A 55864-nucleotide genomic window follows, 5' to 3' on the forward strand; every position below is an offset into this window, starting at 1 on the left:
CCGGCATGCGCACGGCAGTGACGGGGTCATCGGGAAGGAAGCGGTAGCGCATCGAGGAGGAGCGCCCTTATTGCGAACTGCTCGCAACCTAGACGCCCAAGGGCCCCTTTTGCAAGCGATTCTCAATAGCAGCTGGCGATTGCGAAGCGCCGGCGTCGGCGCGACGTCCAGAGGGTCACGCGCAACGGTCGCGTTCGAGGCCTGGCAACGTGCCATCGGGGACCTTTGCCGTGCCAGGCGCCCCCCAGCCTGGGCTGATTCCTCCGCTTCAGCGCCCCATGCTCCGCATCCGTGGCGACCGGTCCAGCCTGTTGGCGGCCCTGGCGGCCCACTGGGCCGATCAGCAGCTGCAACTGCCGGCGCTCAGCTCCGGCAGCCCCCTCAACCCTGCTCCTCAGCCGCGCAGGTCGGACAGAGGGCCCGCACGTTGAGCACACACTCCAGCAACCGGAAGCCGAAGGCCCCAGCCGCCGCTTCGCCGGCGGCCAGCACGGGGCCGCTCTCGAACTCCTCGGTGCGGCCGCAACGGACACAGAGCAGGTGGTGATGGTCGCGGTGGGCGTCGCCGGCCAACTCGAAGCGACGTCCCCCCTCCGGCAGTTCAAGCTCCTGCAGCAACCCCATCGAGCTCAGCAACCGCAGGGTGCGGTAGACGGTGGCCAGGGACACCCGCTCCTGGCTGCGCACCAGGCGCAGGTGCACTTCCTCCGCGCTGAGGTGGCTGCCCTCACCGATCCGCTCGAACAGATCCAGCACCCGCTGGCGCTGGGGCGTGAGCCTCTGGCCCCGATCGTTGAGGGTGGTGCGCAGGCTGCTGGGTTGGGCCAGACCGGTGGGGGGAGTGTTCACCACGCGATCCCAGATGTTCGCAACACTAGAACCTATTGAGAAGGGCTGCCTGATGGCGGTGTCGCCACAGGCGGCTGCCGCGCCAGTCGCCGGTCGAGGGCCACCAGGGCGGCGGCCAGCAGATCGGTGAGCGTGACGATCAGGCGGTAGCTGAGGGCCACCGCCAGCAGGGGGGCCTCCGGCAGGGTGAGCCCCATGCGCAGCAGCAGCACCGCCTCGAACACCCCGAGCCCCCCGGGTGCTCCTGGCACCACCAGGCCGGCGGTCCAGGCCAGGGCGAACCCCGCCAGCCAGACGGGGGCATCGCTCCCCAGGGGCAGATCAAAGGCCTGGATGCAGCAGCAGAAGGCGGCGAAGCGCAACAGCACAAAGGCCAGTTCCGCCAGCAGCGGCTGCCAGGGATAGCCCCTCAGGCTGGAGCGCACCAGGTCCGCCCCCTGCGCCAGCTCCTGCTGGAGCTCGTCCTCCAGGCCCAGGTCACGGGCGCGGCGCCGCTCGAGCCGCGCCAGCAGGGGATCGAGCCAGCGGGGCAGCAGCAGGACCAGGGGCAGCAGACACACCAGGCCAAGCCCGCCCTGCCAGCCGCCCAGGGACACCAGGGCCAGGGCCGCCACCACCGCCACCATGGGATCGAGCAGCACCGCCACCAGGGCCATGCTGGTGCCCACGGGGGCCGCCAGGGGCGCGCCTTCGTTGCGCAGCCGCTCCAACCGTGAGGCCAGGTGCCAGATGCCCCCCGGCAGGAATTTGCGCAGGTTGGTGGCCACGTGCAGTTCCACCACCGCAGCCCAGACGGGCCGCAGGCCCAGCCAATGCAGCACAACGCCCCAGGCGACGCCATTGATCAGCAGGCTGAGCAGGCTCACCCCGACGCCCAGCACCAGCCACAGCCAACCCTGGCCATCGAGGCGCAGCTGCACCAGCTGGCGGCCGTGACTGAGCAGGGCCGCCATGACGAAACCGAGGCTGCCCAGGGTGATCCAGGGGCGCAGGCCGCCGGGCAGGACCAGCCACTTCGGTGGCGACGGCAGTCGTCGCCGCAGGCTTTCGAGGCTGGCAGGGGACCAGGGCCTCATGGCGCTTCCCCCTCAGCCGCCAGGGCGCGGCGGACCTCGTCGCGCACCTCTTCGATGGAGCGACCCAGGCGACCGGCCAGCTCCACCAGGTCGGCGTGTTCGGCCTTGGCCCGCCGGCGACCGTCGGGAAGGGTGGCCCACTTGATCCGCACCGGACCGAGGGCGGTGGCCAGGGTGGCACTGCTCCTGGGCAGGATCCAGCGGTTCTGCAGCTGCTCCCGCACTCCCAGCGTCGTGCCGTGGCGCCACCACACCTGGCGCAGCACCGGACCCAGCTCCGGGGGCATCAGGGCGGTGAGCAGGGTGCCGGTGCGGCCCTTCTTCATCGCCACCGGCTGGCTGAACACGTCCAGGGCCCCGCCATTGCGTAGGGCCTCCGCCAGGTAGGCCAGGTCCTCGGCGCTGGCGTCGTCGATCTGGGCCTGCTGCTGCAACAGGACTTCGTTCACTTCGTCGGCGCTGCTGGCGCCATCGTCCCCCAGGGGACGGGCCAGGGTGAGGCGCAGCAGGTTGGCCCGGTCCAGCTGGCGGGTGCCCAGCCCCACCCCCACCCGCAGCGGCACGGCCCCGGGGGAGGGGCCGAAACGGTCGGCCCAGCAGGCCATCAGGGCCAATCCGGTGGGGGTGGTGAGTTCTCCCGGGGGAAACCCCTCGCTGGAGGCCAGCGGCAGACCCCGCGCGCGGGCGATCTCCAGCACTGCCGGGGCCGGCAGCGGCAGCGCCCCGTGGGCAGTGGTCACGCTGCCGTGGCCCGCGGGCGGCACGCCACAAACCAATTGGTCCACCCCCAGGTGCAGAAGGCCGGCGCAGACACCCACGATGTCCACCAGGGCATCGATCGCCCCCACTTCATGAAAGACAACGGCCTCGGCGGAGTGGCCGTGGACCGTCGCCTCCGCCTCCGCCAGCAGGCCGAACACGGCCAGCACCTTCTGCCGCAACGCCGGCGCCAGGGGAGCCGCCTGGATCTGCTGGCGCAACGCCCCCCAGGGGCGATGGTGCGGCTGTACCTCCAGGGCCTCCACATCCAGATGCAGCCCCCGCAACCCACCGCTGCGCCGCTCCTCAATCCGCAGCCGGTAGCGCCCCTCCAGCCCAAGGGCGGCAAGCGGCGCTTCGATGGTTGCGTCGGGGAGGCCGAGATCCAGCAGGGCAGCCAGCAGCATGTTGCCCGCCAGGCCGGTGGGGCAATCCAGCAGGGCCAGGGTCATGGGGGCGGCCGCCGGCCGAAACGGGGGGCCGCCTGCAGCAGCCGTTCGGCCTCGGCCTCGATCTCGACGCGGCGGTCCCGCAGGGCCTGCTCCACCTCCCGGCGCGCCCGGCGCTGTTCCATGCGGGCCGTCTCGACATCGAAACCGGAGAGGCCCCAGAGGCGGCCCAGCAGGGCCCGGTCGTCATCGCCGCCGACGCTGCCGCCGTAGATCAGCGACTCGGCCACCATGCCCGCCTGCAGCACCCGGCTCCAGCGCCGCAGGTCCTCGGCGGAGAGCTTCACGCTCTCAGGCAGGGCGAACTCGGTGCAGCCGCCGCTGTCGACCCCGGCCCGCAGGCAGGCCAGGCTGCCCACCAGCACCCGCTGAACCACCAGACCATCGCTGCTTGCGGCCAGGGCGTGGCCGGCTTCATGGATGGCGATGCGGCGCAGGCGCCCTTGGCCTCCGGGCAGGGCTTCGGCCAGCAGATGGCCGCCGCGTCCGCCAAAGCGGGCCGCATCCAGGGTGAGGGAACCCAGGCCCAGGGCCACGAACACGGTGAGCCACCAGGGGGACAGGCCGACCAGTGGGCCCGCCACGGCGCCAAGGCTGACCAGCAGCACCACGACCCCGGCCGTGAGGGCACCGCTGGTCATCTCAACGGCCCTGGCGGGTCACGGCGCGGCCGTGGCCCTTGGGCTTGGCCGGGCCGCCCTTGTCACCGCCGGGCTTGCGGGCGCGGCCGCCGCGGTTGCCCCGTTCCGCCACCGGGCCAATGACCTCAAAGCGCTCGACGACGAGCTGCTGACCCTGGCGGCGCAGGTCGAGGGAGACGAAGTGACGCAGGTGCTCCAGGGGAATATCGCCGCGCAACTGGAGCTTGAACGGCACCGGACGGTTGCCGTCGGGGCGGGGCTGCTGCCACACCTTGATGACGAGATCGCCGGTTTCGGGGCGGGTGAAGATCAGTTCGCCGCGGATGGAGAAATAGTCGTCGCCTTCGGGAAGCTGGTCCGCATCGGGGACAGCGGGGGCGGCCTCCGTGGGAGGGGTCAGGGTGCTGGGTTCCCAGACGCCCACCATCTGCAGGTGGAGCTGGTTCTCCTCCCGCGAGCGGGGGTAGACAACCCACAGATGCGGTGTCGCCAGATCGAGATGGCGACGCATCAGCGTCAGCAGGCGCCCGAGCACCACGGCCTCGATCTCGGTGCCGTCATCCGTGCGGATCAAACCGCGGGTGAGCTGGTCGGGATCGGCAGGCACATAGCAACCGCGCACCACTCCGATGGCCCGGTATTGCGTCGGCTCGGTGACCGGGGAAATGGGATGCTGGCGCATGGTGGAAGGAAAAACCCCGTGGCGGTGCCTGGAATGGCCCGGGTCAATGTAAGCAGCAGCGGAAGCGCGATGCCCAGGCCAGACTCGGACGCGACCTTGAGCCTTCTCCGTCAGCGGATGCCCTCCCCGAACCGAAGCCTTCCTGGCCTCTGGTCGCTGCTGGCGGCCGGCCTGGTCGGGGTGCTGGCCCTCGGGGGGGGCTGGTGGCTGGGCCAGCGTCAGTCGGCCACCCAGGCCAGCGCCGACCCGAAGCGAACACTGCTGACCAAGGAGGCCACCCGATTACGGCTGCGGCTCGACGCCGACGAGGCGGGCCCAGCCGACCGCCAACGACTGCTGGAGCTGCTGGTGGCCCTCGACCGCAAGGCGGAGGCGATCAGCCTGCTGGAGCCGATGGCGGACCGGGAACCCGAACGCTGGTCGCTGCGGCTGATGCTGGCCGAACTGCGGCGCGACCAGGGCGACCGCAGCGGCGCCGAGCGCGAGTTGCGCCAGATCCTCAATCTGCGGCCCACCCAGGTGGAGGCCCTGCAACTGCTCAGCCTCCTGTATCTGGAGCAGGGACGCGGCGCCGCCGCCGAGTCCCGCGTCAAGGCGGCCTATGGCATGGCCATCAAACCGGATGTGCAGCCTGAGGCCCTGGGCATCGGCCTGCTGCTGGCAGAACTGCAGCTCAAGCGCAACCAGGCCGCCACCGCATCAGCCACCTACCTGCAGCTGGCCAACTTCTTTCCCCAGGACCAGCGACCGCTTCTCGGTCTGGCGATGCTGCGGCACGACCAAGGTGATGCCAAGGGTTCTCAGGAGGCCCTGGCCCAGGCACGCCTGAGAAGCCCCAACCCTGACAAGCCGGACCCCAGGCTCGACAAGCTGGCGGCGAGCTGGGGGCTGGAGCCGCTCAGATCCCCTTCAGTTGCCCCGAAGTCGCCGCCGGTGCAGGCTTCGGCGCCTTTGCGTCAAAGTCCCTGAGGGCCTGATCGATGGCGGAACTGGGGGGGGTGGCGTCGTCCAGAGCCGTGCTGCGCTTCAGCTTGTTCAGCAGGTCGAGCGGATTGGTGCTGTCCAGAAGCGAGCCGCTGCCGGTCCCTGATTTACCAGGCCCGTAGTCGTAGAGCTGGCGCTCCATCGTGCTGGTACCAAGGGTCTGGCCATAGCCAGCCTGCTGGGCCGAGGCCTCACCGGCCGGCAGCACGACGAACCCAGCGGCTGGCAGAGCGCTGATCGCCAGTGAGACGACCCGGGCGGTGCGGGCGCGCAAAGACAGTGATCGGTTCATGGCTCCTGCCCGTAGATCGAAGAATCATCAGGACCCCATGATAAGGGCCCTTAGCCGGTGGACCGGCCCGTCGCCATGGCCCTGCGGATCGCCACCTGGAACGTCAACTCAGTGCGCACCCGGCTCGATCAGGTGGGCGCCTGGCTCAGGGCCGAAGCCCCCGAGGTGCTCTGCCTGCAGGAAACCAAGGTGGCCGACGCGCTGTTTCCGCATGCCGCCTTCGAGGCCCTCGGCTACCGGGCCGTGATCAGCGGCCAGAAGGCCTACAACGGCGTGGCCATCCTCAGCCGATTGCCGATCGAGGATGTGCGGGTGGGCTTCGCCGCCCTGCTGCCGGACGATCCGGCGGCTGAGGGGCTGGGCGAACAGAAACGGGTGATCAGTGCCTCGATCGAAGGGGTGCGGGTGCTCAATCTCTACGTGCCCAACGGATCGGGCCTGACCTCGGAGAAGTACCCCTACAAGCTGGAATGGCTGGCCTGTCTGCGGCGCTACCTGGAGGTCCAGGAGGCCGAAGCGGAACCCCTGGCCATGGTGGGGGACTTCAACATCGCCCTGGAAGCCCGCGACATCCACGACCCAAAGCGCCTCAGCGGCGGAATCATGGCCAGTGACCCGGAGCGGCAGGCCCTGACGGCCGCCCTCGGCGATCGCCTCAGCGACGTGTTCCGGGTCTTCGAACCGGATGCCGGGCACTGGAGCTGGTGGGACTACCGAACCGGCGCCTGGGACCGGGACACCGGTTGGCGCATCGATCACATTTATCTGTGCGAGCAGTTGCTGGCCTGCGCCACGGGCTGCGTGATCCACAAGCGGGTGCGGGGCAATGAGCAGCCCAGCGACCATGCGCCGGTGGTGGTGCACCTGGCCTGGCCGCCCCAGGAGGCCGCCGACGGCGACGAAGACAGCTGGTGACGGCCCCCGGGGCCTCAGCCCAGGAACGCCGCCAGCTCGAGGTCCGGCCGCCGCACCAGGGCAAACAGGGTGCCGGCATGGCCCCGGCTCACCCGCAGCTCGTCATCCAGAACGGTGACATCAAGCCAGGCGGGAAACCCCTGCTGCACCTCCCGGAACAACTGCAGCCGCCGTTCTCCCACCTGGGGTCCCAGCCAGCCGCCCCGCTCGAAGCACACCGAGACCCGCTGGTGGGGCGGCTCGGGCTCCACGGCGATCCGGGCCTGCACCCCGATCCCTGCGACGGGCCCGAGCGGGCCGGCCAGACGCAGCAGGTTGAGGGCGCGGCCACTGGCGGGATCGAGCAGCTGCAGATTCTCCAGCCAGGGCCGGACCGCCAGATAGGGCTGGGAACTGCTGCTCCAGCGCAGTTCCCACACCCCCGCCAGCTGGGCGGCCTGGACGGAGAGATCGGCGGGCTGCAGCTGCTCCAACCGCTCGATCAGGGCCTCGATCCGCTCGGCGGCCTGGCCAGGGGAGCCGGGACGCAGCAACCCAAGCAGTTCCTGCCGGCAGGCCTGTGTCTCGCCGGCAGCAGCGATCGGGCCATCGGCCATGGCAAGGGAAGCTTCCGACACCGGTTCTCACCCGCAGCGCGGGGGCGCATCAGGACCCATGCTGTCAGGGGCAGGAGGCCATCGGATACCGTGTCGCCCGGCCTGATCGCCGATCCGATCCAACGGCAGACCCCGTGACGCTGACCACCGTCGATGTGACCCTGGTGGGGGCGGGAATCATGAGTGCCACCCTGGGCACCCTGCTGAAGCAGCTGCGGCCGGAACTGCGCATCCTGCTGCTCGAAGGGCTCCCCAGGGAGGCCCAGGAAAGCTCCAGCGCCTGGAACAACGCCGGCACGGGCCATGCGGGGAACTGCGAGCTGAACTACACGCCAATGGCGGCGGACGGCTCGATCAGCCTCGCCAAGGCGCTCGACATCAACGAAGCCTTCGATCTCTCGCGCCAGTTCTGGACCCACCTGGTGCGGGACGGGGCCCTGGGCTCCCCGCAAGCCTTCATCCAGGGTGTCCCCCACATGAGCTTCGTGCTGGGGGAGGAGCGGCGGGCCTTCCTGCGCGAACGCCACCGGCTGATGGGCGCCCACCACTGCTACCGGGGCATGGCCTACAGCGAGGAGCCGGCCCAGGTGGCGGACTGGGCGCCACTGTTGATGGAAGGACGGGATCGGGGCCAGGCGATCGGCGCCACCTTCATCGCTTCCGGCACCGATGTGAACTTCGGGGCGCTCACCAGCCAGCTGCTGAATCACCTGCGGGCCAGCCCGCCGTTTGAGACGCGATTCTCCACGGCGGTGACAGGCCTGCGGCGCCGGCAGGAGGGGGGCTGGCGGCTGGAGAGCCGCGATCAAGCCAGTGGCGAAACCCGACTGATCGATACCGGCACCGTCTTTCTCGGGGCCGGTGGCGGCGCCCTCTCGCTGCTGCAGAAATCGGGAATCCCCGAAGGACGCGGCTATGGCGGCTTTCCCGTCAGTGGTCTGTGGCTGCGCTGCGGCGATCCGGCCGTGGCCAGCCGCCACCACGCCAAGGTCTACGGGATGGCGGCCGCCGGTTCGCCGCCGATGTCGGTGCCGCACCTCGACACCCGCCTTGTCGATGGCCGTCACTGGATCCTGTTCGGGCCTTACGCGGGGTTTTCCAGCAAGTTCCTTAAAAGCGGTTCCCTCTGCGACTGGCCCGGTTCCCTGCGGCCCGGCAACCTGCTGCCCCTGCTGGCGGTGGCCCGCGACAACCTGCCCCTGACCAAATACCTGATCGGCCAGGTGTTCGCCAGCCCCGAGCAGCGCTTCGCGGCCCTGCGGGACTTCTACCCGAACGCCCGGCCCAGCGACTGGAGCCTGGCCGTGGCCGGCCAGCGGGTGCAGATCATCAAGGGTCACCCCAGCCGGGGCGGGGTGCTCCAGTTCGGCACCGAGGTGGTGCACGCCGCCGATACCTCGCTGGTGGCCGTGCTGGGGGCCTCACCGGGCGCCTCCGCCGCCGTGTCGATCAGCCTGGAGATCCTGCGCTCCTGTTTCCGCGACAAGCTGCCCGAAGGCTGGGAGCGGACGCTGAAGCGGATCCTGCCCTCCTACGGCGAATCGATCCGCCACGACGCCAACCTGTGCCGGCGAATCCGCAGCCAGAGCGCCGAGGTGCTGGGGCTGCCGGCAACCGACTAGGGCTGGCGCGGCGGCAACAGCAGGCCGGCCCGCACGTCCCAGGGCGACAGGGCGAACAGGCGGAGCATGGCCACCAGCAGCTCCGGCACGGCCAGGGTGTTGGCCAGAAAGCCCGACCACTGCGGGCCGCTCAAGCGGAAGAAGCTGGCGAAGAACTGGCGCAGCTGGGCTTCGGAAAAACCCATCAGCTTCCCCAGCCCGAACTGGTACAGGGCGTGCTTGCAGCGCAGCTCCGGGGACCAGAGGGCCCGCCAGCCCGCCCGGGCCAGCAGCTCCGAAGGAGCCCCGGGCTCCGCCATCGCCGCCGCCACCGCCGCGGCCACCGCCGGCGCCCGCCGCAACAGGGCGCCCACCATGTAGCCCGAGGCCGGATGCACCATCGAGGCGGCCCCGCCGAAGGCCAGCACCGGCTGCTGCAGATCCGGCAGGGGCAGGTTCATCGGGAACAGGCAGAACTCTTCGTGCTCCACCTCCAGCACCTGCACGCCGCGCTGGGCCAGGCGCCGGTGCAGGCGTTGCTGGAGCCGCTCAAAGGGCACCGGGGGAGCCAGGGCCAGCGACGTCTCCTCGACGAAGAAGCGGCCCCCGCCCAGGTCCATCGCGTACAGGAAGGTGGGAGGCTCGGCCCGCTCCGCCTCGCTGAGGTGGTCGCAGCGGTAGTCCATCAGCACGAACTGATCGGTCTGCACCGGAGGCGCCGAGAAGCGGCCGACAACCCCATAGGCCGACTGCCCCGCCACCGGGCCCCGGTCGGGCCGCCGCACCAGCGCCGCCTGATGGCCGGTGGCGTCCACCACCAGCCGCGCCTGCCACCGGCTGCCATCCGCCCCCACCACTTCACTCAGGGCACCAACGGCCTCACAGCCCGTGGCCAGGCCCTGAAGCAGCTCCACTCCGCCGCGTTCACAGGCGGCCAGCCAATGCTGCTGCAGGGCCTCACGGTTGAACAGGCCGTAATCGCGGCCATGGCGCGTGGGGCGGTTGGCAGCCGCCGCTGGGTCAGGATCCCCCACGCCGAAGTAACTGACCGTGTCGCTCCAGCGGTGCTCCAGCAGGTGACCCAGGCCGAGGGCATCCACCTCATCCCCCCAGATGCCGTAGGTGTTGGGCCAGGGGGCGCGCAGGTCCTGGGGCGCCAGCAGGGCCACCTGGAGCCCCTCGGCCGCCAGGGCCGCCGCGATACAAAGGGCGGCGGGGCCGCCTCCGAGCACCAGCACGTCCGTCGCCATCTCGCCGGTACGGTGATGGCACATCCTGCATCACGGCCCCGTCAGGCCAGCGCTGACCCCCCGCCTGGAGGGCTCAGTCGTCCGTGTCCGGGGTCGCCTCAGCGGCTGGAGCCTCCGGGCTGACATCCGGCGTGACCTCAGGAACCGCCCCATCGGCCAGCTCCTCCTCCTCGGCCGCCGGCGGCACCAGCACCACCTCGGTGAGGCGATCGCCGGAATCCAGCTTCTGCAGCCGCACCCCGGTGGCCGCCCGGGACTGCTGGGGAATGGCATCGGCCTTCATGCGCACGATCACCCCCCGCTCGCTCACCAGCAGCAGCTCCTCGCCGGCGCCGAGCACCTTGAGGCCCACCAGCACGTCACCGTCACGGCGGAACTTGATTGCCCGCAGACCCATGCCGGCGCGCCGCTGCAGCCGGAACTGGTCCACCGGCACCCGCTTGCCCAGGCCGCTGGCGCTGGCGACCAGCACCCAGGGACCCTCGCTGGGGGCCACTTCGTCGCCCTCCTCCTCGTCGCCGCTGCCGGCGTCCGCCGTGCTGGCGACACGGTCGGCCAGTTCCGCTGTGAGCACATCCATGCTCACCAGCTCGTCGCCGGGGCGCAGGTTCATGGCCCGGACGCCGCGGGCGGTGCGCCCCAGGGGGCGCAGCTCCTCGTCGCTGAGGCGGAAGTGGATCGTCATCCCCTTGAGGGATCCGATCAGCACGCTGTCGCCGGGCAGGGCCAGCCGCACCCAACGCAGGGCGTCGCCGTCCTCGAGGGAGATGGCGATCAGGCCGTTGGATCGGATGTTGCTGAAGGCCGACAGTCTCGTGCGTTTGATGTAGCCACCGCTGGTGAGCATCACCAGCTGCACGTCGTCTTCGAACTCGCTCACCGCCAGCAGGGAGGTGATCGCCTCCTCGCGGGGAATCGGCAACAACTGCACGATCGGGGTTCCCTTGGCGGAACGGCTGCTGATCGGCACCCGGTAGGCGGGGATGGAATACACCACGCCCCGGTCACTGAACAGCAGCAGGGCGTCGTGGTCGTTGCAGCTGATGAACAGCTTCACCGCCTCTTCGCCCTGGCTGCGGGTACCGGCCTTGCCGCGGGTGCCGCGGCTGGTCGCCTCGAACTCGCTCACCGGCATCCGCTTGAGGTAGCCGTTCTCCGTGAGCAGCACCACTGAGCGCTCATTGGCGATCAGGTCGATGTCCTCGAGGCCGCCTTCGAGATCCAGGATCTCGGTGCGGCGGGGGGAGTCGTAGCGGCTGCGCAGCACATGCAACTCCTCCTGGATCAGCCCCAGCACCCGCTCCTTGCGGCCGAGGATGTCCTGGTAATCGGCGATCTTGGCGACCAGGTCGTCGTGTTCGAGGCGGATCTTGTCGGCCTCCAGGGCCGTGAGGCGCCGCAGCTGCATCTGCAGGATGGCGTCGGCCTGGATCTCGCTGAGGCCATGGCGCTCCTGCAGCTGGGCCCGGGCCGTGGCGGTGTCGGGGGCGGCCCGGATCAGGGCGATGATCGGGTCGAGCTGGTCGAGGGCCAGCAGCAGGCCCTGCAGGATGTGGTCGCGCTCCTCGGCCTTGCGCAGGAAATAGCGGGTGCGCCGCTCGATCGTGCCGATGCGGAACTCGAGGAACACCCGCAACATGCGGCCGAGGGTGAGCAGCACCGGCTCCCCCTTCACCAGGGCCAGCATGTAAGCGCTGAAATTGTTCTGCAGCGGCGTCAGCTTGAACAGGTTGTTCAGCACCACCTGGGGGTAGGCGTCGCGGCGCAGTTCGATCACGATGCGCATGCCGTCGCGATCGCTTTCATCGCGGATGTCGGCGATGCCCTCGAGCTTCTTGTCGTTGACCAGCTCGGCGATGCGCTCGATCAGGGAGGCCTTGTTGGTCTGATAGGGAAGTTCGGTGATGATCACCGCGTCCCGGTCGGGACGGCCCTTGGCTTCCACCGTTTCGATCGAAGCCACACCGCGCATGGTGATCGAGCCGCGGCCGGTGGTGTAGGTCTCGCGGATGCCCCTGCGGCCGAGGATCTGGCCGCCGGTGGGGAAGTCGGGTCCGGGAATGATCGCCATCAGGGCCCTGTCCTCGATCTCCGGGTCGTCGATCAGGGCCAGCAGGCCGTCGATCAGCTCGGTGAGGTTGTGGGGGGGGATGTTGGTGGCCATCCCCACGGCGATGCCGGAGGAGCCGTTGAGCAACAGATGCGGCACCCGGGCCGGCATCACGGTGGGTTCCTGCTGGGAGCCGTCGAAGTTGTCGATGTAATCGACGGTTTCGGCTTCGATGTCCTCCAGCAGGCTGTCGGTGGTCAGGGCCTGCAGGCGCGATTCGGTGTACCGCATGGCGGCGGGTGGGTCGTTGTCGACCGATCCGAAGTTGCCGTGCCCATCGATCAGGGGCATGCGCATGGAGAAGTCCTGGGCCATGCGCACCAGGGCGTCGTAGACGGCCGTATCGCCGTGGGGGTGGTACTTACCCAGCACCTCCCCCACGACGCGGGCGCATTTCCGATAGGGCCGGTCGCTGGTGAGACCGAGCTCGTACATGGCGTACAGGATGCGCCGGTGCACCGGCTTGAGGCCATCGCGGGCATCGGGCAGGGCCCGGCCCACGATCACGCTCATCGCATACTCCAGATAGGAGCGCGACATCTCGTTGCGTAGGTCGGTCTGGATGATCCGTCCGTCGGATTCACCGGGTCCGGTTGGATCCGCCATGCAAGACCGTATGGGGCACAACCCACTCTATCGATGACCCTGCCGGCCCGTTGTGAATCCGCCCTGCGCGAGCGTCAGCGCAAGGGGGTGCTGCGGGTGCGGGCCGCCGCCGATTTCCGCGCGCTGGTGGCCGAGGCCGGGCTGGCGGAGGCCTACGACAGCACCGACGTGGTGGTGGCCGCCAATGCCGAGTTCACCGACCAGGGCTCGCTTCACCTCAACATCGGCCCCTGCGATCCACCGATCCGATTCCGGGAGGCCCAGCTCGAAGCCCTCGCGGCCCAGAGCGGCGGCGGTGGCGGCGACCTGGTGCTGCCCATCGGCGGCGGCCTCGGGGAGAACCAGCGGCAGGGGGGAGCCCATCTGCTCGACCGGCTGCTGAAGGGCGGCTCCCTGACCCTCACCGCCACCGGGGAGGTCACCGCCCTGCATCCGCGGCGGGATCTGCAGGCCCAGCTCGACCTGGAGCGGATCGGTTCCGGCCGGCTGCTGCTGCATCGGGCCATCAGCGAAAACGGCATGGTGGCCGTGAGCAGCGCCGAAGGGGTGCTGCGCAGCCCCTGGGGGCCCGTGCTGGGGCCGTTCGGCAACGCGCTCTACGGCTGCGGCGGCGCCGGCAGCATCGGCCTCACGATGCCGGGGTTGGCGCTGCTGGGGCCGGGCTCACCGGTGCTGGTGGCGGGGGCGATCGGCTGGGTGGTGGGCAGCGGCAGCGGCCACCAGCCGGGGGTGCGTCGCTCCGCCAGCGGCCACGCCCTCAGCCCGGGGGCGGTGGCGGCGGTGAGTGTGGATCTGCATGGCCTGCGGCCCGAATGGTTGCGGCCCTGCTTCTTCGAAGGCCATGGGGCCGGCCTGCTGGTGGGCCTGGCGGCCCCGGTCCCCCTGATCAACGAAGCCGTGGCCCGCCAGGCCGCCTGCAGCGACGGGGAGCTGGAGGCGCCCGTACTGGATATGGCCATTCCGCGGCGCCTGCGGCCCCGCTTCGGCTCGGTCAGCTACGCCCGGCTCAAATCCGGCCTGATCCAGGTGGAGGGGCGCCGCGTCACCGCCGCTCCGGCCCACAGTCCACGGCTGGCCGAAGCCGTCGCTGCGGAGCTGATCGCCTGGCTCCAGGACGGTCGCTTTCCACTGCAACTGCCCGTCAGGCCGCTGTCGGAGCGGGGCGGCCTGATTCCCATCGACAGCTGAAGTCAAGGGCCTCCCTGGGGGAGGTTCCGGAAAACAGCCGTAAGCTCCGCCGTGAGCTAACGGCGCCAGAACAATGGCCGAGACCCCCTTCAGCCCCGAATCCCCCTTCACCCCTGAGCCCCCCGCCAGCCCCGAGGCTCAGGAGAACGGACCGTCGACCCAGCCATGGCCGACGGAGCCGGCTGAGGTGACATCGGAACCCGGAAGCCCTGAGCCGGAACCGATCCTGGCCGGGCCGGATCCCGAGGCCGACGTCCCAGAGCCCGGCATCGTGGCCACATTTGAGGTGCCCCCCCTGGAGGGCTCCCCTGATCCAGCCGAAGACGGGGGCGGGGAGTTTGAGCTGCTGCTGCAGAAGATCAAGGACTGGCTCGGCAGCGGCGAGCTCCAGGCCCAGTGGCAGCGGTTCCGCGGCCCCCTCAAGGGCCTGGCGATCCTCGTCGGCGTCGTCCTGCTGCTGCGGGTCTACGCGTCCCTGATCGGCACCCTGGACAGCCTGCCCCTGGTGGGCGGACTGCTGGAGCTGGTGGGCCTGATCGCCGTGACCCGTTTCACCGTCACCAAGATGGTGCGCAAGAGCGACCGGGAGCAGGTCTTCGCCGACTGGAGCCGCCGCTGGAACGATTTCCGGGGCAGGGAGTGATCTCCCGACCGTGATCGGGACGGGTCCATCGCGGCCCGGTTGATAGTTTGTGCCCACTGTGTCCGTCCAACGGTGAACATTCAGCTCGGTCGCTCCAGGACCGTCCGCCGCGCCTACGGCATCGACGAAATCGCCCTGGTCCCAGGCGGCCGCACCGTCGACCCGGAAGTGACCGACAGCAGTTGGAGCCTGGGGGGCATCCAGCGGGAGATTCCCATCATCGCCAGCGCCATGGACGGCGTGGTGGATGTGGGCATGTGCATCGAACTCACCCGGTTGGGGGCCCTGGGGGTGCTGAACCTGGAGGGCGTCCAGTGCCGCTACGACGATCCCGAACCGATCCTGGACCGCATCGCCTCGGTGGGCCGGGAGGAGTTCGTGGGTCTGATGCAGGACCTTTACAGCCAGCCGGTTCGCGAAGACCTGGTGCGTCAACGGATCGCTGAGATCAAGGCGGGCGGCGGCATCGCGGCGGTGAGCGCTACCCCGGCGGCGGCCCTGCGCTTCGGGGCGGCCGTGGCCGAATCGGGCGCCGACCTGTTCTTCGTGCAGGCCACGGTGGTCTCCACCGAACACATCGGCCCCGAAGGTCGCCAGACCCTCGACCTGGCCGCCCTCTGCCGCGACCTGGGCGTGCCCGTGGTGATCGGCAACTGCGTCACCTACGACGTCACCCTGCAGCTGATGCGGGCTGGCGCCGCCGGCGTGATGGTGGGCATCGGCCCCGGCGCCGCCTGCACCTCCCGGGGCGTGCTCGGCGTCGGCATTCCCCAGGCCACGGCCGTGGCTGACTGCGCCGCCGCCCGGGACGACTACGAACGTGAAAGCGGCCGCTACGTGCCGGTGGTGGCTGATGGCGGCATCGTCACCGGCGGGGACATCTGCAAATGCCTGGCCTGCGGCGCCGATGCGGTGATGATCGGCTCCCCGATCGCCCGGGCCGCCGAAGCGCCCGGCCGCGGCTTCCACTGGGGCATGGCCACCCCCAGCCCGGTGCTGCCCCGCGGCACCCGCATCAAGGTGGGCACCACCGGCAGCCTCGAGAAGATCCTGCGCGGCCCGGCCGGCCTCGACGACGGCACCCAGAATCTGCTGGGCTGCATCCGCACCTCCATGGGCACCCTGGGGGCCCGCACCCTCAGGGAGATGCGCGAGGTGGAGGTGGTGGTGGCCCCGTCCCTGTTGACCGAAGGCAAGGTGTACCAGAAGGCTCAGCAGCTGGGCATGGGCAAGTAGCACGCCACGGCTCGCCGAGGAGCTGGCCGCGTCGTCGCAGAGCTGGACAACACTGCCTCAAGGCGAGATGGAGGCTAACCTTTTGATGTGGGGGCTCCGGCTCGCACACTCCTCACACCCCCCGGCCCGGCGTGTCCGGGCTTTTTGTCTTTCCCAACCGTTCCATCGCCAGCCCCCACGCCTGGGGCTGCCGGTTCCGCTACGGCCTGCAACGCTGACTCCATCGCAGGGGAGAGCGGCCGAACCCGGTTGCTAGATTCATTTCATCCCGAGTCTGCAAGGAATGTCCAGCGCCGCTGCCGTCACCGACGCCTCCTTCGAGCAAGACGTGCTCAAGAGTGATGTGCCCGTGCTGGTCGATTTCTGGGCCCCCTGGTGTGGCCCCTGCCGCATGGTGGCGCCGATCGTCGATGAGATCGCCAAGGAATACGAAGGCAAGATCCGCGTCTACAAGCTCAACACCGACGAAAACCCCAACGTCGCCAGCCAGTACGGCATCCGCAGCATTCCTACCCTGATGCTGTTCAAGGGCGGCCAGAAGGTCGACACCGTTGTTGGTGCCGTTCCCAAGAACACCCTGTCCGGCACCATTTCCAAATACCTCTGATTCCGTTCCGCTGACGCCGCCCCTCTCCCCGAATCCAGTACCGGCGGCGGGCAGAAGCCCACTGCAGGCACTCGCCGACGAGCTCCATGGACACCCCCAGCGCCGCCAGATTGAGCGGGCGGTGGTGTCCCTGCTGCAGGTGGCGCGCCAGGAGAAGGAAGAGGAGGAATGGCGGCTGATCGCGGGCTGCCTGGCTGACATCAGCGAGGCCCTGGAGGTCTTCCGTCCACGCCGCGCCGCCCGCAAGATCAGCGTGTTCGGCTCGGCTCGCACCCGTCAGAGCGATCCCTGCTACCTCCTGGCCGAGGCGGTCGCCCGGCAGGCGGTGCAGGCCGGTTTTGAGGTGATGACCGGTGCGGGGGCCGGCGTCATGGAGGGCGCCAACAGCGGTGCCGGTTGTGAGCACAGCATCGGCCTCAACGTGGATCTGCCCTTCGAGCAGCATCCCAACCCCTACGTCAGTGCCTGCGACGGCCGCCTGCTCTACTTCCGCTACTTCTTCACCCGCAAGCTGTTCTTCCTGATGGAGAGCGATGCCCTTGTGGTGATGCCGGGGGGATTCGGCACCCTCGATGAACTGTTCGAGTGCCTCACCCTCATCCAGACGGGCCGCACGTCACCGATCCCGCTGGTGCTGCTCTGCCCGCCGGGCGACGAGTTCTGGAAGGTCTGGAAACGCAACGTGCATCAGGAACTCGCCACCCGGGGGCTCATCTCCCCGGAGGATGTGGATCTGATGGTGGAAGCCTCCGATGCCGAGGAAGCCGTGGCCCACATCTGCCGGTTCTATCGGGTGTTCCACAGCGCCCAGCTGGGGCAGGACCGCATCGAGCTGCTGCTCAACGCCGAGGTGCCACGTGCCCTGCTGCCGGAGCTGAACCGAAGCTTCGCCGATCTGCTGGAGGAGGGCGCCATCCAGACCGGCGAGGGGGTTGACGACAACGGTCTGCTGCGGCCCTGCCTGTGGCTGCGCTTCGACAAACGCCGCGTCGGCCGGCTCTACCAGTTCATCGACCACCTCAACGGCCTCGACCTGCCGGCCTCACCGGCCCTGGAGCATCCGGCCGAGCGGGTCCCGAGCGTCAGCCAGCCATGAGTCGCATCGGCCTGATCGACTACGGCATGGGCAACCTGCATTCGGTGCAGCGCACCTTCGGGCGGCTCGGTGCCGAGCTGGTGAGCGTGCACGGCCCGGCGGATCTGGAGGCCTGCGACGCCCTGGTGCTGCCGGGTGTCGGCGCCTTCGATCCGGCCATGGAGCGGCTGCGATCGGCCGGGCTGGAGCCGGCTCTGCGCCGCTCCTGCGCCAGCGGCAGGCCGCTGCTGGGAATCTGTCTGGGGTTGCAGTTGCTGTTTGAAGCCAGCGAGGAGGGCCGAACCGAAGGGCTGGGCGTGCTGGCCGGCCGCGTTCGCTCCCTGCCGCGGCTGGCGGGCCACCCCCTGCCCCACATGGGCTGGGCCCCCCTGATCCCGGCCACCGCCAGCCCCCTTCTGCCGGCAGCCACCCCGGAGGCCTGGGTCTACTTCGTGCACTCCTTCGCCGCCGAGCCGGCCGAGGCCACGGCCACCACGGCCCTCGTCGACTACGGCGGCACCCCGGTGACGGCGGCGGTCTGGCAGGGGACCATCGCCGCTTGCCAGTTCCACCCGGAGAAGTCCGGCCCCGTCGGCGAAGCGATGCTGCGTCGCTGGATCGACTGGGTCGGCTCTCTGTGACGCTGCGGCTGAGCGGCGGCCGCCGGCTGCAGAGCCCCCCGGGCAGCACCGCCCGGCCCACCCCTGCCCGGGTGCGGCTGGCGGTGATGAACCTGCTGGCCGCCGACGTCCCCGGCAGTCGCTGGCTGGATCTCTGCTGCGGCAGCGGCGTGATGGCCTGCGAGGCCCTGCAGCGCGGCGCCTCCGAGGTGGTGGCCGTGGAGCGGGATCGCCGCATCGCTGCAGTGGCCAGGGGAAACCTGGAAGCGACCCTCGCCGGCCGGCCGGCCCAACGGGTGGAGGTGGTGCAGGCGGATGTGTTGCGCTGGCTGGCGACAAGGCCGAACTCCACCCCGCCCATCCGCTTCGATCTGATCTACGCGGATCCTCCCTACGCAGCTGGGCTGCACGGGCCGATCGCCGCCGCGGTTGGGGCGGGACGCTGGCTGGAGCCGGGCGGCACCCTGGTGTGGGAATGCGCCTCGGACGGCGTTCCGCCGGACCCTCCGGGTTGGCAACGGCGGGACTGCCGCCGCTATGGCGGCACTACACTGGTGTTACTTCAGGAGCCGCCTGACCAGGACGGACCCTCCAACCTGGAAGGTTCCAACCCCTGACCACCCACTGCGTCCATTCCAGGCCAAAAGCCCAGGATCAGCCCCCGAGGGCACTGCCCCGGCGGTACTGGTTCCAGGCCGCCACGAACAGCCCCACCAGGGTGACAGGGATCAGTCCAAGCACGATGCCGCAGAGGAGGGGTTCGATCATGGAGAGGCGGAAGCGTCAGTCGATGCACAATTCTTCCACGACCCCCCCCGGCCACGCGAGACCCACCGCAGCACTGTGATCAGCCCGTCCCCCACACCCCCCTTCGCCGTGACGCCCGCCACCGTCAGCGAGGCCAGCCAGCCCCCCGCCCAGCGCCGCAGCCTCGTGGCGGCCCTGGCGACCCTGGCGGCGGTGGCCTGCATCCTGCTGGTGGTGGTGGTGTTGCCGGCGGCCCACAGCGATCCCTACACCCGCCAGACCCTCGCTCTCACCGGTTCGGCCACGGACGGCGGTCACCTGTTCCGGCTCAACTGCGCCGGCTGCCATGGGCTGGCCGCCCAGGGGCTGGTGGGCCCCAACCTGCACGGCGTCGATCGACGCAAGAATGATCGCCAGCTGATCCAGCAGGTGGTGAGCGGCCGCACCCCACCGATGCCGAGCTTCCAGCCGGAACCCCAGGCCATGGCCGATCTGCTGGCGTTTCTGCACGCGCTGCCTTGAGCCCCAAGCTGGTCCTGGTCGAACCGGCCGGGCCCCTCAACGTGGGCAGCGTGGCCCGGCTCTGCCGCGCTTACGGCATCGAGGAGCTGCGGCTGGTCGCCCCCCGCTGTGATCCCCTCAGCGACGAGGCCCGGCTGATGGCCGTCAAGGGGTTGCCCCTGCTGCAGCAGGCGCGCCTGTTTCCCACCCTGGCCGCCGCCCTGGCCGACTGCGGCCGGGTGGTGGCCACCAGTGGCCGTCCGGAGGGGGAGCCCCTGCCCCTGGAGGATCCCGATGATGCCCTGGCCTGGCTGCTGGCCAGCGATCCGGTGCTGCCGTCGGCTCTGGTGTTCGGCCGGGAAGACCGGGGCCTGAGCAACGACGAACTGCTGCAGGCCGGCCGGCTGCTGCAGATCCCCACCCCCACGCCCCACGGCTCCCTCAACCTCTCCCATGCGGTCGCCGTGGTGCTGCACGACCTGCACCGGCTGGCCCGGCAAGCACCGGCACCGGCCGTGGCCGCCGTTGCCGAGGCCCCCTGCCCCCGGGGGGTGCTCGAAGCCATGCTCAGCGACGCCGAGGAGCTGCTGCTGGAGGTCGGGTTCCTGCTGCCCCACACCGCCCATGCCCGGATGGCCAAACTGCGGGCCCTGCTGCAGCGCGGCCAGGTCAGTGCCCCGGAGGTGGCCCTGCTGCGGGGCCTGGTGTGCCAGTTGCGCTGGGCGAGCCGTCGCCCTTTCCCTTCTTCCCAGGACCACTAGCGTCGAGACATTGCCCCAAAGCCCTTTTTCCGTGAGTGCTGGCCGTCCATCCCGTCCCCCTGGCAACCCCTGGCTTCGCCCTGTGGGTCTGGTGCTGCGCCTGATCGTGCTGGGGGTGGGTCTGGGCGTGATCGTGGGCACCGCCCTCAAGCTGCTGGAGCCACGCCTCGTCAAGGGGGCGATCGGTACGCCTGCACCGGGCTCAACGCCGATGGTGAAGAAGCCCGGCACCGGGGCGATGGCCCTGGGACGGTTCGAGCCGCGCCAGGAGCTCGTCGGCCTCAGCCAGCAGTGGACGCGGCTGGCCGCCGCCCAGAAGGATCTGACCGCCAGCGGCTTCCTGCTGGTGCTCGACGACGGTCGCTTCGCCCAGATGCAGCCGGATCTGGCTCTGCCGGCGGCCAGTGCCATCAAGGTGCCGATCCTGCTGGCCAGCCTGGAGGACCTCGATGGCGGCAAGCTGCGCTGGAACGAGCCCATGCCACTCACCAAGGAGGTGGTGGGGGGTGGGGCCGGCTGGATGGCCAACAAGCCGCTGGGCACCCGCTTCCCCTTCTTCGAGGCCGCCACGGAGATGATCCGGGTGAGTGATAACACCGCCACCAACCTGCTGATCCGCCGGCTGGGCGGCAAGACCACCCTCAACAGCCGCTTCCGCAGCCTCGGCCTGCCCGCCACGGTGGTGAACAACTGGCTGCCTGACCTTGACGGCACCAACACCACCAGCGCCCGTGACCTGGCCCGCTCCATCGCCCTGGTGGACACCGGCGACAAGCTCACCCCCCGGGCCAGGGATCTGTTCCGGGAAATCATGGCCACGTCCCGCACCAACACCCTCATCCCCCTCGGCCTGCTGATGGGGATGGGCAAGGATGCCCCCGATCCCGACAGTGAACTGCTGCCCAAAGGCATCACTGTTTACAACAAGACCGGCGACATCGGCATCGCCTACGCCGATGCCGCCCTGATTCAGCTGCCCGATGGCCAGCGGGCCGTGGCGGCCTTCATGGTGAAGGGTCCCTTCAACGATCCCCGTTCCGCCGAGCTGATCCGGGCGATGGCCGGCGCCGTCGCCAAAACCCTCGTCAAAAGTCAATGAGAGCCGTCATCCCCGCCCTGCTGCTGCCGTGGCTGACCGCTCTTGGTAGTCCCCTGCTGGCCCAGCCGCAGCCGTCTGCAACCCCGAAGCCCGCCCCGAAGCCCCCCGTGCTTCGCCCGGGCACGGTGGCGCCCCTGCCCGGCCGGCTGGATGCGGTGCCGATGCTGAACGACAACAACCCCGAGGTGATCAAGGGCCCCGGCATCCTGCTTTCCACCTTCGATGGCCAAAGGGGCTACGCCGGCCGGCCCCTGGGTGAGCCCTCGGCGCACCTGAACACAGCTGTCAGCGGCCCCTTCGAACTGTTCAGCCACCACATCTACGCCGGCAGTCCGGAAAGCCTCGATTCCACCCTCTGGCTGGCGGTGGTGGCGGCCCCACGGGGCCAGGCCCCGGTGAAGCTGCGCACGGTGGCCGGCTCCACCGCCCTGTCCCAGTCGGTGAACCCCGAACAGCCCTCGGCCCCCTTCCTGCCCCTGCCGGCCCTGATGGAGCAGGGCAGCACGCCGATCTGGGCCGGCCCCGGCAGCCGGGTGGCCACCGAGCTGCTGGCCCGGCAGCGCAGTCCCCTGGTGCCGGAGGGCTGGACCCTGCCGCCGGGACAGCTGAGCACGCTGATGGTGCTGCCGCTGCCGGTGCGCGGCCTTGATCCCTTGCTCAACGGCCTCAACCTGCAGCTGCGTCTCAACAGCGACGGGCCGGTGGATGTGGCCACCCTGGCGGCCTTCGGTCCGGTCGACCGGCCCCCGGATCCCGCCGTCTGGCAGCGCCTGCTGCAGGGCGGCCTCAGCCCGAAGGAGCACAGCCCCAGCCCCCGGGGGGCCAGCGGCCCGATGGTCTATTCCCGGGTCAGCGGCGTGCAGGTGGGCAGCGCCTGGCAGGGGCGGATCAGCGATCCGGGTCGCCCGACCCTGTCGGTGAGCCGGGCGCCGATCTCCTGGCCGATCAGTTCCCTGGAGCGGGGCACCCTCGGCACCGGCCAGGTGCAGACGGCCCCCCTCCGCTCCTTCTATCCCGGCACCGCCTGGGCCGCCCACGGCAACTACGGCGTCACCTACGACCTCAGCCTGCCGCTGCGCAACGACACAGGCCAACCGACGCGGCTCGCCCTGGCCCTGGAATCGCCGATCAAGACCGAGCAGCCCCTGGGCGGCCTGCGCTTCAACACCACCCCGGCGCGGGCGGTGATGTTCCGCGGCACCGTCGAGGTGAGCGGCCTCGACAACGACGCGGGTGGTCCCGGCGGACGGCGCCGCTTCCACCTCGTGCTGCGGGCCGGTCAGGAAGGGCCCACCCTGGGCACCGTCAGCCTGCGCCCTGGCCAGGAGCGGCAGCTGCGGGTGCGGTTGATCTATCCGGCCGACGCCACCCCGCCCCAGGTGCTGTCGCTGATCCCCGTGGCCCCGGAGGTGGCCCCAGGGGCGGCTGTGAAACAATCCGGGGCTACGCCCGCAACCAGCCCGTGACGCCAACCAGGAAGCGCAGGGTCTTCCCCTTCACCGCCATCGTGGGGCAGGAGGAGATGAAGCTGGCGCTGCTGCTCAACGTGATCGACCCCCGCATCGGCGGGGTGATGATCATGGGGGATCGGGGCACAGGCAAATCCACCACCATCCGCGCCCTCGCCGATCTGCTGCCCGCGATCGACGTGGTGGCAGGGGATCCCTACAACAGTTCGCCCAGCGATCCCGACCTGCAGAGCAGCGAGGTGCGCCAGAGGGTCGAACGGGGCGAGCAGCTGCCCATTGAGGCCCGCCAGGTGCCCATGGTCGACCTGCCATTGGGAGCCACCGAGGACCGCCTCTGCGGCACGATCGACATCGAGAAGGCCCTCAGCGAGGGCGTGCGGGCCTTTGAGCCGGGACTGCTGGCCAAAGCCAACCGGGGCCTGCTCTACGTCGACGAGGTGAATCTGCTCGACGACCACCTGGTCGACGTGTTGCTGGATTCGGCCGCGTCGGGGTGGAACACGGTGGAACGGGAGGGGGTGTCGGTGCGGCACCCGGCCCGTTTCGTGCTGATCGGCTCCGGCAACCCGGAGGAGGGGGAGCTGCGCCCCCAGTTGCTGGATCGCTTCGGCATGAGCGTCGAGGTGCGCACGGTGCGCGATCCCGAGCTGCGGGTGCAGGTGGTGGATCAGCGCACCAGCTTCGATGCCGACCCCGACAGCTTCAGCGACCGGCTGCAGAGCACCCAGGAGGCCCTGCAGGCCCGGGTGGTGGAAGCCCAGGAGCGGCTGCCCCAGGTGGCCATCGACGACGACCTGCGCATCCGCATCTCGGCGGTCTGCGGCGAACTGGACGTGGACGGCCTGAGGGGCGACATCGTCACCAACCGGGCGGCCCGGGCCCTGGCGGCCTTCGAGGGCCACCTGGAGGTGAGCGACGACGACGTGGCCCGCGTGGTGGCCTGCTGCCTGCGCCACCGGCTGCGCAAGGACCCCCTCGAGCAGATCGACTCCGGCGATCGGGTGGTGAAGATGTTCTGCAAGGTGTTCGATCACGCCGGAGGCGACCCCACCGCCTTCCAACTGGCCCTGGCGGGGTGAGAGGCGCAGGGTGAGGATCCTTGGCATCGACCCCGGCCTCGCCCGTGTCGGCTATGGGGTGATCGATGTGGAGGGTCGCTCGGCCAGCGGCGATGGCCACCAGCGCCTGCTCGACTGCGGCATGATCCGCACCGAACCCGGCCGCAGTGACGGCGACCGCATGGTGGAGATCGCCCGTGACCTGCGGGTGATCGTGCGCCGCTGGCGGCCCCAGCTGGCGGCGGTGGAGAAGTTTTTCTTCTACCGCTCCAGCACCACCATCGCGGTGGTCCAGGCCCGGGGGGTGGTGATGATGACCCTGGCCCGCTTCGCCATCCCGGTGGTGGAGTACCCCCCCATGCAGATCAAGCTGGCTCTGGCGGGGTCCGGGCACGCCGAGAAGGACGAGGTGCTGGCGGCGGTGATGCGGGAGCTGGATCTGCAGATCCCCCCCCGCCCCGACGACGCCGCCGACGCCCTGGCGGTGGCCCTGACCGGGTGGTTTCAGCGCTGAATGGGCCTTGCACTGGGCGACGCCACCGGATCGAGGGCCAGGAGTTGCCAGGGCGCGGACTGTGGGGATAATCCCTCCGTCAGCACCATGAACATTGCCGGTCACCCGCGTCCGTTCAGCTCCCTGGTCCATGGCTGACATTCCTGACCAGACCGGACGTCTGGCCCTTGTCACGGGTGCCAGCAGCGGCCTGGGCCTGGAGACCGCCAGGGCCCTTTCCGCGCGGGGCGCCACGGTTGTGCTGGCCTGCCAGACGATGGAGCTGGCCGAGCAGACCTGCAGGGCCCTGCGGGAAACGAGCCCAGGAGCACTTGAGCCCCTCGAACTGGATCTGGCGGATCTCGGCTGCGTCCATAGGGCCGCTCAGACGGTGGCCTCCCGATGGCCGGATCTCGATCTTCTGATCAACAATGCCGGGGTGATGGGGCTGCCCCGTGCCATCACCCGCGACGGTTTCGAGCGCCATTTCGGGATCAATTATCTCGGCCATTTCGCGCTGACCCGTGCCCTCCTGCCCCTGCTCGAGTCGCGCCCCTCCGCCCGGGTGGTGACCGTCACCTCCACCTGGCACTACCTCGGCCGCATCAATTTTGATGACCTGCAGGGCGAGCGGCGCTACGACCGCTGGCGGGCGTATGCCCAGAGCAAACTGGCAAATTCCATGTTCTCCCTGGAACTGCACCATCGCCTGGCGGCGGCCGGCAGTCGGGTGATTTCCGTGGCCGCCCATCCAGGGGTGGCCCGCACCGGCATCCAATCCGCGTCGGTGGCCGCAAGTGGCGATCACGTGGAGGCGTTGATGGTGCGCCTGATGAGCCCCCTATTCCAGGATGCCGCCACGGGTGCCTCCTGCCAGCTGTTCGCGGCCACAACCTCCGGGGTGCAAGGTGGGCAGGTCTATGCACCCAATGGCGTGGGACAGCAACGCGGATCTCCCACCCTGCGCCGCTTTCCGCGGGCGGCCCTTGATCGGGGACAGCGGCAGCGGCTCTGGAGCCTCAGTGAACAGATGTGCGAACGGACCACATGACCAGGGACGGGGGAACCTGAGGGGGCCGAACCCCTCGGATGGAAAGCGCCTAGGGAGATATCGATCAGAAGCGATTCATGCCATGATCAGTCATTCAAACGATTCCAGACCCAAAGGCTTAATCCCAAAACTTCACCAAGAACCTCAATCCCATCACCGAAGATTCCATGCAAGTGTCACTTTGGCTCCAAGGCATTCATGGGGCAACCTTGATCGCTTCGCTACTGGCAATCGTGCCCTGGATCATCTTCATCAAACTGAGACAAGATCAGCGCGATCTCCTCAGCCTTGAGGCTTCTGGTCATCAGAAACATCATCGCCAGCCGCCTGGCTCAGCACGTGGCGACGAAAGCCAATCGCTGCTCGGGCTACTGACGAAAAACCAACGGCAGCGCAGCCTGAGCAGCGGGGCGGAAGAGAATGGCTGGGACCTTGAAATCATCATACCCGCCTACAACGAAGAACTGAACATCAAGACCTGCATCGAAACCATCTCCCGCAGCGCCCTTTTCCTGTTCCGGCAGCATGGTCTGCGGACGCGGCTGATCGTGGTGGATGACAGATCCAGCGACTGCACGCATGCCATCGCAGCAGCCTGCCGCCAGAGCCTGGTCGATGCACTGGCTTGCCATGGCGATGGAGCCGGGCAAGGAGAATTCAAAACACCCGTGTCCATCACGCTGCTGACGAGCGAAGAGAGGCCAAGGAACGAAATCTGGCTTGGAAAGAGTTGGGCCAGTCATACGGGATATCTTGAATCAAAGGGGCATCACCTCTTTTTCATTGATGCCGATGTTTCCATGAAGGAACCCTTTCTGAGCGAGTTCCTACAAACCCTCCATCGCCACTACGAGTTTGCAGGATTCTTCCCAACCCTCATCTGCAAATCTCTCGTCGATTATATCGTTCAACCCAATGTTGCCCTTTCCACTCTCATCCTCAACAAGATCAGTACGGCACTGGATCCGGACACAAAAAAACCCCATGCCTTCGGTCAGTGCGTTTATCTCTCACGGCGCGCCTATGAGATCACCGGTGGCTACGAAGCCGTTAGGGAAGATTCCATGGAAACCAAAGGCCTGTCAGCAAACATCGTCCGCTCGGGAATTCTGGCCAAGAACATTGCAGGGGGAGATCTGATTGAAGTGTATATGTATCACGATGCCAGGTCATTGTGGGAGGGATGGACAAAAAATTTCTTTGTCTCCGTCGACAAAAGCATTTTCAATGCGATCAAGAGCGTCATCCTGCTGCTGATCCTCTTCGACGTACCGTTGATCTCCCTTCTGTTCCCGAATACGGCCCTGCCCATCCTGGTTTTCATCACTGGGCATCTGGCGATCAGGGTTCTGGTCCTACGCGTCTACAAAATCCCGCTTCGGGGATGGTTCCTGTTCCCGGTGGGTGGCCTTGCCATGTCGGCTCTGATGATCGGATCGGCCTACAAGGTGCTGTCAGGCCAGAACTGGACGTGGAAAGGACGCAGCCTGGCCACCAATCCCTGAAAACCGAAGCGGAGCCTCAGGCCTCCTCAGCCTCGGCCCTCCAGTCGATCCAGGCCCTAGCGACCCGATCAGGCTGCTCCCACTGGGGGACATGGCCACAATCAGGAATCTCGCGGAGTCGCGCTCCCAGAATCGCCCTCACCAGCTCTTTCTGGCGTGGGCTGAGCAGGTGATCCCGGGCACCCAGCAGACCCAGGATCGGCTGCGGGGGCAGAGGATCCTGGCTGGCACCGAAGCCGCCCGAGCGCGAAAAGCGCTGTAGACCCCAGGCCCAACCGGGCATGCCCACATGGGAGGTCATCATTTCCCGTTCCTTGTACCCGAAGGTGCGATCCGGCACGGCGTGCATGAACCGATGCAAAGCGAATCGTGTCAGCCACAGGCTGAGGAGGAAGGTGGTGAGCGTCTCGATCAAGGGCGGCAGGGGAAGGGGAAGGGGCGGTTCCGTCAGGCCCGCAGGGGACAGCAACATCAGACACTCGACCCGATCCGGACGTCGGCGCGCCAGTTCCAGAGCCACCCGGGCCCCCATGGAGGCTCCTACGACCCCCAACGGCGCAGGTGGGAGGGACGCCGCTCTCCCTCGCGTCGCCAGGTGATACGCGGGAGAGTCGATCAGCGCCTCCAGATGACGCAGGATGACGTCCGGGGAAATATCGAGATCTCTGGGTCGCGGACAGAAACCAAAACCGCAGAGATCAGGGATCAACACGCGATACCGGCTGGCCAGAAGCGGGGCGAGCAATTCAAAATCCAGGAATGATGTATCGAATCCCTGCAATAACAGCAGCGGAGGCCCGTCACCAAGCACCGCCACGGGCCATCGCTCCGGAAAACCGGGTAACTCCCACCACTGCACAGAAGACGCCAGAAGCCTGCCTTCCTCGCTGCGCAGGCGCCCGGCAGCCTTTTCAAGCAGATCCCGGGCCCCTACCCACAGTGCAGACTGTTGCATAAGAAATCCAGATGCACGAACATCGTTGCAGGAACTCCATGGTTTGACGATGTTCAGTCCTGGATGGAGGGCATGGACAAAGCCGAACTACGCCGGCATTACCGTCGGCTGCGCCAGCGCAGCCTTCCCGATGCCTCTGCGGGGATCGCTGCGACCGCCTGCCGGGAACTCCGTGATCGTGTACCACTTGGTCAGTGGCTCGGGCTCTACTGGCCGCTGAACCATGAACCCGATGTGAGGATTCTGGCCGAAGACCCGCACCGGCAGGTGGCCCTGCCGGCTGTGTGGCCTGGGTCCGGCCTCGTCTACCTTCCCTGGGGGCCCCAACACCGCCTCGGACCAGACGCCTGCGGCATTCCGGCCCCCCGAGAAGGCTCGCCGCTGGCTCCAGAAGCGCTGGCCTTGCTGCTTGTGCCCGCCTTGGCGGTCACCCCCGATGGCTTGCGACTGGGTTCCGGAGGTGGTTGGTACGACCGGCTGCGCGCCGATCCCCGTTGGCGGGCAGTGCCGGCCCTGGCGGTTCTGCCAGCCGCCTGCGTTGCCCCGACCCTGCCCCGTGACGCCTGGGACATCCCCTTCTCCGGCTGGCTGGATGAAAACGGCGTCCACTGGATCGAAACCGCATCCAACAGCATTTCAACCGTTTAAGGATCCCCGCGCCCACAGCGCATCTTGTTCCGCCCTTTGCCAGGATCCATCAGTTGACGCGTAGCTTCATTGGACCTGACCTCGATGAGCTTCCGCTCCTTGGCCCACACCAACTGGAGCGACGACATCAGCGCACCAACGGCGGCGGAGCGGGTGCTCGCCGCCGAACTCCAGGCCCGCGGCAATGAGAGTGATGCCCTTTCGATGATGGTGGCCTCGATGGCCAGGATGGTCCAGTCCGGCAAAGCGAGCGATAGTCGGTGGAAATCCAGCTGAGGTCGTGATGACCCGAACCACTGTCCTGTTGGCCCTGCTCGGCGGGGCTGCCCTTGTTCTGCCCTCGGCCCTGTTTCCCAGCCCGGCGAGGGCCCACAGCATCCAGAGCACGCTCGAACGAATCTCCACCACCCTCAACGGTTCCAGCGGGATCGAGAAGCTGGAGATCCATAGCAGTTTCTCCAGTGGGGTTCCTGCCGGCGACGCCAATGTCCGCCTGCTGCCGCTGGCTGGCGGTGACCCCATCGAACTTGGGCGCACCGGAGCGGATGGCCGTCTCACGTTCGTCCTGCCGCCAGTCGCCCGGGGGGGAGGGGAGATCCAAGTGGATGCAGGTCCCGGCCATCGGGATTTCCTGGAACTTTCCGATATCGAACCCACCGGACCCGCCAAGACTCCGACCACCCAGGCCCACCGCCACACTCCTCGGCAGCCCTGGCCCTGGCAGGCCTCGACGGTCCTCATCGGGATGGGCCTAGTGGGTGGTGCGGGTCTGTTCGGCCTTCTGCGCCGGGATACCTGAGTCGTTACGATCAGCTGATGGATACCGGCAGTCCTGCTCTCGATCGGATCGTTGATCGGCTCGGCAGTACGGGGGATGCCAAGCGCCGTTATGAATACATTCTCTGGCTGGCCAAGAAGCTTGCCCCGCTGCCCGACGACCTCAGACAGGAGGCCTTCAAAGTGAAGGGTTGCGTCTCCCAGGTGTTCGTGGTGGGTCGACTGGTGGAAGGAAAACTTCATTGGCAGGGTGATTCCGACGCCCAGATCACCAAGGGATTGCTGGCGTTGCTGATCGAGGGCCTTGAGGGCTTGACGCCGCGTGAAGTGGCTTCGATCGATCCGGCCTTCATCGCGGCCACGGGGCTCCAAGCGAGCCTCACCCCATCCCGGGCGAACGGGTTTCTGAACATTCTGCGCATGATGCAGGCCCAGGCCCAACAGTTCGAACGATCCAGAACAGGGGCCGATTCCTAGGATCAGGCTTTGAGGATGCAGCCCATGACCATCGGCGTTGGCTTGCTCGGTCTGGGCACGGTAGGGAGTGGCGTAGCGGCGATCCTCGCCAGCCCCCAGGGTCGTCACCCGTTGGTGGCGGCACTGGCCCTGCGCCGCGTGGCGGTGCGCGACCCGGCTCGACCGCGCTCTGTGGACCTGGATCCGGCTCTGCTGGTGACCGATCCGGCAGCGGTGGTGGACGATCCGGACGTGGACATCGTGGTGGAGGTGATGGGCGGACTGGAGCCGGCCCGCACGCTGATCCTGAGGGCAATCGCCGCCGGGAAGCCGGTTGTCACCGCCAACAAGGCGGTGATCGCTCGCTATGGCGAGGAAATCGCGGCGGCGGCAGAGAAGCAGGGGGTCTACGTGCTGATCGAGGCGGCCGTCGGCGGTGGCATTCCCATCATCGAACCCCTGAAGCAGTCGCTCGGCGGCAACCGCATTCATCGGGTGAGCGGCATCATCAATGGCACCACGAACTACATCCTCAGCCGGATGGCCGAGGAGGGGGCGGCCTATGGGGATGTGCTGGCCGACGCCCAGCGCCTTGGCTATGCCGAAGCCGATCCGGCCGCCGATGTGCAGGGTGGGGATGCGGCCGACAAGATCGCCATCCTTGCCGGCCTCGCCTTCGGCGGCCCCGTTCCGAGGGCCGGCATCCCAACAGAAGGGATTGACCGGCTGAAGGCCCGCGACGTGACCTACGCGGCTCAACTGGGATTCGTGGTGAAGTTACTGGCGGTGGCAGAGCGCATCAACGAGCACGACCAGGCCGAGGGCATCCAGCTCGACGTGCGTGTGCATCCAACCCTTCTGCCCAAGCACCATCCCCTGGCCGGCGTCCACGGGGTGAACAACGCGATCCTGGTCGAAGGCGAACCAGTGGGCCAGGTCATGTTCTTCGGGCCAGGCGCAGGAGCAGGACCCACGGCCTCGGCCGTGGTGGCCGACATTCTCAACATCGCGGGGATCCGGCAGGTGGGTGGCGCGGATGCTGGACTGGATCCCCTGCTCGCAGCCAGCAGCTGGCGTCCAGTAAGCCTGGCTGATGCCTCTCTCGCAAGCCACCGCAACTACGTTCGCCTCCAGACACGCGATGAAGCCGGTGTGATCGGCCGCATCGGCACCTGCTTCGGCACCAGAGGGGTTTCGATCCAGTCGATCGTCCAGTTCGAAGCCACTGAGGGATCCGCCGAGATCGTGGTGATCACCCACCAGGTGCGGGAATCGAGCTTCCGCGACGCCCTGGCCGCCATCACCGCTCTTGAGGAAGTGCAAAGGGTTGCTGCCTGCCTCCGCACGTTGTAGCAGAAGATCAAGCCAGCCCAGAGATGCGACTGATAAAGCCAACTTCTGCTTCAGAAGGGCTTGGTTGATTGACGAACCTGAAGATTTCCGCAGGAGTATCGTTCCAGTTCCTTGGAAGCACAGAACGCAATCCTGGAATCCGATGAGAGCGTCTTTGCTAAGGCGATTGGCACAGCCTTCTCAACCAGCAGACCTGAAGTCCATCACCGCATGAGCAGAAAGGAATGGCGATCCATGAGCCACCTTGGAGCTTGATGTTGGCGCTGGGAGCCTGGGGCATCGTCAGGACTGGCGAAGATCATCGTGCCAAAGCAGTTGGTGCAAGGGTTCTTACCTGCCTGCCATCAGGGCTGAGCTGATGAAAGCAGACCAACAGGGAGAAAGCCAGTGGTGAGACAAAAGACACACGCTGGCCTCTGCCGCAGCTCTTCGGCAACGGAGGGGCCTAAGCGCCTGTGGGAGGCGAACGCATTGTCGGCATCAGCCATGAATCATCAGAAGCTGATGCAGGTCGTGAAGACGAGCCACAGGAACAGGATTCTCGAAGCAGTACTCCCAACCAGGGCCACAATCAGGGCCACAATCAGGGGACAACCGAAGCAGGACTTGACTTCATGCAATCGGTGAATCAGATGAACAGACAACTTTCGCCTCATGACAACCAAACCTTCCTGAAAGCATTTATTAAAGAAACAAGGCAGGACTGCGGTTATAAGGCTATGCTATAGACGTCATGCATCGTGGGAACCGAAAGAGTGGCTAGGCTGGATTTATCAGCTTCAGGTCCAACATGCATCCCACTCCTGACAAGACAAGCCTGGAGAAGATCAAAGAAGGACTCGACAAAGGTGGTTACCAATGCGACCAATTAATCGCTTCAGTAGCAGCAAAAAAGCTCTCTTTCAGGGGTTTTTCCTACTACTGCAAGGATATTCCAGTTGCAACTCCTGACATCACTCCCACCCTCTTTGTGAGCGGCGCCTTTCAGAGCATGCCCTCCTGGCATCGGTTCGCCAGGCTTTTTCTGGGGCGAGGAAAGCCTGTCATCATGGTGGATCTGCCAGGAACTGGTCGCGCTGACCCCTTACCCACCGAGTATGGGTTGGATTACCTTGCCGCGACCATCAAACATATGCTGGATGAGCTCGGACATCACAAGGTGGCTGTCGTTGCCGCCTCCTACGGAACACCGATTGCCTTCCGGTTCGCTGAGCTCCATCCATCCATGGTGGAGAGCCTGGTCCTTTGTGGAACGATGAAAGAAGTCCCCCATCACATCCATGGCGATCTGGCCCATTCCTTTCAGACTCTTGAAGAAGGGAAAATGGAGCAGTTCGCCAATGAGCTGCTCGGTGTTTCGGGCCCTCAGCAGGGCTGCGGATTAATCTGCACAGATCCAGAGAAGCCCATCGCCAGAAGGAAGCTGGCCCATCGTCTTCTCTATTCCCAGTTAATCAACATGAATGCCGCAGATCGTGAAAAGTATGTCATCAACACAAAACGCCTGCTGAACCACGGCCAGATCGCGCTCGGGAGCCCACCTGCCGTGCGAACGCTTGTTTTCACCGGCGAGCATGACTGTTTCACACGCCCAGAATTCTGCCGTGAAATTGCCAGCGCGTTTTGCAAAGCCACGTTCACGACCATCCAGCAAGCCGATCACCTGTTTCACATCGAACAGTTCGATACCACGGCCGAGTTGTTGTTCCGGTTCAGCTACAACCAGCCCATTGATGACATTCCCATGCTGAACGCTATCGAACTGGTCGGCAGAAAGATCAAGAAAAGGTTCAGCCTCCAGAAGGCTCAAACCAGTTCCAATCTCCACTGCCAGAAAAAGTTCAACCAGGCGACAATGCCAAAGGGGCGCTCATCCTTGGCCCTCACCCCATAGATTCAGACATTTCACCGCCTTCAATCACCATCCCGCAAGCCTGCCAGATCCTGCTTGTAGCCGCCTTAACAACTGCCTGCCATAGGCTGGGGCATGGATGGTGGCGTGGATAGAGTGAAATCAAGTTTCTTCTCAACATTGTCTTTGTCTTTTTCAGGCAGTGGCAACGTTGAATGAGCCATGCTCCACCTGCATAATTTTCAGAGCACAAACAAAGACCAATTGAATCCTTGCATCATTGCATCGGCCCCAACCAAGCGGCTGATCCATTGCGGGTTCCATTTCAGCTACAAACACATCCAACCTGGGGCCGCTCAACACATCCCGACCCTGTTCGTCAGCGGTGCGTTCCAATCCATGCAGTCGTGGTACCGCTTCGCCAGGTATTTCATCGAGCAAGGAAAGCCCGTCATCATCGTGGATCTACCTGGCACGGGTGCCTCTGATCCCCTGCCCACCAGTTTCGGACAGGATTTTCTGGCAGAAACCATTGGAGTGATGCTGGACGACGCCGGGATTGAACGTGTTTCTATCGTTGCCGCCTCTTACGGCACACCAACGGCCTATTGTTTTGCCCAGTTTTTTCCCCACAGAGTTGACAATCTCGTACTGTGCGGAACCATGAAGGAAATCCCTGAGCACCTGCGTGCGGGTGTTGCCCACACGCTGATACCGCTCAGAAATGGAGACATGGGACAATTTGCTAATGAAGTGCTCGGCATCTCCGGACCCCAAAAAGGCAACGGGCTCCTATGTACCGATACAACCAAAAGAGTGGAGCGGCATAAACTTGCCAAGCGTTTACTTTATTCGCAACTAGTGAATATGAACAAACTCGATAGACATAAGTACGAGCTCAACACTCTACGTCTGCTCCAGCACGGAAAAATCAATCTCAATTCCACCCCATCCTGTAATACCTTGATCTTCACTGGCGAGCACGACTGCTTCACTTTGCCTGCTTTTTGCAAGGAAATTGCTGATGCTTTCCCTGCCTGCACATTCACAACGATTCGCCATGCCGATCACCTGTTTCATATTGAGCAGTTTGAGACAACATCTGAGCTTCTCTATAGATTCTCTTACAATCTACCTATCGAGAAGGTGCCACAGCTGAACCAAATCGAACGCGTCGGCAAGATCTATCGGACGTCGCAGGGATCCGCCCAACCAGCCAACAACCCCCCGCAGCGCCAACCCCAACCTGTCAACAATCACAGCTTCTCAGAAGCGGCTTGACCATCCAATGGGATGTTGAGCCGAATTGCAGCGCAACGCCTCTCCACAAACGAAAAAAGGATGCATTCTTGATGAATGCATCCTTGATGGAACGATTCCCCAGAAGAGGGAAAAGAACCCAGTGAATCAGGCCTGCACTGGCTTGGAGGCGACACCTTTCACCCGCTTCCGGAGACGCCGGCTGTAGCCGAAGGCGGCGCCTGCACCAAGCAGAGGCAGAGGACCGGGGACCTTCTCCGCCTGAATGGAGATGCTCTGGCTGCCGAAGACAGACGTCTGAATCAGGGAAGGCAGGGTGGGGTCCGTGGAGACGAGGGTGTTGCCACCGATCGTGATCGAGATCAACGAGCCCAGGAGATCGGCGTCTCCATTGTTGGGAAGGGAAGCACCGACATCACCGACGATAGGACCACCGATCGCGAAGACAGGTGCTCCACCGACAATCCCCTGGCCGGGGGCGGCGGTCAATGTGATCACGAACTGGTTGGTGACACCACTACCGATGGCAGGAGCGCCTGGCACCAGCAGGGGAGCTGTGGCACAGGAGAACAAGGGATTGACGAAACCGTTGCAGGCATCAATCGAGCTCTGCTGGGGCACCCACTCCGAGGCATCGAAAGACAGGACGTACTGGAATGCCGTCACGTCCTGACCAGCAAATCCGACCGCACCGAGCAGAGGCAGATCGAGGTTGAACTGGAAGGGCTGGGTGCTGCCGGGCTGGAGAACCAGATCATTGATAGGATCTGAATCAATCTGGGAACCTGGAGGCGTGAAGAACACCGCAATGGCATGGGCCTTGTCGGCCGTGCCAAAAAGGAGAGCGCCTGGGACCAAGGCCAGCGTGGCAGCTCTGGCGAGAAGTTTAGGGATTTTCATGTGGGTAGTGTAGCTCCTAGAGACGTGAGCACTTGTGCAGCTGCCAGACAGCTCCACCAACCATAATAGTAGCAGAAATCCTTAAAGGGTGGTTAGCGGCGCCGAACTATGCAACGAAGACCCACAAATGTGTCGATTTCTTAACTTTCGTCCCGGCGCCTAAAACCTTCCTTGGCCGGTTCCGCAAGCCTAGCGGGCTTCCCAATCGTCTCTTTCAACCGGTCGGGTCCCCGAGTTGGGGAGCACCAACGGGACTCATGAGTAATCTTGGCCCAAAGGAGGAGCCAAGATCGGCTTGGAGGGTCTGCCGAAGGAGCATGGGCCGTTTCGACCGCCTCGGTCGCTGGCCTCCACAGATTTCAGGCTTCCATGGGACGCTACCTTTCGATCGCTTTTCTCTGTCCTCAAAAGACATGTCTGCCCTGCGATGATCGACCACTTCACTGATCAAGGCGACAATCCCAACAACGACCCCAAAGAAAAACTCAGGGTCGTCAGTGATTTTCTTGCTGCAACGGCGACCGGCCTTTTCCTCGTTTTCCTGGCGTACGTCCTGTTCGATTCCCTGCCCCTCCAGCTACTGCGATCTGACTGGCAGCTGAAATTAGTGGCTCGCCTGATGGCCCTGGGCTCACTGCCCCTGGTGGGTCTTGCCTGCCTGCACATCGCTTCGATCTTGCATCCATCCCCCCATGCCTATCGACAACGCCTCGCCAATGTGCGCCAGTGGGCCATCGCTGTTGCCATCGGATTTCTGCTGCTCATTCCACTCCAGGGCTTCGCCACCTTGACGTCCTATAAAGAGGCAAAGGTGATCCAGAATACGCAGTTGCAAACGGCCAACAGGCGTCTCGCCCCGCTGAAGCAGGCGATCGCTTCGGCCACCAGCACGGCAGACCTCCAGAAGAAGATCTCCGCCCTCAAGGATTTCCAGATCCAGCTCCAGCCTGCTGACCTTGCCCAACCCCTGCCACTGGTCAAGAAAGGCATCCTGGACAATCTTGCACGGGCGGAAAACATCTATGCCGACCGCGTTGGAGGCCCCACTCCAGCCCAGTTATGGACGGCGGGTCAGTCTGCGTTGCGCACCATTCTCGGTTCCATCGGCTATGCCTACGCCTTTGCCGCTGGTGCACAGGGGAAGAACTCCTCCCTCACCCTCCTGGATACGTTGTCACGCCGCTGGCAGACCCTGACCAGAGCACGTCACAGGAAACAGAGGATGCCCTATTGATGTCACCCCGTCGATGACGCCGAAGCCTGGCCTCTCCGGTTTTTCTCAGCGTTCATTCCTCTGCAGCCCCGACGCCTGACTACTCAGCCAGTCGCGAGGAGTATGTCGCCGGATTCAGCCGCCTGTCCGCCTGAAGCGGTGGAGAGATGCTGCTGGATTCTTCAGTCTTCGTGCTGGTCGATTCCCTACCCCTCCAGCTACTCAATCCGGCCTGGCCACTGCGCTACAGCAACAGCATGGTCATCACCTCACTGCTGACCCGCTGGGTTTGCTGCTGCTGCTCTTGGTGCTGTTCATCGAGCTCGCCTGGGGGACATCGTCGTGATGTCAGCGCACCTGCCGGAGCCGCTGCCTCAGGCGGCGGCTGGACCGCCAGGCGATGGCCACACCGGCCAGGGGCAGGGGGCCGGGAACCGAGGCCGGATCGGGCCCCTCTGCGGCGTGAGCATCGCCTGGGCCCTCAGGCCATTCGCCGGCCAAGTCATCGGAGGGTGCCCCTGGTGGGAGGGGTTCAGTGCCCTGGGGCAGCAGGGCGGTTTCGAACACCTCCCCAGCCTGCCTCTGGCCGGGATCCTCGCCGGCGGGCTCGGCGGCAATGGCAAGCTCCGAGGGGTCAGAGGAGGATTCGTCCGACTCCGAAGCGCCAGCGGGAACGATCCGGAAAGGGACGAAGCCACCGGTGGCCCCGTTGAAGACGTTGTCGAACAGAGTGCCCGCCTGCCAGGTGAGCTGCGCCTCAGGAGTGGAGGAGGTGCCCGCCCAGCGGAAGGCGAGGGGGCTGCTCAACCGGAACAGGCTGTCGCCTGAGGCGGCACCGGAACGCGCCAGAAAGAAGCCAGAGGGCACAACAAAACCATCAACGCTCACCTCATAAGGGGCAACGCTGTAGTGGAAGGGCGGCACGACCAGGCCCGTGGAGGAGTTGGCCAGGCGGATCCCGCCGGCCCCGACCAGGTAATCGGGCGAGACACCGAATCCCGGAGTCAGGAGCTCTCGCAGCTCCTCCAGGTCTCCCAGGCTCTCGTGGGGATGGCTGCCCACGGCAGGAGCAGCGGTACTGGCGACCAGGCAGGTGAGCAGCAGCAGCGGGGGGTAAAGGTGGACCGAGGGGCGGAAACGGCCCAGGGAGAGGGCACCGAGACGGAGGGGGCGTGCCATGGAGGCCTAAGGATATTTCACCAATCTATCAGGCGATATTCAGGAAGCACGCATTCCTCCTTAAGCGGCGCTGGCAGGGTGGTCGTGTTGCCCTCTGACGCGGAGCCCGTGACGCCACTGGTCAGCCCCCCTAAGGTCTGGGCCGCTGGTTCGCTCCCGCCACCTTCCCCGTCCCGAGCACGGATGCCTGATTACTCCGCCAGTCGCGAAGACCACATCGCCAGCTTCGGCCGCCTGTTCGCCTGGAGCGGCGGCGGGCTGCTGCTGGTGTTTCTGGGCTTCGTTCTGGTCGATTCCATGCCCCTGCAGCTGCTGAATCCCGCCTGGCAACTGCGCTTCACCAACCGCATGGTCAACACCTCCCTGCTGGCCCTGGTTGGGTTTCTGCTGTTGCACCTGGGTCTCTACATCGAGCCCGCCAACGGCTTCCTGCGGGCCCAGGTGGCCACCGCCCGCCAGTGGGCCATCGTCGTGGTCTTCGCCTTCCTGCTGCTGGTGCCCCTGCAGGGTTTCGCCACCTGGCGTGTCCTCTCCCAGGCGCAGGGCAACGAGGCGATGCAGCGCAACGTGCTCGGCGAGCGGGTGACGATGATCCGCCAGGCCATCGAAGCGGCCACCAGCCCGGAGGACCTGCAGGCCCGTTTCTCCCGACTGCGGGCCCCCCGACCCGAGCTGCCTGCGGCCGCCCTCAGCCTCCCCCTTGGCGAACTGAAGCGCAGCCTGCTCGATGAACTCCAGCGGACCGAGACCCGTGCCAACAACCGGATCGGCGGCCCCGCCCCCACCGACCTCTGGGCCCTTGGACAGGGGGCAGCCAGGGTCAGCATCGCCGCGCTGGGCTTCGCCGTGGCCTTCGCCGCTGGTGCCCAGCGGCCGGGTGCCTCCCTCACCCTGCTCCAGCAACTGAGCAGGCAGGTGGACATCCTGCTGGGGCGACGTCCGAAGCCCAACCGACGCGCCCCCTGACCACCGCCAGCCAGCAGCCCGCGGGCTGGCCGCTTGAATGGGCCCCACCGGATCGCAAGATCTTGCCGACGACCAGGGGTAGAGATGGACGCCGACCAACCGCGATCGCGGCCAGCCTCGCCTCCCTGCTGCTGGCACTGCCGTTGCTGGTGGCCTGTCAGCCGAGGCGATCCAGCCCGTCCCTGATCGTGGCCACCAAGAGCCGCATCGATTCCCTCGATCCGGTGCAGGCCTCCCGCGTCGGCGTGATGCAGGTGCTCAGCGGCCTCGGCGACCCCCTCTATGCGATCGACAGCAACGGCCGCCTCGAGCCGCGGCTGGCCACGGCCCTGCCGGAGCTGAGCGGCGATGGGCTGCGGGCCCGGATCCCCCTGCGCCGCGGGGTGCTCTTCCATGACGGCACCCGCTTCGATGCCGCCGCCATGGCGTTCTCCCTGCGCCGCTTCATGGCGATCGGCACCCTCGGCTACCAGCTGAGTGAGCGGGTTGAAAGCGTGCAGGTGACCGCTCCCTATGAGATCGAGCTGGTGCTGAAGCGCCCCTTCAGCCCGCTGCCGCGGCTGCTCAGCGCCATCTTCCTCACGCCCGTCTCCCCCACCGCCTACCGGCGGCATCGCGACAAGCCCCTCAACGACCGCTTCGTCGGCACCGGCCCCTATGCCCTGGCCTTCTTCGGTGGCCAGCAACAGCGCCTGAAACCCTGGCCCCGCTACTGGGGGCGGCGTCCGGCCAACGGGGGCATCGACCTGGTGACCCTGAGCAACTCCACCGCCCTGTTCGGTGCCCTGCGCAGCGGCGAGGTCGACCTGCTGCTCAACGGCGGTCTGGAGATCGACCATCAGCAGGCCCTGCACCGCGACGCCGCGGCCGGCCGCCTGCGGGAAGCCGTCGGCCCCGCCATGGAGATCTCCCTCGTCTCCCTGCTGAGCGACCAGCCGCCGCTGAACCGGTCCGGCCTGCGCCAGGCCGTGGCCCGCAGCCTCGATCGGGACACCATCGCCCGGCGGGTGACCCTGGGGCTGCGTTCCCCCCAGCGGCAACTGATCCCTCCGGACCTGCCGGGTTCCGATCCCAGCGCCTGGCCGGCCTACGACCCCGCCGGGGCCCGCGCCCTCTACCGCCAGGCGGGCTATTGCCGGGGGCGGGTGCTCACCCTGCCGCTCACCTATCGCTCCGACATCCCCACCGACCGTCTGTTCGCCCTCACCTGGCAGGCCCAGCTGCGCCGTGACCTGGGCGATTGCGTGACCCTGGAGGTGAGCGGCATGGAGTCGACCACTGCCTACTCCCAGCTCGACAAAGGCGCCCTGACGATGCTCTTCTACGACTGGATCGGCGACTATCCCGATGCGGAGAACTTCCTGATGCCACTGCTGTCCTGCAGCAAGGCCGAGGGGGACCGCTGCCTGAAGGGCAACAGTGTGCTGGGCGGCAGCTTCTGGACGGCGCCGGGGCTGGAGGCGGATCTGCAGCGCAGCAGCCAGCTGGTTGGTCCCGAGCGGGTCGCCCTGCTGGTGGCCATCCAGCGCCGCGTCGCCGCCGCCAGCCCCTACGTGCCGGTGTGGCTCAGTGCCCCGGCGGCCTGGGGCGGCCTGGACCTCAGCCAGCCCCAGTTCGACGGCTCCGGCCGGGTGATGCTGGGCGAGCTGCGCCGTCTGCCCGCCGGAGCCCGGCTGCCATGAGCCGCCGTTCCGACCTGGCGCGCTACCTGGCCTCCCGGCTCGCCCTGGCACCGGTCATGCTCTGGCTGATCGCTTCGCTGGTGTTCCTGCTGCTGCGCGTGGCCCCCGGCGATCCGATCGATGCGCTGCTGGGCACCCGTGCCCCGGAGGCGGCCCGCGCCGCCCTGCGGGCCCAGCTCGGCCTGGATCGCCCCCTGGCCGAGCAGTACGGCCGCTTCCTGGGCCACCTGCTGCAGGGCGATCTGGGCCAGTCCCTCACCAACGGCGAACCGGTGACCCGCCTCATCCAGGACAGCCTGCCGGCCAGCCTGGAGCTGGGTCTGGTGTCGCTGCTGCTGGCCGCCATCCTGGGTCTGGCGGTGGGGTTCAGCGGCATCGCCCGCCCCGAGGGGCGCCTCGATCTGGCCGGCAGGCTCTATGGCATCGGCACCTACGCCCTGCCCCCCTTCTGGGCGGCCATGGTGGTGCAGCTGGTGTTCGCCGTCTGGCTGGGCTGGCTGCCGGTGGGGGGGCGCTTCCCCGCCACCCTGATGCCGCCGCAGGGCACGGGCTTTTACCTGCTTGACAGCCTCAGGGCCGGCGACTGGCAGCAGCTGGCCGGCAGCCTGCGCCACCTCGTGCTGCCGGCGGCCACCCTGGGCCTGCTGCTCAGCGGCATCTTCACCAATGCCCTGCGGCTCAACCTGCGCCGTGCCCTCGGCTCCGATTACGTGGAGGCCGCCCGCAGCCGGGGCCTGAGCGAACGGCGTGTGGTGCTGCACCATGCCCTGCCCAACGCCCTGCTGCCCGTGCTCACGATCACCGGCATCACGGTGGCCTCCCTGATCGGCGGCGCCCTGCTGATCGAAGTCACCTACTCCTGGCCCGGCATCGCCTTCCGCCTGCAGGAAGCCATTGCCCAGCGCGACTACCCCCTGGTGCAGGGCATCGTTGTTGTCGTCGCGGCCCTGGTGGTGCTGGTGTCCGTGCTTGTCGACCTGGTGGTGGCCCTGCTCGACCCACGCATCCGCTTCTGAGTTCAGGGCTCCAGGCCCGCTCTCCAGCGCCGGGCGGCGGCGGCATCGAGCACGTCGAGCGTGACCCCCTGATGCACCCGCCGCTGGGCAGGCAGCAGCAGGGGCTGGTCCAGGGTGTGGAGGTACTCGGTGGTGAGGCGCAACAGCGCCGATTGCACCCTGGCCGGATCCACCCCCACCAGCTCCGCATCAAGCCGGAAGAGCACCTCATCGGTGGGCATCAGCCGCACGGGGGAGAAGTGGCTGCCGCCCTCCACCATCACCAGGCGACTGCGGGGATCCCGCCCCTGGAGAAACAGCCGCAGCTGCTCCTCCAGGGGCGGCGTCACCAGATCGAGGCTGCCCCCCACCATCAGCACCGGCACCCCAAGCGAGGCCAGGCCCCGACGGGGCCAGAGCAGGCTGCCGAAGCCGTTGAGCAGCACCAGCCCGCGCAGGTCGGCGGGGGCGGCGGAGCGCTCCGGCAGCTGGGTGCTGGGAAGCTGGCACTGCAGCAGCCGGGAAGGGTTGGCGATCGGCAGCCGATCGAGGGCCTTGCGGCAGCGCTCCCCCAGGCCGGGTTCCGGCACCACCCCGGCCGCCAGCAGGGCGGAGAGACCCCCCATCGAATGGCCGAGCAGCACCACGCCCTTGCCCTGCACCGGCAGCTCACCCCGGCGCTGGGCCGCGAGCACGGCCTTGATGTCGGCCAGGCGGATGGCCAGGGTTTCGGCTCCCGGCGGTGGCCGCTGGCCGTCGAGGGCGGCCTTGAGGGCGGGGCCATCGCTGCCGGGGTGCTGCACCACCACCACAGGCCAGCCGCGTTCGGCCAGCTCACCGGCCAGCCAGCCGAGCTGGTCGGCATTGCCCCCCAGCCCGGGCATCATCAATAGCCAGGGCCGGTCTGGGGCCACGCTCCGCCGCAGACCCGCCGGGGACGGCACCGACCAGATCTCCAGGGGAAGAGGCTGGGGGCGGTGCGCCACCAACAGCCCCTGCCGGCGGGGCCTCAGGGAGGTGCGTTCGCCGAAGGCGAAGGGAACGGTGCGGCGCTCCGGCAGCGCCAGGGCCTGGAGGCGCCGCAGGGCCTGGCGCTGCAGGTCGATCTGCTGGCGCCACTGCAGGGCCAGGTCGTAAAGGCCATCGAGCTGGAGGCTGAGCCGCTGCACCGGCAGGGCCCGCAGCAAGCCAATGGTGGAGACATCCTGACGGGTCTCCAGCAGACGCCGGAGGGTGGTCTGCAGCACCGCGGTGGAACTTCTGCCGTCGGGGGTGGTCAGCAGGTCGCCCAGGCGGGCCAGCATCTGGCTTCCCGCCCAGCTGTCCAGCAACTGCTGGCCGAAGCTGGTGTCCCGCAGCAGGGGGGCACGCAGCAGGATCTTCAGGTCCTGGCGACTGCGGGGATCCAGCAGATCCAGCCAGACCGCCAGGTCGCCGCCGGCGGCGGAGCGCCCGTTCGGGCTCCTGGACCAGCCATCGAGCTGCTCCAGGTTCACCGGCAGCTCCAGGCCATCGAACCGCAGCTCCAGCAGCTCCGCCGCACCGGCCGCCGGCGCCAGGCCCGGCGCCGTGATCAGCAGACTGGCCAGCAGACCTTTGAGTTGGCGATGGCGGCGTGAGACAGGCACAGGGATGGGCCAGGGCGCGGTCCTGGTTCACCCAGTTTCCAGCAGCCCTGCGCGAAGTCGCCCTGATCCGCACGATCGCCATGCTGGGAGCCGGTGGCGTGCTCTATCTGACGCCGATGGTGTTCCACCAGGCGCAGTTCAGCGCCGGTCGCGTTACCGAAGGGCTGGCCCTGGCGGCGGTGGCGGGCACCCTGGGCCGGATCCTGAGTGGGGTGCTGCTGGATCGGGGCCTGAACTGTTCGGTGCCGGTGCTGCTGGCGGCCCTGATGGCCATCGCCGGCGATGTCCGGCTGATGGGCACCGGCTCCTTCGGCGGCTACCTGCAGGGGCAGGTGCTGCTCGGCATGGCCATGGGGTTCTACTGGCCTGCGGTGGAACTGGCGGTGCCGCTGAGTTGCTCGCCGGTGAGCTCGGGGCGGGCCTTCGCCCTGACCCGCAGCGCCGATGCCCTCGGCATCGCCACCGGTGCCCTGGTGGGGGCCGTGCTCGCCGATCGGGGATGGCTGCGGGGCATCTATGCCGTGGACATCGTCTGCATGCTGGTGTTGCTGCTGGTGCTGCGGCGCAAGGGCCTGCCGGATCCCAGACCCAGGGAGGTCCTGGCCCACCCCAGCCCCTGGGGCCACTGGATCCCTGGGCTGGCGCCGCTGCTGGCCGTCGCAGTGCTGGCCACGGCGATGCCGGCCCTGATGCAGAGCGCCCTGCCGCTGGAGCTGGTGCGGGGCAGCCTGCAGCGGCGTGCCCTGCCGGTGAGCCTCGGCGCCCTCACCATCGGCCTGCAGCTGGGCCTGGTGCTGCTGCTCCAGTGGCCGGTGGGTCAGGCCCTGGCCCGGCGGCCGGTGACAACCGGTCTGAACCTCAGCCTGCTCAGCTTCGCCGCCGGCAACCTGCTGCTGGCGGCCTCGGCCTTCAGCGAGCGGGGCCTGGCGCTGCTGCTGCTGGCCCAGCTGCCGCTGGCCTTCGGGGTGACCGCGTTCCTGCCCACCGCCACGGAAGCAGTGGTGGAACGCTGCCCACTGGAGCACCAGGGGCTGGCCATGGCCCTGCTCTCCCAGTGCTTCGCCATCAGCGGTTTCGGGGCTCCACTGCTGGCCGGTCGGCTGCTCGACGGCCAGGGGCACGGGGCCGGGCTTTGGCTGCTGATGGCCCTGGCCTGCCTGGGGGGTCTGCCGCTGGTGCGGGAGCTAGGTCCCCGCAGGACGTTCGGCTGAGGCGGCCGCCTGCTTCTCGACCCAGGCCTCGTGGGGCAGGGGCTCGGTGCCGTACTCCCAGTCGTCGTAGTCCGGATCGTTACGGATGCGGCGGTGGATCTCCTTCTGGGCCTCGAAGTTGTGGGGGTGCTCGGTGGCCTCGCCCGCGGCGTCGGGCAGGGGAGACGGGGTCTCGGGATGCTCGGTTGCTGCCATGGCCCTGCGCTCCTGATGGAGCCATCCTCGCCGATCATCCACCCCGCAGACTGTCGAGGCGGTCGGCATAACCGGTGAGTTCGCCGTAGCCCCGACCCCGCAGCGGTTGCTCACCGCGATGGCCCCCGTAGCGCAGGGCCCCCTCCCAGTAGGTGGCCGAGGCGGTGCTCAGCTCCTGGTCGGCCATCTGGGGAGTGATCACCAGCTCCAGGTCCAGCCGCGGGATGGCGAGCGTCCAGGCCGCGGGGTAACGGGCACCGCTGCGGGGGCTGCGCCAGGTGGCCGTGACCGCGAGGTCGTAGTCCTCGGCGCCCAGCTCCACCTCCCCATCGCCATCGATCCAGCGGCCACCGCTGAACGGTTCCTTGCCGCCATCCTCCCGGCGCAGGCCGTAGAGCATCAGGGCGGAGCCATCCTCAAACTGGGCGGAGAACCAGTCCCAGCCGACGGTGCCCGGGCTCAGGGCGCTGGTGGAGAACTCATGGTCCTTCCAGCTGACACCGTGAACGGCATGGTCGAGGCCCGCCACCGTGATCGTTCCCTCGGTGGGCTGCTGCACCAGGGAGTAATAGTGCGAGGCGTTGCCCGGTTCGGGCCCCTTGCGGCTGAGCCCGCCCTGGCCCTGGAGCACGGGGGGCCGGCTCTGGTGGAGGGTCAGGTCGATGGCCATGGACCCGGTGGAGGCCTGCAGCCGCACCCGCTCGGGGCCCTCGGCGCTGATGCGCCAGTCGTTGAGCCAGACCGCATAGGGATCGGCCTCGGCCCCGGCCAGGCCCTGGGCGCCGCGGGCGAAGCGCTCCTCCTGCAGGAAGGTGTCGGTGGCGATGTCGCTGACCGTGAAATGGGCGGAATACACCTGGGGAGTGCGCCAGGCCGACCCGCGGCTCCCGGAACCCTTCTCCGGGGGCGCCTCGGGCACCAGGGCCTGACGGAAGATCGTGAACTGATAGCCGAAGGCCCGTCCTGCCTCGGTTTCCAGGTTGCCCGTGTAGTACCACCACTCGGTCCGGTGGTCGGGATGGGCGCCGAAATCGGCGGGGAAGCGCCATTGGCGGGGGGTGAGGGCCCGGGCGAAGCCCTGGGGCGCCGGCACCTCCCCCCATTCGATGCGGCTGCTGGCCCCGGCTGGGGTGGGGCCGGCCAGGCCGAGCAGCAGGACGGCCGCCAGGGCCAGCAGGGAACGCAGGGGGTGGCGGTGCGTCATTCCTGCCGCAACGCCTCACTGATGTTCATCCGAGCAAGCCGCTGGGCCGGATAGAGGCCCGCCAGCACGGCGGCCCCCACCGCGATCAGCAGCGATTGGATGAAGAAGCGCGGCTCCAGGGCGATCTGCAGGGTCCAACCGAAGGAGCGAACGTTGATCACATGCACCAGCACCCAGGCCAGCACGAAGCCCAGGGGCATGGAACAGGCACCGGCCAGCAGCCCCATCAGACCGGTCTCCAGCAGGGTGAGACGCCCCAGCTGCCGGGGTGTCATGCCGGTGGCCCGCAGCACGGCGAACTCCCGGCCCCGCTCCAGTTGCAGGCTCATCAGGGTGCTGAAGATACCGATGAAGGCCACCACCACCGTCAGCAACTGCAGCGCGCCGGTGATGGCGAAGGTGCGATCAAAGATTTCCAGTGAGCCCTGGCGCAGGGAGCTGTTGGTCTGCACCAGCAGGCTCTGGCGGGAACCGAAGCCCTGCCGCAGCTCTGACGCCACCGCATCGGCATCGGCGCCAGGGGCCAGGAACAGGCCGAGGGAGGCCACGCTGTCGTCGTGCCAGAGCTCCGCCACCTGGGCGCGGTCCATCAGCACGCTGCCGCGGTCGGAGGAATAGTCGTAAAAAACGGCGATCACCGGGAAGCTCCTCTCGCCCTCGGGGGTTTCAAGCCTGACCTGCACGGGGATGGCGCTCTGGCCGTCGCGCAGGTAGACGGCCTCGGAAAGGATCACCCCCTCTCTGGCCTCCAGGGCGGCGAAGGGGTCGCCAAGGCCCGGGCGGACCCAGGCGTAGGGACGGCGGCCGGCGGACACATCGCCCCCGGCGGCGATCAGGGTGATGTCCCGGTCCTGGTCGACCAGGTGCACATCGAAATTGTTGTAGGTGACCATGGCCCGCAGGTCGGGACGCTCGGCGATGGCACCGACGATGGCGGGGTCCACCTTGCCGAGCACCCGGTTGGCCGTGGTGCTGGGGGGCGAGACGAACAGATCGGCCTGGAGGGTCTGGTCGAGCCAGGTGACCACCGTCCCCCGGAAGGAGCCGATCATGATCGAGAGGCCCACGATCACGGACACCGCCACCATCAGGGCCGCCACGGCCACCGCCGTGCGGCTGAGGGAGCGCAGGATGTCGCGGGGGGCGAGGCGGGCCACCACCCCCAGGCCCCGGCTGGCCCAGCCCAGGCCCTGCATCGCAGTGACCAGCACCGGCGGCATCAGCAGGGCCGCACCCATCAGCAGGGCGAACAGGCCGGCGAAGGCGGGCACCAGGCCGCGGCTGTCCCAGCGCAGCAACACCACCCCCAGGCTGGCGCAGAGGAGCGCCGCCAGCAGGAACCAGGGCAACAGCCGCTGCCAGCCTGCCTCCAGGCTGGAACGCTGCAGGGTCATCTGGGGCGGTGTGGCCATCGCCTCCCAGGCGGGCAGGGCTGAGGCCAGCAGCGCCGAAGCCACCCCCACCAGCATCCCCTTGGCCAGGGTGAACCCCGACAGGCTGATCTGCCGCACCGAGACCACGAAGTAGAAGTCGTTGATCGTCTGGGTGATCAGGCCGACGACGCTGCGCCCCAGCAGCACCCCCAACGCCAGCCCCAACAGGGACCCCACCAGGCTGAACAGGGCCGCCTCGCCCAGGATCAGGGTGAACAGCTGGACCCGGGTCACCCCCAGACAGCGCAGCACCCCGAACAGGCCGCGGCGCTGCACCACGCTGAAGGTGACCGTGTTGTAGATGAGAAAGATGCCCACCACCATCGCCAGCAGGCTCATGGCGGTGAGGTTGAGTTCAAAGGCGGCGGTCATCTGCTGCACGGCATTGCCGCGGGCCGCCGCCGGCTCCAGCTTCAGCCCAGCGGGCAACCAGGTGCGGATGGACTGCTCCTGGGCGGGGCCCTCCAGGATCAGATCGATATGGCCCACCGCCGGTACCGCCTCAGCGCCGGTGGGGTCGAGCAGGTCCTGGGCGGTGGCGATGTCGACCAGCAGCAGCGTTTCCAGACCGCGGCGCTCAAGGGAAGAATCACTGCTGACAAGGCCCACCAGTTGCAGCTCCGTCGTCCGTCCGGCCAGATCGAGATGCAGGCTGCCGGAGCCGTCGCTGGCGCCGGGATGGAGGCCGAAGCGCTCGGCGGTCTCGGTGGCGATGACAGCCGTGCCGGGTTCGGTGAGGAAGGGCACGAAGCCGTTGCCGCCACTCTTCTGACGACCTCCGTCGCCGCCTAGAAAGCCACGGAAGGGGGCCTCGCTGAACAGATCGACACCCACCAGCCGCACCAGTTCACCATCCAGTTCCTCGGCCCGGCCGTAGGCCTCAATCACCGGGGCGGCGGGAATCTCCGGGAAGTGGCGGCGCAGCTCCACGACGGTGCCGTCGGGGACGCCACCGGGCCCGATCGCCACCAGTCGATGGGTGGTGCGGCCGGTGATCGCGTCGGTGGACAGGGAAAAGGCCCGCTGGGCTGAGCCACTGGCCAGATCAATCGACACCAGCATCGCCACCCCCAGGGCGATGCCCAGGATGCAGAGCAGGTACTGCAGGGGACGACGACGCCAGCGGCGGGCGGCCAGGCGCCAGAGGGGGCCGTTGCGGACCACGGGCAAGGGACTGGCTGCGCTCATGCCGTCACCGGCGCAGCCGCAGGATCGGCTTCCAGCAGATGGCCCTCCTGCACCCGCAGCACGCGGTCGGCCTGCGCGGCGATGGCGGCGTTGTGGGTGGCCATGATCAAGGTTCGACCCTTCTGGCGGGTAAGGGCGACCAGCAGACGCAGCACCTGCTCACCGGTGTGTTCATCCAGGTTGCCGGTGGGTTCGTCGGCCAGGATCAACAGGGGCTGGTGCAGCAGGGCGCGGGCGATGGCCACGCGCTGCTGCTGGCCTCCGGACAGGCGGTCCGGCATCGTCGAGGCCCGATCCGCCAGCCCCACCTGGCCGAGCAGATCGAGGGCCGCCATCTCCAGGGCCGGCCGCGGCAGACCTGCCAGCTCGCTGGGCAGGGTGACGTTCTCCAGCACCGACAGGGTGGGGATGAGGTTGAAGAACTGAAAGATGAAGCCGATGCGATCGCGGCGAAAGAGCGTGCGCCGCCGCTCATCGAGGGCCGTGAGGTCCACCCCGCCGATGCACACGCTGCCGGAGGAGGGGCTGTCGATGCCACCGATCAGATGCAGCAGGGTGCTCTTGCCGCTGCCGCTCTGGCCGAGCAACACAACGAACTGGCCGGGGGGGATGGCCAGGTCGACGGACTCCAGCACCGTGCGCTCCGTGTCGCCTTCCTGAAAACGCTTGCGCAGCCCAATCAGTTCGATCGCAGGCCGGGAGTGGGAATCAGTCATCGCAGCGCGTTATCGGTGTACTTCCAGCAGGAGCGGACCCAATGCAAGCAAACTCCCTTGCCAGCAAACTAAAGCTAGGTACTTCAGCGGCCGGGTCGAGAGCCAAGCCCTCATCCGCCGAAGCGTGTCACCCTCAACAGGAGCTGCAGCGATCTCTGCATCAACCGGGAGGTCTTCCTGAAGATGAACCGAGCACCGCGATAGAGCAGGTCATTGAGCCCATCGACGCGATGCATGACGGACTGCCTTATCCGAAGCAGCGAGAGCTGCAAAGGCTGAGGGAAAAGTGACTTAGGCTCATACAACCTTGCATAGGAGATGCCAATTCGGTTGAATTCAGCCAATAGGGCCGGCGCCCTCTCCCAGCCTTCAGGGTTAAGAAATCGTCGAACGTAATCAAACTTTCCCTCGAGCAGGTCTTCAGCACAATGATGGTTGAAGTCCTGCTTTTTCTGGTAGGCCCGCAGCGATCTCCTGGAGAAATCTGTCAACACACACGAAAGATGCTGCCTACTGCTGACTCTGTGCAGCCTGTAGGGCTTGTAATGAAACTCGAAATAGATGATGTTGGTGGTGACTTCGCCTGACCCGAGGCGCGATTTGGCGTGGTGATAACCATGGTCCAGAGAGCCGCAAGCGCCTTGAGCAAAAAAACATTTTGGACTGGAATTCGTAACGGAGTAAAGATGCATTCTGCAAGGGTTATGCCAGAACTTGTGCCGAATGAGAAGCACATCTCTGCTCCCTATGTACGGCTGCAGGACCCTTTCGATATCACGCCTTTGACAGGATATTCCCGAATCCGTCTGACACGCCAGAAACTCGTCGCAATCCAGTAAAAAATAAAAATCAAAGGGATTAGAATGATCTAACTGTTGAATGAAATTGGCGATCAGGGTTCCACGCTCGCGGTATTCATGTCGACTTGAATACTCCCATATGACATTGGCACCGTTGCGCCTTGCACGCTGAAGTGACTGGATGACAGAAGTAGACTTTGATCCATTATCGAAGATGAATAGATTCTCAGGACCCAACAGATCAGCATGATAAAAAAACCAAGGATCAAACAGGATCGTCTCATCCTTTTGCATCATTACGCAGGCGATTCTCATGTCGATTCACCCTCTCCTTTGGGTTGAAGGATAATCAAAAGGTGAGCATGCAGCCAGCCCTGGCCTGACAAGCGGCTGAAGCACGGATCAAAACGGCTCCAAGAACCAGCGGGCCAGGGCCGACACATCCTCGTCGCCGTGGCCGGCCGCGATCAGGTCGTCCTCCATCGCCGCCACCTGCCGCGCCACCGGCAGCTCCAGGCCTCCGCTGGTGGCGGCCTCCAGGGCGATCGCCAGATCCTTGCGGTGCAAACGCAGCCGGAAGCCGAGCGGGAACTCGCCCTGCAGCATCGAACCGCCGCGGTGCTCCAGGGCCCAGGAGCCTGCGGCCCCGCCGAGCAGCGCCTGACGGACCGCCTCCATCGGCAGGCCCAGGCGCTGCCCCAGGGCCAGGGCCTCCGCCACCGCGGCGTAGCTGCCCGCCACCAGCACCTGGTTGACGGCTTTGGCCTCCTGGCCGGCCCCCACCGGGCCGAGGTGGGTGACCGTTCTGCCCACCGCCTGCAGCACGGGACGGGCCCGCGCAAGGTCGGAGGCCTCACCCCCCACCAGCACCGACAGGGTTCCCGCCCGGGCCCCCTCGGTGCCACCGGTTACGGGCGCATCGAGATAGGCCACGCCACGCTCGGCCAAAGCGGCAGCCATGGCGCGGGAGGACGCCGGCGCGATGGTGGAGAAATCGATCACCAGGGAACCGGGCCGCAGGCCCGCCAGGGCAGCATCGTCGGCAACACCCCCCCGCCCCAGCAGCACTTCCGCCACGGCGGTGTCGTCGCTCAGGCAGAGCGCCAGCACGGCGGCGTCCTTCGCTGCCTCTGCGGGCGTGACGGCCCTCCGGGCCCCGGCGGCGGCCAGGGGCCATTCCCGCTCCCGGTGGCGGTTGTGGACCGTGAGCGCAAAGCCCTTCGCCAGAAGGTTGGTCGCCATCGGAGACCCCAGCTCCCCCAGGCCGATGAAAGCGACGGGTAAGGCCACGGGCACTCCGCTCAGACGTTGAACAGGAACTCCATCACATCCCCCTCGGCCACCACGTACTCCTTGCCTTCGCTGCGCAGCCAGCCCCGGTTGCGGGCCTCGGCCAGGGTGCCGGCCTCCAGCAGCTGGCCGTAGGCGACGGTCTGGGCCCGGATGAAGCCCCGCTCGAAATCGGTGTGGATCACACCGGCGGCCTGGGGGGCCGTCATGCCGGCGGTGATCGTCCAGGCGCGGGTTTCCTTCTCGCCGGTGGTGAAGTAGGTGCGCAGACCCAGCAGGCGGTAGGTGGCACGGATCAGGCTCTGCAGGCCGCCTTCATTCACCCCCAGCCCGGCCAGGTAGTCGGAGCGCTCCTCGGCAGCCAGGTCGACCAGTTCGGCCTCCACCTGGGCGGAGATGCGCACGGCTTCGGCCCCCTCCCGGGCGGCCAGCGCCTCCACGGCGCTCACCCAGGCGTTGCCACCGGCGAGGTCGTCCTCGCTCACATTGGTGGCGTAGATGATCGGCTTGGCGGTGAGCAAGCCGAGGTTGCGCACCAGGGCCTGCTCCTCCTCGCTCAGGGACACCCGGCGGGCGGCGCCGCCCTGCTCCAGTTCCGCCTGCAGCCTGGCCAGGGCGGCGTCTTCGGCGGCAGCCTCCTTGCTGGTGCGCATCTGTTTCTTGAGCCGGTCGCGCCGCTTCTCGATCTGGGCCAGATCCGCCAGCCCCAGCTCCAGGTTGATGATCTCGGCATCCCGCTCCGGATCGACGCTGCCGGAGACGTGGATCACATCGTCGTCATCGAAGCAACGCACCACGTGGACGATGGCGTCCACCTCACGGATGTTGGCCAGGAACTTGTTGCCCAGCCCCTCCCCCTGGCTGGCCCCCTGCACCAGGCCGGCGATGTCCACGAATTCAACGCGCGTCGGCACGATCTCCTTCGAACTGGAGAGGTCGGAGAGCTTCTGCAGGCGCTCATCGGGCACCGCCACCACCCCCACGTTGGGCTCGATGGTGCAGAAGGGGAAGTTGGCCGCCTGGGCCTGGGCGTTGGCCACCAGGGCATTGAAGAGGGTCGATTTGCCCACGTTGGGCAGCCCGACGATTCCGGCTTTGAGCATCGGCGAAATCTAGGGGTCACCGTGCCAGGGCCCGTTCGGTCTCCCGCCGTCCACAGCAGCTGCCCAGGCAAGCGAAACTGTCGGTAGCGAAACGCCGGCCCATTCCCGCCATCACTCCCCTGCCGCCGGCTCCCACTCCGACCCGGAGCCCGGCGCCGCCGGCCGCCCCCGTGGCGGCGAAGCGTCGTTCCCGTCGTCGCCTCTGGATCGGCCTGGCAGTGGGGCTGGCCCTGCTGGCCTCCGCCGGGATCTGGCAACGGCAACGGATGCAGGCCGGCCGCGACCTGGCCCCCTTCACCGTGGTGGCCCGCGAAGGATCCCTGCCCGGGGTGATCACCGCCAGCGGTGAACTGGATGCCGTCCAGAGGGTGAACGTCAGCCCCAAGCGTCAGGGCATCCTGCTGCAGTTGCTGGTCGACGAAGGCGACACGGTGCGAAAGGGTCAGCCCCTGGCGCTGATGGATGACGGCGACCTGCGCGACCGGTTGATGGAACTGCAGGCCAACGTGCAATCAGCGGAGTCGGAACAACGTCGCAGCGACAGCGAACTGCGCCGCAACGAACCCCTCTTCGGCCAGGGGGCCATCAGCCTCGACACCATGAATCGCTTCCGCTCCGAAGCGGAGGTGCGGCGGCTGGCCACCGCCGCGGCCCGCCAGCGGTTAAGGCAGCGGATGGTGGAGAAGAACGAGCTGATCGTGCGGGCCCCCTTCGACGGGGTGATCAGCCAGCGCTACGCCGAACCCGGCGCCTTCGTCACCCCCACCACCACCGCGTCGGCCACGGCCGGCGCCACCAGCTCCTCGATCGTCGAGCTTTCCGAGGGACTGGAGGTGGTGGCCAAGGTGCCAGAGAGCGACATCGGCCGGCTGAAGGTGGGCCTGCCCGCCAGCGTGCGGGTCGATGCCTTCCCGGACCGTCGCTTCCAGGCCCGGGTGCGCCAGATCGCCCCCAGGGCCGTCAAGACCAACAACGTCACCTCCTTCGAAGTGAAGCTTCAGCTGGTCGATCCAGCGCCGGAACTGCGCATCGGCATGACCGCCGACATCGACTTTCAGACCGGCACCCTCCAGGCCAGGACCGTGGTACCCACCGTGGCGATCGTCACGGAGGACGGCCGTCCTGGTGTGCTGCTGGTGGGCAAGGGTCAGGAACCCACCTTCCAGCCGGTGGAGCTGGGAGCGAGCAGCGGCAAGGACACCCAGATCCTCACGGGCCTGGAGAGCGGCACCAGGGTGTTCATCGATCTGCCCCCCTGGGCCAAGAAGCGCCCCTAGGCGGCGCCCATGCCCAGGTAGCGGCGCGCCGCCTCCACGATCCGGCCGCTGGCCGCGCCATCACCGAAGGGATTGTGGGCATGGGCCATGGCCTGGTAGGCCTCCTGGTCCTCCAGCAGCCGGCTGCCCTCCGCCAGGATCTCGCCACTGTCGGTGCCGATCAGCTTCGCGGTGCCGGCCGCCACCGCCTCGGGCCGTTCAGTGGTGCGGCGCAGCACCAGTACGGGCTTACCCAGGGCAGGTGCCTCTTCCTGCAGGCCGCCGGAATCGGTGAGCAGCAGGGTGCAACCGCGCATGGCGGCAACGAGCCGGTCGTAATCGAGGGGTTCGGTGAGGAAGGCGCGCGGATGGGAGCCGAGCAGGGCCTGCAGGGGCTCGCGCACCGTGGGGTTGCGATGCAGCGGCAGCAGCAGGGCGGTGTCGGGGAAGCGCTCCAGCAGCGAGAGGAAGCCTTGGCCGATGTCGAGCAGCCGCTCGCCCCAGTTCTCACGCCGGTGCACCGTGGCCAGCAGCACCCGCTGGTTCTGCCAGTCGAGCCCGGGCAGGTCCCAGTCGGGAGCGGTGCGGGCCATCAGCAGCAGGGCATCGATCACCGTGTTGCCGGTGGTGAGAATCTCGCCCACCACCCCCGAGGCCTTCAGGTTCGCCGCCGACTGGGTGGTGGGGGCGAAGTGGAGGCGGGCCAGTTGGGAAATCAGGCGCCGGTTGGCTTCTTCAGGGAACGGATCGAGCAGGTCGTTGGTGCGCAGGCCGGCTTCCACATGGCCAACGGGGATCTGCTCGTAGAAGGCGGCCAGGGCACTGGCGAACGCGGTGGTGGTGTCGCCCTGGACCAGGACGAGGTCGGGACGGTGCGCCTCGAACTCCTGCTTCAGCCCCTGCAGCGCCGCGCAGGTGACATGGGTGAGCGTCTGTTTCGGTGCCATCAGGGCCAGGTCGTGGTCGGCGCTCAGGCCGAACAGCCGCATCACCTGGGTGACCATCTCGCGGTGCTGCCCCGTGAGCACGACCCGAGTGCGGAACTCCTGGGCCCGCTGAAAAGCCAGGATCACCGGCGCCAGCTTGATGGCCTCCGGGCGCGTGCCCAGAACGATGCTGACCAGGGGCTGTGGGGACACGGGCCTAAGCGGGTGATTCGATCCTAGGGAGCCCCCGATCGCCCCTCTCCAACGGCAGAGGCCGCAGCTCCACGCTGATGTTCACAGAGGCGAATCCGCACCTAGAGTTTTGGCTTAGAACCGAGCCCTTCAACTGGATCGCCCGTCCGTTTTGTCGAGTTCTTCCATGCCACAGGCGCCACCTCCACCCCCTCCCGTGGGCGTCAATCCGGCGATGGCGGTCGGGTCGGTCCAGGGTCCGCCGATGGCCGCCGATGGGGAATCTCCGCCGACACTGGAGCAGATCGTTCGGGTGGCCTTCGAACGCAATTTCTCCGATGTTCACCTTGGCGTTGGTGAACAACCCAGATTCCGCTATCGCGGCGACATGATTCTGGCCGGTTTGGATGTAACCGATGCCGGCACATTCCGAGACTGGCTGCGGGAGATCATGGAACCCGCACAGATCGACCGCTTCGTCCAGCAGAAGGAGCACGACGGATCCTTCGCTTTCGGCTTCGTGCGGGTAAGGATCAACCTGCTTGAATCGCTGCAGGGCCCGGCGATGGTTCTGCGGTTGATTCCGCAGAATGTTCCCACCATTGACGAGCTCAACCTGCCGCAGGTGCTCAAGGATCTGGCCCAGCGGCCGAAGGGCATGCTCCTGGTCACCGGACCCACCGGTTCAGGTAAGAGCACGACCCTGGCGGCGATGATTGACCACATCAATCGCACGATGAAACGCCATATCCTCACCATCGAGGATCCCGTCGAATTCGTGCATCAGAGCCGTGAGTCCCTGATTCGCCAGCGTGAACTGGGCACCCACACCAAGTACTTCAAGACAGCCCTGCGGGCGGCGCTCCGGGAGGATCCCGATGTGATCCTGGTGGGAGAGATCCGCGACCAGGACACCCTCACCACCGCGATCGAAGCCTCCCAGACAGGCCACCTGCTGCTGGGGACCCTGCACACCAACTCAGCCGTGCGCTCCGTCGAGAGGATGCTGGGGATGTACCCACCCGATGAGCAGGATATCGTCCGGCGGGCCGTGGCTGATTCACTGCTGGGTGTGATCTCCCAGGGACTGATCAAAACGGTGGATGGCAAGCGGGCGTCATACCACGATGTGTTCATCAACACCGACGCCTGCAAGGACTATATCCTGAGGGCCAATCTTGATGAAATCGAAGCGATCATGACCCGCAGCGGTTTTGAAGGCATGATCACTGCCAATCAATACCTGGCCAATCTGGTTTCAGCCGGAAAGGTGAACCCAGAAGAAGCTCTGGCGGCCAGCCTCAGACCCAGTGAACTGGCCCAGACCCTGCGGGGTCGGACCTGAGGCCTCAGCCCCCAGCCAGGCGTACGAGCAACAGAACACCCAGACCCACGGAGAGCCCAAGCATGGCCAGGCGGCCATTCCAGATCTCGGCCTGGGGGGTGAAGCCGCGACGCCAGGCGTTGAGTTCCTGCTGGGACACGGGTTCCGTGTCGCTGAGGGACGTTTCAACCTGCTCGATGGGCAGGGGGTTCGCGGGGGCCATGGGGCCGGACCATCAAGCGATCCACCCACATTAAGGGCATCAAAAGGGAGGTTGTGGCGCATAGAGGGTGCCGGCC

At 67.2% G+C, this 55864-nt stretch carries 57 protein-coding genes (1 of these 57 cut by a window edge); 33 read left to right on the forward strand and 24 right to left on the reverse strand.

The annotated features are described in order from the left end of the window. Window positions 1–381: 381 nt before the first annotated feature. The 5 genes from KUG43_RS13990 to patR are packed head-to-tail and all read right to left on the reverse strand — an operon-like array spanning window position 382 to window position 4456. Entirely contained in the window at window positions 382–849 is a 468-nt protein-coding gene (locus KUG43_RS13990; RefSeq protein WP_399230824.1) for a Fur family transcriptional regulator, read from the reverse strand. A 32-nt stretch (window positions 850–881) separates the two neighbouring features. After that, window positions 882–1925 (reverse strand): lysylphosphatidylglycerol synthase domain-containing protein, encoded by a 1044-nt coding sequence (locus KUG43_RS13995; protein ID WP_216910035.1) that lies wholly within the window; start codon window positions 1923–1925, stop codon window positions 882–884. Further along, a complete protein-coding gene (gene larC, locus KUG43_RS14000; RefSeq protein ID WP_216910036.1) occupies window positions 1922–3136 on the reverse strand; it encodes a nickel pincer cofactor biosynthesis protein LarC in 1215 nt (404 codons plus the stop codon). Before larC ends, KUG43_RS13995 begins: the two co-directional genes overlap by 4 nt. Continuing rightward, entirely contained in the window at window positions 3133–3774 is a 642-nt protein-coding gene (locus KUG43_RS14005; protein WP_216910038.1) for a M41 family metallopeptidase, read from the reverse strand. Before KUG43_RS14005 ends, larC begins: the two co-directional genes overlap by 4 nt. A 1-nt stretch (window position 3775) precedes the next feature. After that, window positions 3776–4456: a heterocyst master regulator PatR gene (gene patR, locus KUG43_RS14010; protein WP_216910040.1), complete on the reverse strand. Its 681-nt coding sequence runs from the start codon at window positions 4454–4456 to the stop codon at window positions 3776–3778. 117 nt (window positions 4457–4573) lie between these two features. On the opposite strand from patR, the gene KUG43_RS14015 reads away from it, so the two are divergent. After that, window positions 4574–5425, forward strand: coding sequence for a tetratricopeptide repeat protein (locus KUG43_RS14015; RefSeq protein ID WP_216910042.1), 852 nt, complete (start codon window positions 4574–4576; stop codon window positions 5423–5425). Here the strand turns inward: KUG43_RS14015 and KUG43_RS14020 are convergent. Next, a complete protein-coding gene (locus KUG43_RS14020; protein ID WP_216910044.1) occupies window positions 5355–5732 on the reverse strand; it encodes a hypothetical protein in 378 nt (125 codons plus the stop codon). The two genes, KUG43_RS14015 and KUG43_RS14020, sit on opposite strands and share 71 nt — an antisense overlap. An 81-nt stretch (window positions 5733–5813) precedes the next feature. Between KUG43_RS14020 and xth the strand changes: the two genes are divergently transcribed. Beyond that, complete coding sequence (xth, locus tag KUG43_RS14025) at window positions 5814–6647, forward strand: exodeoxyribonuclease III (protein ID WP_216910211.1); 834 nt, start codon at window positions 5814–5816, stop codon at window positions 6645–6647. Window positions 6648–6661: 14 nt separating this feature from the next. On the opposite strand, the gene KUG43_RS14030 is transcribed toward xth, so the two are convergent. Beyond that, window positions 6662–7264 carry a PAP/fibrillin family protein gene (locus KUG43_RS14030; protein WP_353618046.1) on the reverse strand — a complete coding sequence of 201 codons (603 nt, stop codon included), beginning with the start codon at window positions 7262–7264 and terminating at the stop codon, window positions 6662–6664. 113 nt (window positions 7265–7377) lie between these two features. Here KUG43_RS14030 and mqo point away from each other — a divergent pair, with 113 nt between their 5' ends. Beyond that, window positions 7378–8865: a malate dehydrogenase (quinone) gene (gene mqo, locus KUG43_RS14035; protein WP_216910046.1), complete on the forward strand. Its 1488-nt coding sequence runs from the start codon at window positions 7378–7380 to the stop codon at window positions 8863–8865. Here the strand turns inward: mqo and crtL are convergent. After that, the gene (gene crtL, locus KUG43_RS14040; protein WP_216910048.1) at window positions 8862–10094 is read right to left on the reverse strand and encodes a lycopene beta cyclase; all 1233 of its coding nucleotides are present in this window, start codon (window positions 10092–10094) and stop codon (window positions 8862–8864) included. The genes mqo and crtL overlap by 4 nt on opposite strands. Before the next feature lie 73 nt (window positions 10095–10167). Further along, a complete protein-coding gene (gene gyrA, locus KUG43_RS14045; protein WP_216910050.1) occupies window positions 10168–12810 on the reverse strand; it encodes a DNA gyrase subunit A in 2643 nt (880 codons plus the stop codon). A 33-nt stretch (window positions 12811–12843) separates the two neighbouring features. Between gyrA and KUG43_RS14050 the strand changes: the two genes are divergently transcribed. The 7 genes from KUG43_RS14050 (at window position 12844) to rsmD (ending at window position 18796) form a co-directional block, all read left to right on the forward strand. Further along, window positions 12844–13998, forward strand: a complete 1155-nt coding sequence (locus tag KUG43_RS14050; protein WP_216910051.1) for a homocysteine biosynthesis protein — start codon at window positions 12844–12846, stop codon at window positions 13996–13998. A gap of 73 nt (window positions 13999–14071) precedes the next feature. Beyond that, the gene (locus KUG43_RS14055) at window positions 14072–14641 is read left to right on the forward strand and encodes a CAAD domain-containing protein (RefSeq protein WP_216910052.1); all 570 of its coding nucleotides are present in this window, start codon (window positions 14072–14074) and stop codon (window positions 14639–14641) included. Window positions 14642–14713: 72 nt separating this feature from the next. Then, a complete protein-coding gene (locus tag KUG43_RS14060) occupies window positions 14714–15877 on the forward strand; it encodes a GuaB3 family IMP dehydrogenase-related protein (protein WP_216910053.1) in 1164 nt (387 codons plus the stop codon). Window positions 15878–16160: 283 nt separating this feature from the next. Then, a complete protein-coding gene (trxA, locus tag KUG43_RS14065; protein WP_015110798.1) occupies window positions 16161–16484 on the forward strand; it encodes a thioredoxin in 324 nt (107 codons plus the stop codon). A gap of 121 nt (window positions 16485–16605) precedes the next feature. Further along, complete coding sequence (locus KUG43_RS14070; protein ID WP_353618047.1) at window positions 16606–17580, forward strand: LOG family protein; 975 nt, start codon at window positions 16606–16608, stop codon at window positions 17578–17580. Further along, on the forward strand, window positions 17577–18200 hold the full coding sequence (gene hisH, locus KUG43_RS14075; RefSeq protein ID WP_216910054.1) for an imidazole glycerol phosphate synthase subunit HisH: 624 nt from the start codon (window positions 17577–17579) through the stop codon (window positions 18198–18200). The genes KUG43_RS14070 and hisH overlap by 4 nt, the downstream gene beginning before the upstream one ends. After that, the gene (rsmD, locus tag KUG43_RS14080) at window positions 18197–18796 is read left to right on the forward strand and encodes a 16S rRNA (guanine(966)-N(2))-methyltransferase RsmD (protein WP_216910055.1); all 600 of its coding nucleotides are present in this window, start codon (window positions 18197–18199) and stop codon (window positions 18794–18796) included. The genes hisH and rsmD overlap by 4 nt, the downstream gene beginning before the upstream one ends. Before the next feature lie 37 nt (window positions 18797–18833). On the opposite strand, the gene petG is transcribed toward rsmD, so the two are convergent. After that, a complete protein-coding gene (petG, locus tag KUG43_RS14085) occupies window positions 18834–18947 on the reverse strand; it encodes a cytochrome b6-f complex subunit V (RefSeq protein WP_015110794.1) in 114 nt (37 codons plus the stop codon). Window positions 18948–19055: 108 nt separating this feature from the next. On the opposite strand from petG, the gene KUG43_RS14090 reads away from it, so the two are divergent. The 8 genes from KUG43_RS14090 to KUG43_RS14125 all read left to right on the forward strand — a co-directional run bounded on the left by KUG43_RS14090 (window position 19056) and on the right by KUG43_RS14125 (window position 26863). Then, a complete protein-coding gene (locus tag KUG43_RS14090) occupies window positions 19056–19448 on the forward strand; it encodes a c-type cytochrome (RefSeq protein WP_353618048.1) in 393 nt (130 codons plus the stop codon). Beyond that, window positions 19445–20188: an RNA methyltransferase gene (locus KUG43_RS14095; protein ID WP_216910058.1), complete on the forward strand. Its 744-nt coding sequence runs from the start codon at window positions 19445–19447 to the stop codon at window positions 20186–20188. The genes KUG43_RS14090 and KUG43_RS14095 overlap by 4 nt, the downstream gene beginning before the upstream one ends. Before the next feature lie 82 nt (window positions 20189–20270). Then, a complete protein-coding gene (locus KUG43_RS14100) occupies window positions 20271–21287 on the forward strand; it encodes a serine hydrolase (RefSeq protein WP_216910060.1) in 1017 nt (338 codons plus the stop codon). Then, on the forward strand, window positions 21284–22753 hold the full coding sequence (locus tag KUG43_RS14105; RefSeq protein ID WP_216910062.1) for a DUF3370 domain-containing protein: 1470 nt from the start codon (window positions 21284–21286) through the stop codon (window positions 22751–22753). Before KUG43_RS14100 ends, KUG43_RS14105 begins: the two co-directional genes overlap by 4 nt. After that, a complete protein-coding gene (gene bchI / locus KUG43_RS14110) occupies window positions 22750–23835 on the forward strand; it encodes a magnesium chelatase ATPase subunit I (protein WP_216910064.1) in 1086 nt (361 codons plus the stop codon). Before KUG43_RS14105 ends, bchI begins: the two co-directional genes overlap by 4 nt. A 10-nt stretch (window positions 23836–23845) precedes the next feature. Further along, complete coding sequence (gene ruvC / locus KUG43_RS14115; RefSeq protein ID WP_216910066.1) at window positions 23846–24328, forward strand: crossover junction endodeoxyribonuclease RuvC; 483 nt, start codon at window positions 23846–23848, stop codon at window positions 24326–24328. 130 nt (window positions 24329–24458) lie between these two features. Next, window positions 24459–25358, forward strand: a complete 900-nt coding sequence (locus KUG43_RS14120) for an oxidoreductase (protein ID WP_216910068.1) — start codon at window positions 24459–24461, stop codon at window positions 25356–25358. Between the two features lie 167 nt (window positions 25359–25525). Beyond that, window positions 25526–26863, forward strand: coding sequence for a glycosyltransferase family 2 protein (locus KUG43_RS14125; RefSeq protein WP_216910070.1), 1338 nt, complete (start codon window positions 25526–25528; stop codon window positions 26861–26863). A 16-nt stretch (window positions 26864–26879) separates the two neighbouring features. On the opposite strand, the gene KUG43_RS14130 is transcribed toward KUG43_RS14125, so the two are convergent. Beyond that, window positions 26880–27680, reverse strand: a complete 801-nt coding sequence (locus tag KUG43_RS14130) for an alpha/beta fold hydrolase (protein WP_353618049.1) — start codon at window positions 27678–27680, stop codon at window positions 26880–26882. A 210-nt stretch (window positions 27681–27890) separates the two neighbouring features. On the opposite strand from KUG43_RS14130, the gene KUG43_RS14135 reads away from it, so the two are divergent. From KUG43_RS14135 to KUG43_RS14170, 8 genes are all read left to right on the forward strand, one after another. Beyond that, complete coding sequence (locus KUG43_RS14135; protein ID WP_353618051.1) at window positions 27891–28466, forward strand: 5-formyltetrahydrofolate cyclo-ligase; 576 nt, start codon at window positions 27891–27893, stop codon at window positions 28464–28466. A gap of 84 nt (window positions 28467–28550) precedes the next feature. Further along, window positions 28551–28742: a hypothetical protein gene (locus KUG43_RS14140; protein ID WP_216910074.1), complete on the forward strand. Its 192-nt coding sequence runs from the start codon at window positions 28551–28553 to the stop codon at window positions 28740–28742. Between the two features lie 7 nt (window positions 28743–28749). Then, a complete protein-coding gene (locus tag KUG43_RS14145; protein ID WP_216910076.1) occupies window positions 28750–29265 on the forward strand; it encodes a hypothetical protein in 516 nt (171 codons plus the stop codon). A gap of 17 nt (window positions 29266–29282) precedes the next feature. Further along, entirely contained in the window at window positions 29283–29720 is a 438-nt protein-coding gene (locus KUG43_RS14150) for a SufE family protein (RefSeq protein ID WP_216910078.1), read from the forward strand. Between the two features lie 24 nt (window positions 29721–29744). Beyond that, window positions 29745–31052 (forward strand): homoserine dehydrogenase, encoded by a 1308-nt coding sequence (locus KUG43_RS14155; protein WP_216910080.1) that lies wholly within the window; start codon window positions 29745–29747, stop codon window positions 31050–31052. Window positions 31053–31507: 455 nt separating this feature from the next. Then, window positions 31508–31780 (forward strand): hypothetical protein, encoded by a 273-nt coding sequence (locus KUG43_RS14160; RefSeq protein ID WP_216910082.1) that lies wholly within the window; start codon window positions 31508–31510, stop codon window positions 31778–31780. A 62-nt stretch (window positions 31781–31842) separates the two neighbouring features. Beyond that, on the forward strand, window positions 31843–32946 hold the full coding sequence (locus tag KUG43_RS14165; RefSeq protein WP_216910084.1) for an alpha/beta fold hydrolase: 1104 nt from the start codon (window positions 31843–31845) through the stop codon (window positions 32944–32946). Between the two features lie 180 nt (window positions 32947–33126). Continuing rightward, window positions 33127–34185, forward strand: a complete 1059-nt coding sequence (locus KUG43_RS14170) for an alpha/beta fold hydrolase (RefSeq protein ID WP_216910086.1) — start codon at window positions 33127–33129, stop codon at window positions 34183–34185. A gap of 126 nt (window positions 34186–34311) precedes the next feature. On the opposite strand, the gene KUG43_RS14175 is transcribed toward KUG43_RS14170, so the two are convergent. Beyond that, window positions 34312–35121, reverse strand: coding sequence for a hypothetical protein (locus KUG43_RS14175; RefSeq protein ID WP_216910088.1), 810 nt, complete (start codon window positions 35119–35121; stop codon window positions 34312–34314). A gap of 370 nt (window positions 35122–35491) precedes the next feature. On the opposite strand from KUG43_RS14175, the gene KUG43_RS14180 reads away from it, so the two are divergent. After that, window positions 35492–36298, forward strand: coding sequence for a hypothetical protein (locus tag KUG43_RS14180; RefSeq protein ID WP_216910090.1), 807 nt, complete (start codon window positions 35492–35494; stop codon window positions 36296–36298). A gap of 327 nt (window positions 36299–36625) precedes the next feature. Here KUG43_RS14180 and KUG43_RS14185 read toward each other — a convergent pair whose 3' ends face one another. Beyond that, complete coding sequence (locus KUG43_RS14185; RefSeq protein WP_216910092.1) at window positions 36626–37456, reverse strand: hypothetical protein; 831 nt, start codon at window positions 37454–37456, stop codon at window positions 36626–36628. 183 nt (window positions 37457–37639) lie between these two features. Here KUG43_RS14185 and KUG43_RS14190 point away from each other — a divergent pair, with 183 nt between their 5' ends. From KUG43_RS14190 to KUG43_RS14200, 3 genes are all read left to right on the forward strand, one after another. After that, window positions 37640–38422 (forward strand): hypothetical protein, encoded by a 783-nt coding sequence (locus tag KUG43_RS14190; RefSeq protein WP_216910094.1) that lies wholly within the window; start codon window positions 37640–37642, stop codon window positions 38420–38422. 62 nt (window positions 38423–38484) lie between these two features. Then, entirely contained in the window at window positions 38485–40104 is a 1620-nt protein-coding gene (locus KUG43_RS14195) for an ABC transporter substrate-binding protein (RefSeq protein ID WP_216910096.1), read from the forward strand. Next, window positions 40101–41120, forward strand: a complete 1020-nt coding sequence (locus KUG43_RS14200) for an ABC transporter permease (RefSeq protein WP_216910097.1) — start codon at window positions 40101–40103, stop codon at window positions 41118–41120. The genes KUG43_RS14195 and KUG43_RS14200 overlap by 4 nt, the downstream gene beginning before the upstream one ends. Before the next feature lie 2 nt (window positions 41121–41122). On the opposite strand, the gene KUG43_RS14205 is transcribed toward KUG43_RS14200, so the two are convergent. Further along, the gene (locus KUG43_RS14205) at window positions 41123–42727 is read right to left on the reverse strand and encodes an alpha/beta hydrolase (RefSeq protein ID WP_216910099.1); all 1605 of its coding nucleotides are present in this window, start codon (window positions 42725–42727) and stop codon (window positions 41123–41125) included. Here KUG43_RS14205 and KUG43_RS14210 point away from each other — a divergent pair. After that, the gene (locus tag KUG43_RS14210) at window positions 42715–43938 is read left to right on the forward strand and encodes an MFS transporter (RefSeq protein ID WP_353618050.1); all 1224 of its coding nucleotides are present in this window, start codon (window positions 42715–42717) and stop codon (window positions 43936–43938) included. The genes KUG43_RS14205 and KUG43_RS14210 overlap by 13 nt on opposite strands. On the opposite strand, the gene KUG43_RS14215 is transcribed toward KUG43_RS14210, so the two are convergent. The 7 genes from KUG43_RS14215 to ychF form a co-directional block, all read right to left on the reverse strand. Beyond that, entirely contained in the window at window positions 43912–44133 is a 222-nt protein-coding gene (locus tag KUG43_RS14215; RefSeq protein WP_216910101.1) for a hypothetical protein, read from the reverse strand. The genes KUG43_RS14210 and KUG43_RS14215 overlap by 27 nt on opposite strands. A 34-nt stretch (window positions 44134–44167) precedes the next feature. Further along, window positions 44168–45337 carry a lipocalin-like domain-containing protein gene (locus KUG43_RS14220; RefSeq protein WP_216910103.1) on the reverse strand — a complete coding sequence of 390 codons (1170 nt, stop codon included), beginning with the start codon at window positions 45335–45337 and terminating at the stop codon, window positions 44168–44170. Continuing rightward, complete coding sequence (locus tag KUG43_RS14225) at window positions 45334–47958, reverse strand: ABC transporter permease (protein WP_216910105.1); 2625 nt, start codon at window positions 47956–47958, stop codon at window positions 45334–45336. Before KUG43_RS14225 ends, KUG43_RS14220 begins: the two co-directional genes overlap by 4 nt. After that, window positions 47955–48674, reverse strand: coding sequence for an ABC transporter ATP-binding protein (locus tag KUG43_RS14230; RefSeq protein WP_216910107.1), 720 nt, complete (start codon window positions 48672–48674; stop codon window positions 47955–47957). Before KUG43_RS14230 ends, KUG43_RS14225 begins: the two co-directional genes overlap by 4 nt. A gap of 110 nt (window positions 48675–48784) precedes the next feature. Further along, window positions 48785–49768: a glycosyltransferase family 2 protein gene (locus tag KUG43_RS14235; RefSeq protein WP_216910109.1), complete on the reverse strand. Its 984-nt coding sequence runs from the start codon at window positions 49766–49768 to the stop codon at window positions 48785–48787. Window positions 49769–49876: 108 nt separating this feature from the next. Beyond that, the gene (locus tag KUG43_RS14240; protein WP_216910111.1) at window positions 49877–50764 is read right to left on the reverse strand and encodes an NAD(P)-dependent oxidoreductase; all 888 of its coding nucleotides are present in this window, start codon (window positions 50762–50764) and stop codon (window positions 49877–49879) included. Window positions 50765–50775: 11 nt separating this feature from the next. Continuing rightward, a complete protein-coding gene (gene ychF, locus KUG43_RS14245) occupies window positions 50776–51867 on the reverse strand; it encodes a redox-regulated ATPase YchF (RefSeq protein WP_216910113.1) in 1092 nt (363 codons plus the stop codon). Between the two features lie 218 nt (window positions 51868–52085). On the opposite strand from ychF, the gene KUG43_RS14250 reads away from it, so the two are divergent. Beyond that, window positions 52086–53144, forward strand: a complete 1059-nt coding sequence (locus tag KUG43_RS14250; RefSeq protein ID WP_216910221.1) for an efflux RND transporter periplasmic adaptor subunit — start codon at window positions 52086–52088, stop codon at window positions 53142–53144. On the opposite strand, the gene wecB is transcribed toward KUG43_RS14250, so the two are convergent. Beyond that, on the reverse strand, window positions 53141–54262 hold the full coding sequence (wecB, locus tag KUG43_RS14255; protein WP_216910115.1) for a non-hydrolyzing UDP-N-acetylglucosamine 2-epimerase: 1122 nt from the start codon (window positions 54260–54262) through the stop codon (window positions 53141–53143). The two genes, KUG43_RS14250 and wecB, sit on opposite strands and share 4 nt — an antisense overlap. Before the next feature lie 244 nt (window positions 54263–54506). Here wecB and KUG43_RS14260 point away from each other — a divergent pair, with 244 nt between their 5' ends. Further along, window positions 54507–55586, forward strand: coding sequence for a type IV pilus twitching motility protein PilT (locus tag KUG43_RS14260; protein WP_216910117.1), 1080 nt, complete (start codon window positions 54507–54509; stop codon window positions 55584–55586). Window positions 55587–55590: 4 nt separating this feature from the next. Here the strand turns inward: KUG43_RS14260 and KUG43_RS14265 are convergent, their stop codons facing one another. Further along, window positions 55591–55788, reverse strand: coding sequence for a high light inducible protein (locus tag KUG43_RS14265; protein ID WP_216910119.1), 198 nt, complete (start codon window positions 55786–55788; stop codon window positions 55591–55593). A gap of 39 nt (window positions 55789–55827) precedes the next feature. Further along, window positions 55828–55864, reverse strand: partial view of a tRNA (adenosine(37)-N6)-threonylcarbamoyltransferase complex transferase subunit TsaD gene (tsaD, locus tag KUG43_RS14270; protein ID WP_216910121.1) — the 3' portion only. 1019 nt of this gene lie beyond the right edge of the window; 37 of the gene's 1056 nt are visible here — the last part of the coding sequence; the start codon falls outside the window, past its right edge; the stop codon is at window positions 55828–55830.

This window comes from Synechococcus sp. CCY 0621 (assembly GCF_019038465.1).
Lineage (GTDB): Bacteria > Cyanobacteriota > Cyanobacteriia > PCC-6307 > Cyanobiaceae > Cyanobium.

Coding starts and splice junctions, on each gene's coding strand:
- KUG43_RS13995 (WP_216910035.1), bottom strand. CDS start 1,925: ATGAGGCCCTGGTCCCCTGCCAGCCTCGAAAGCCTGCGGCGACGACTG.
- larC (WP_216910036.1), bottom strand. CDS start 3,136: ATGACCCTGGCCCTGCTGGATTGCCCCACCGGCCTGGCGGGCAACATG.
- KUG43_RS14005 (WP_216910038.1), bottom strand. CDS start 3,774: ATGACCAGCGGTGCCCTCACGGCCGGGGTCGTGGTGCTGCTGGTCAGC.
- patR (WP_216910040.1), bottom strand. CDS start 4,456: ATGCGCCAGCATCCCATTTCCCCGGTCACCGAGCCGACGCAATACCGG.
- KUG43_RS14015 (WP_216910042.1), top strand. CDS start 4,574: ATGCCCTCCCCGAACCGAAGCCTTCCTGGCCTCTGGTCGCTGCTGGCG.
- KUG43_RS14020 (WP_216910044.1), bottom strand. CDS start 5,732: ATGAACCGATCACTGTCTTTGCGCGCCCGCACCGCCCGGGTCGTCTCA.
- crtL (WP_216910048.1), bottom strand. CDS start 10,094: ATGGCGACGGACGTGCTGGTGCTCGGAGGCGGCCCCGCCGCCCTTTGT.
- gyrA (WP_216910050.1), bottom strand. CDS start 12,810: ATGGCGGATCCAACCGGACCCGGTGAATCCGACGGACGGATCATCCAG.
- KUG43_RS14050 (WP_216910051.1), top strand. CDS start 12,844: ATGACCCTGCCGGCCCGTTGTGAATCCGCCCTGCGCGAGCGTCAGCGC.
- KUG43_RS14055 (WP_216910052.1), top strand. CDS start 14,072: ATGGCCGAGACCCCCTTCAGCCCCGAATCCCCCTTCACCCCTGAGCCC.
- trxA (WP_015110798.1), top strand. CDS start 16,161: ATGTCCAGCGCCGCTGCCGTCACCGACGCCTCCTTCGAGCAAGACGTG.
- hisH (WP_216910054.1), top strand. CDS start 17,577: ATGAGTCGCATCGGCCTGATCGACTACGGCATGGGCAACCTGCATTCG.
- petG (WP_015110794.1), bottom strand. CDS start 18,947: ATGATCGAACCCCTCCTCTGCGGCATCGTGCTTGGACTGATCCCTGTC.
- KUG43_RS14105 (WP_216910062.1), top strand. CDS start 21,284: ATGAGAGCCGTCATCCCCGCCCTGCTGCTGCCGTGGCTGACCGCTCTT.
- KUG43_RS14120 (WP_216910068.1), top strand. CDS start 24,459: ATGGCTGACATTCCTGACCAGACCGGACGTCTGGCCCTTGTCACGGGT.
- KUG43_RS14125 (WP_216910070.1), top strand. CDS start 25,526: ATGCAAGTGTCACTTTGGCTCCAAGGCATTCATGGGGCAACCTTGATC.
- KUG43_RS14135 (WP_353618051.1), top strand. CDS start 27,891: ATGGACAAAGCCGAACTACGCCGGCATTACCGTCGGCTGCGCCAGCGC.
- KUG43_RS14140 (WP_216910074.1), top strand. CDS start 28,551: ATGAGCTTCCGCTCCTTGGCCCACACCAACTGGAGCGACGACATCAGC.
- KUG43_RS14145 (WP_216910076.1), top strand. CDS start 28,750: ATGACCCGAACCACTGTCCTGTTGGCCCTGCTCGGCGGGGCTGCCCTT.
- KUG43_RS14150 (WP_216910078.1), top strand. CDS start 29,283: ATGGATACCGGCAGTCCTGCTCTCGATCGGATCGTTGATCGGCTCGGC.
- KUG43_RS14155 (WP_216910080.1), top strand. CDS start 29,745: ATGACCATCGGCGTTGGCTTGCTCGGTCTGGGCACGGTAGGGAGTGGC.
- KUG43_RS14165 (WP_216910084.1), top strand. CDS start 31,843: ATGCATCCCACTCCTGACAAGACAAGCCTGGAGAAGATCAAAGAAGGA.
- KUG43_RS14170 (WP_216910086.1), top strand. CDS start 33,127: ATGCTCCACCTGCATAATTTTCAGAGCACAAACAAAGACCAATTGAAT.
- KUG43_RS14180 (WP_216910090.1), top strand. CDS start 35,492: ATGATCGACCACTTCACTGATCAAGGCGACAATCCCAACAACGACCCC.
- KUG43_RS14185 (WP_216910092.1), bottom strand. CDS start 37,456: ATGGCACGCCCCCTCCGTCTCGGTGCCCTCTCCCTGGGCCGTTTCCGC.
- KUG43_RS14190 (WP_216910094.1), top strand. CDS start 37,640: ATGCCTGATTACTCCGCCAGTCGCGAAGACCACATCGCCAGCTTCGGC.
- KUG43_RS14200 (WP_216910097.1), top strand. CDS start 40,101: ATGAGCCGCCGTTCCGACCTGGCGCGCTACCTGGCCTCCCGGCTCGCC.
- KUG43_RS14215 (WP_216910101.1), bottom strand. CDS start 44,133: ATGGCAGCAACCGAGCATCCCGAGACCCCGTCTCCCCTGCCCGACGCC.
- KUG43_RS14220 (WP_216910103.1), bottom strand. CDS start 45,337: ATGACGCACCGCCACCCCCTGCGTTCCCTGCTGGCCCTGGCGGCCGTC.
- KUG43_RS14225 (WP_216910105.1), bottom strand. CDS start 47,958: ATGAGCGCAGCCAGTCCCTTGCCCGTGGTCCGCAACGGCCCCCTCTGG.
- KUG43_RS14230 (WP_216910107.1), bottom strand. CDS start 48,674: ATGACTGATTCCCACTCCCGGCCTGCGATCGAACTGATTGGGCTGCGC.
- KUG43_RS14235 (WP_216910109.1), bottom strand. CDS start 49,768: ATGCAAAAGGATGAGACGATCCTGTTTGATCCTTGGTTTTTTTATCAT.
- ychF (WP_216910113.1), bottom strand. CDS start 51,867: ATGCTCAAAGCCGGAATCGTCGGGCTGCCCAACGTGGGCAAATCGACC.
- KUG43_RS14260 (WP_216910117.1), top strand. CDS start 54,507: ATGGCCGCCGATGGGGAATCTCCGCCGACACTGGAGCAGATCGTTCGG.
- KUG43_RS14265 (WP_216910119.1), bottom strand. CDS start 55,788: ATGGCCCCCGCGAACCCCCTGCCCATCGAGCAGGTTGAAACGTCCCTC.